This window comes from Rhizobium leguminosarum bv. viciae (assembly GCF_012276115.1).
GTDB classification, from domain to species: Bacteria; Pseudomonadota; Alphaproteobacteria; order Rhizobiales; family Rhizobiaceae; genus Rhizobium; species Rhizobium leguminosarum_T.
In genome coordinates, this window is the sequence record NZ_WIEU01000017.1 from 1 (window position 1) to 54,293 (window position 54,293).

The window sequence follows — 54,293 nt, forward strand, 5'->3', positions numbered from 1 at the left end:
CCCCAGACGCCGGAATATTTGTAGAGCAGCGGCACCAGCGAATGCGAATTCTCCCAGACGTTCTCGACCGAGAAATCCGAGACGACATGGGCATAGGTCAGCACGGCGAAGGAGAAGGTGACAAGCGCAAACATCGCCAGCGAGCCGATCGTCGCCACATCCATCATCGCCCGGTCGTGACGACGGGCTCCGATGACCGGCACGATCGAGAGTATGAGCGCCGTGGCCAGCGCCAGCACCAGCGCGTAATGGCCGATCTCGATGATCATGGCGTCGCCTTCACTTGCTGTCCTTTCACTTCCTGGCCCTGAGCTTCCTTCCCAGGGTTTTCCTGGCCTTGACCTTCCTTCCACAGCCCCTGGGATTTCAGCCTGTCGGCCACGTCCTTCGGCATATAGGTCTCGTCATGCTTGGCAAGCACGGTGTCGGCCACGAAGACGTTCGTCCCGGCGGCGAACATGCCTTCTGTCACGACACCCTGGCCCTCGCGGAAAAGATCGGGGAGAATGCCGGTATATTTGACCTTCACGGCATTAGTGCTGCCGTCGGTAACGGCAAATTCCACAGTCGAGCCGGTGCCGCGCACGACACTGCCCTCGCCGACCAGCCCGCCGAGCCGGATGCGGGTTTCCGGCGCCACCGGCGTCTTGGCGAGATCCGCCGGCATGTAGAAATAGGCAACGGACTGGCTGAAGGCGAACATGACCAGCAGCACGGCGGCGATGATGAAGCCCATGCCGCCTGATATCACCGCGAGGCGCTTCTGCTTGCGCGTCATTGCGTCGCTCCCTCCGTGGCTATGCCGAGTTCCCTGGCAAGCGCCAGCAATTGCCTGCCCTGTTCGCCGGGCGGCGGAAAGGCCGCAAGCCCGCGCTTCAGGGCGCCGGCAGCGCGATCCTTGTCGTTCAATACGGCGTAAGAGCGGACGAGCCGCATCCAGCCCTCGAAATTGTTCGGATCTTCGTTGAGCTTGGCGTCGAGGCTCTCGACCATGCCGCGGATCATCTGCTGCCGGTCGCCGGCGCTCATAGTCTCGGCCGCCGCCACATCTTGCTGCGTAGGATTGCCGGGGGCAGCCGAACCGGCGCCCGGGGCAGCCGGACCGGCGCCTGGGGCAGCCGGGTTGGCGCCTGGGGCAGCCGGATTGGCGCCTGGCTTCGCGCCGCCGTTCATGGCGATATGCTCGTTGACCAACGGCAGCCAGGGCGCATCATCAGGCGATTGTTTCGCCAGCGCCTCGAAGGCCTGGCGCGCCTCATCGGGCCGTCCCGCCTGCTCCATGCTGAGGGCGATGTAGAAGCGGGCACGCGGATTGTCAGGTTCGAGCGTCAGCGATTGTTCCAGCACTTGCCGCGCCTCCTCCGTCACCACGCCGTCCGAGGCCGCCATCAGCGTCTCGGCAAGGCCATCGAGCCGGACGGGGCTCGGGCCGAGAAGCCGGATAGCATTGCGATAGGCCAGTTGCGCGTCGTTGACGCGCATCGTGCGGAAATAGATCGGCGCCAGCACGTCCCAGCCCTTGCCGTCATCGGGCTTCTCAGCCAGGTGCCGTTCCGCCTTGGTGATCAGCACCGCCACGTCGTTGCCGGGGTTTTCCAGCCGCGCTTCCAGCGGCTGCGAGGGCAGGTCCGGCCTGCCCGTCGTCAAATAAAGACAGAGGCCGAGAACCGGCAGGAGCAGAAGGACGAAGGCCTCGGTGAAACGGTGATGCCGTGCGGGTTTCGGCGTCTCAGCCGGCTCATCGGCAGAGACTGCGATCAGCCGCCGGCCGATTTCTGCCCTGGCGTAATCGGCCTCCTCCGGGGTGATCAGCCCGCCGTTGAGGTCGCGGTCAAGTTCGCGCAACTGGTCGCGATAGACCGCCGCCTCGCCCGCGCGGATATTCTCCGCCGCCTTCGCTCCGCGCAGAAGGGGGTAGAGCAGGATAACGGCGAGGGCTGCCGTCATAACGGCAACGAGAATCCAGAACAGCATGTCGCCCAAATACGTTAAGCGCGCCTTCATTCCAACTGCCAAAGCCGGAATGACGAAGATTTGAGGCTAGCGCATAACCCCGAGAATCGGAATCGATTTTCGGAAAGGATTATGCGCCATCTAAAGCGATAGAGCGTCCTTAGCGCGTCCTGTCGGACGCGCGGCGCTCTATTGGTCGCAATTCAGAGCGGCGACCAGCTGCCGTCGTCGTTGCGGCAGGCAGCGCCGCGCGCCACCGTGTCCTTGCCGTCGACGGTCAGCGTGTGGGTATATTGCCGGCAGTTCTGCGAACCGACCTGATAGGGCGCAGCCGCCACGACCTTGCCGGTCACGTCCTTGCCGGTCCAGAGCATCGGCTGACCGACGGCGGCCCCTTCCAGGGCCCGATATTCCGCCTCTAGCGCCCGCTGCTTGTCGCTGTCGTTCAGCGTCACACCGCTGCGGCCGACGATGCCGCCCTGCAACGCGGTGATGAAGGCGGCTGATGCCGAAGGCTTGCTCGAAAAAATGCCGCGCGAAGCAGCACTCTTCGTCGTCGTGCAGCCGGACAGCGCGACGGCGACGAGAAGAGCGGAAACGATCATGCCTTGCGAGCGTAAAATCATTGCGTCGAACCACGATCAGGGGTCAATTTCAGCCGATCGAAGTGCAGCGTCCCCGTGTCAGCATTAAGGCAAAGCATGCTATACATTTGCCAGTATCTTTGTGACATCAAGCAGTTGCTCATGCAACATCCTTTGTGACGCCGGGCAGGATAAGCTTGGCCTTCAGCCCGCCCCATTCACCACGGGAAAGCTCGAGCCGTCCCTGGTATTCGTTGGAAATCTCAGTGACGATCGAAAGGCCGAGCCCGGTTCCGGGTTTGCTTTCGTCGAGCCTGCGGCCGCGCTTCAGCGCCTCGCGGATCTGGTCCGGCTCCAGGCCCGGCCCGTCATCCTCGACGGCGAGCTCCACCCAGTGGCGGCGCGCGCTCGCCTCTACCCCCTTCACATCCTCGCCGGCCTCGACGGCCGAAAGCCGCACCCTGCTCTTGGCAAAACGCGCCGCATTTTCCAGGAGATTGCCGACGGTCTCCTCGAGATCCTGCTGCTCCATGGCAACGGCCAGATGCGGTGGCGAGACGACGAGATCGAATTCGGTATCGACGTTCAGCCGGCGCATGACGCGCACCAGCCGTTCAAGCGCCGGCTCGGCATCGGTGCGGGCGAGCACGGATTCGCGCTGCGCGGCGATGCGCGCCCGATTGAGATAGGACTGCACCTGCCCCTGCATCGATTCCGCCTGGCTGCGCACCAGCTCGCCATGGGATTTTTCGAGCACGCGCGCCTCGTTGAGGAGCACGGCGATCGGCGTCTTCAGCGAATGCGCGAGATTGCCGACCTGCATGCGGGCTCGCTCGACGATGCGGCGATTGCTGTCGATCAGCGCGTTTACCTCGTTGGCGAGCGGCAGGATTTCGCGCGGGAAGTCGCCTTTCAGCTGTTCGCTCTCGCCGGCGCGGATGCGCTCCAGCGCGGCGCGTGCCTTGTCGAGCGGCTTCAGGCCGTAGAGAATCGCCAGCGCGTTGACGATCAGGCTGCCGACGCCGAAACCGGCGAGCGCCAGATAGAGGCTGTGGGAAAAGGTGCGCACGTCGTCTTCGACGACATCGACGTTGCCGGTGACGCGGAAGCGCGCCGCGCGCCCGTCGGTATCGAGCACCACTTCGGTTTCGGCCACCTGCACGCGGTTCCCGGAAACATCCGTCACCTGGTAGTAGCGCTCGTAATTCTTGTCGAAGGGCGCTTCGACGACGGAGGGAACCGCAATGAGCGCCGAGCCGAGCGAAGGCGACACCAGCGGTGCGGTCGTATAGGTGCCGAGCGGCTCCACCACCCAGTACCAGCCGGTCTTCGGCTGGGCAAAACGCAGGTCGCCGAGCTGCGGGCTGCCGCTGAGCGCGCCCTGATCGCCGATCGTCACCGAATTGATGACGTTATAGAGCTGCGCCCGCAACAGATCCTGGAAACCGCGTTCGGCGCTCTTGCGGTAAAGGGTGGAGATCAGCAGACCGATCACCACCAGCGCCACCGTCGACCAGACCGTGGTCAGCAACAACACACGTGCGGTGAGCGACTTAATTCGCATGTTTCGGCGCTTGGATACGGTAACCGAGACCGCGCACCGTTTCGATCAGGTCGACCCCCATTTTCTTGCGCAGGCGGCCGACGAAGACCTCGATCGTGTTGGAATCACGGTCGAAATCCTGGTCGTACATATGCTCGACCAGTTCCGTGCGCGAGACGACCTCGCCCATGTGCTGCATGAGATAGGAAAGCAGGCGATATTCGTGCGAGGTCAGCTTCAGCGTCGTGCCGTTGACCGTCGCCTTCGAGGATTTGGTATCGAGCCGCACCGGCCCGCAGATGATCTCGGATGAGGAATGCCCGGCCGCGCGCCGGATCAGCGCCCGAATGCGGGCCAGCACTTCCTCGACATGGAAGGGCTTGGTGACGTAGTCGTCGGCACCGGCGTCGATGCCGGCGACCTTGTCGCTCCAGCGGTCGCGCGCCGTCAGGATCAGTACCGGCACACCGCGGCCGGCGCCGCGCCATTTTTCAAGAACGGTGACCCCGTCCATCTCCGGCAGGCCGATGTCGAGGATGATGGCGTCATAGGGCTCGGTGTCGCCGAGGAAATGGCCTTCCTCGCCGTCGAACGCCTGGTCGACGACATAGCCCGCCTCCTTCAGCGTGTCGGCCAGCTGCCGGTTCAGATTAACGTCGTCTTCGACTACCAGGATGCGCATCGGTCCGCCTTCGTCCGCTTCAAATCGTTCAATGTCCTGAATAAGCCGATTCCGCCTACATCGGAACCTTTACCGTCACCTTGCGTGGACGCTGGCCATTGCCGGACACGAGAACGGTGATGATGCAGGTATCGCCCACCGGTTGCACGGACAGGAGCTGGCCGCCCGTCTGCTCGACGACCTGGGCTGCAGCGGCGCTGCAATCGCCTCCGATACGCACGACAAAAGTGCCCGCGGCGTCCGGTGAGGGCGCCGATACCACCAGTCCGGCGGCCAATGCTGCGACGCTCAGAGGAAAGGCCATGTGTTATGCTTCCAAGGTAATGCCAACTTGCCCCGAATATGTACTCACGCGACCTGAATGGCAAATGAATGCGCTGTAATGCAGGGCGTTTAGAACTGTTCTCGACTGTTCGGGACAGCCGGTTTCAGCGCCTCTAAATTGCCGCCGCAGCAAGCTCCGGCGGCGGCCGTTGCGTCCAAAAACGATACCCTCAACCTTGGTATCCACGCATTCTTCATCACCTCCGGTAAAGGCGGGAAGCCGGCGGGACCGACACCACAGTCTTTGTCTGCGAATCGGCCGGCTCTTCTCTTTCCTGCCGCCCGCAGCTTTCACCGGCCGGTTGAAACTGTTATGCCCTTGCTGCCCCACATTTCAGACCGTTTCAGCACCTATGCCAAAATCCTCCCGCTTCCGCTCGGCGCAGACGGTCACCGTCCTTGCCGTTACCCAGCTGATCGGCTGGGGCACGACCTTCGACATGCTCGGGGTCATGGGCCGCGTCGTGGCGCCCGATCTCGGCCTGGCCAACGAAGTGGTGTTTGCCGGCCTGACGATCATGATGGTGGTCAGCGCCATCGTTGGTCCGGCAACCGGCCGCTGGCTCGGCCGCTATGGTGCTGCCCGGGTGCTTTCGGCCTCCTCGCTGACCTTTGCGCTTGGCCTGCTTCTGCTTGCTGCCGCAAACGGCATCATGCTCTATGCCAGCGCCTGGATCATCATCGGCATCGGTGGCGCATTCGGCCTCTCGGCGCCGGCCTATACCGCCGTCGTCGAGCGCGAAGGAGCGAACGGCAAACGCGTCATCGCCATCCTGATGCTGTTCACCGGGCTTTCGAGCGCCATCTTCTGGCCGATCCTCAGCCTCCTCAACGAGGCGGTCGGCTGGCGCCTCACCTTCCTGGTCTGTGCGGCGCTGCAATTCTTCGTCTGCCTGCCGCTGCATCTTTTCGCCCTGCCGAAGCCGATCGCAATACATGTCGACGGCGGCACAGCCGAAATCGCTCCGGTGCCGCTGTCGAAGGCCAAGCAGCGCAAAGCCTTTCTGCTGATCGCCGCGGCGACGACGATCTCGACCTTCGTCACTTTCGGCATCTCGCCATCGCTGCTCGAGATTTTCCGCCAGTCCGGCGCCTCCCCGGCCTTTGCACTGCAGCTCGGCTCGGCGCGCGGCATCCTCGGCATATCGGCACGCTTCCTCGACATGCTACTCGGCCGGCGCGGCAACCCCGTGCTCAGCGCGGCAATGGGCATCAGCCTGATGATGATGAGCTTCCTCATTATGCTGGTTGCCAGCCCGTCGACGCCGCTGCTCGTCACCTTCGTCCTGTTTTACGGGTTCGGCACCGGCGTCATGACCGTCGCCCGCGCGCTGCTGCCGCTGGCGCTGTTCTCACCGCGCGAATTCGGACTGCAATCGGCCCGGCTGTCGCTGCCGCAGAATCTCGCCAACGCCATCGCCCCCGTCATCTTCACCGCCATCCTCGACCGCGCCGGCACCGGCCCGGCGCTCGCCGCCTGCGCCGTTCTGGCGGCATTGTCGCTCATCTTCGTGCTGATGCTGATGGCGCTGATACGCGGCGCCCGTGCGTCGGAATCAGCCATTCTTAATATCTCTTGATTATCATCCACGCATGGACGAGAGCGGCTTTTCGCCGGCGCGCCGCAACCGCTGCGGCAGCCAGACCATGAACCAGCAGCCGCTTTTGATGAATCTTTTGAATCGCTTGCCGCCGCTTTTTCGAAAGTAGAGTTCGGTGGCTCAGAAGCTGAGTCAGCTTCGCAACGATCCGAATCCGGACAACCAGTCATCCATTTGAAATTTCAATTGAATCTCACTTGGCAGTTAAATGCTTGGGCAATTCAGAGCGGCCGCGTCTCCGCCGTGCGGCTGTCGTAATCGGCGGCGATGCGCTTTTCCCGGAGCGGCCGCACGCGATCGATCGAGAGCTGATAATCGGGATGCGCCTTATAGGCGGCAAGGGCCGCCTCGTCGTCGAATTCGCCATAGACCACGAGATCGATCTCGGTGCCCAGCTGATCGGTCTTCACATTGGTGCCGATTTCCAGCAGCCGCGCATGCGGAATGCCGGTCAGTATAGAAAGCCCGGCCCTCACCTCCTGCAGATGTTCCTCCTGCACGGTGAAGAAGACGATATGACGGATCACGCGGAAGCTCCTGTCAGATTTATCCAAATGATGGAGCGATCTTGGCGCATCCTATCGAACGCGCCGCGCTCCAAGTGTCAGCCGGGCGATAACATGCGCGCCCCAGGCCTTCAACCGCGCGAGCATGCCACGGGCCGCATCGGGACGTATCGCCGCATCGAAGACCATGGCATAGGCGGCGAGCTTTTCCGCCCGGTCGGTGCCATTGACGATGCGGCGCGCATTCACCCAATCGGCGGTCGTCGCATTCAGATGATCGGCGAGCCTGTGGCCGGTAAAGCTGCCCTGCAGCATGCCTTCGATCAGGATCGTCACCGCCGCACCCATCTCCATCGCCCGGTCGGGGTCGGCAACGAGATCGATCCCCGTCAGCACACTCATCGCCTCGTAGTTCCGCTTGTGGGTAAGCTGCACCAGGCCGCGGCCGAGCCAGCTGCGACCATCCTCGTCCGGCCGCCAATAGGGCGTCTTCACCCAGGAAAGCCGGCCTGCGGCAAAGGCCGTCTCGAGGATCTCGACCGCGCGCGCATCGCTGTCCGCCAGCGTCTCGCGCACCGGCTGCATCGTATAGGCGGTCTCATGATAAGCGGTTGCGAGGATATAGGCGAGCCACCGCCGGTCGGCATCGGCAAACCGTTCTTCCCAGGCGTCGAGAATCGCCGTGATGCCCACTACCTGAGGCTGAGTCAGGTTTCCTTTGAAGAGTCGGTGCCGTACCGTATCGAAAAAGAATGCCCGGTCCATGTGGACAACCATTCCGCGCTTCCCTCGAAATATCATGGTTAAAACCGTCTTAATCGATTAAATTCCATTTAATCGTTTAAAGTGTTTAAGCCACTGATTTACACGCCTTTTGTCTTATGCAATGCATCTTCTTGCCCCGAAGCCTTACCACGAACAGAGGAGACTTCCGATGCAGACGCCCGCCAATAGCCAAACCACCATTCCCCAGCATGTCGTCGATCAGATGGAAAACGAATGGCGCCAGGTTCGCCCTGAACGGGAAAATACGCGTCCGGCCCAACAGCCTCAACAACAACGCTGAAATAGACGCAAAACGCTACCGATGGAAGCTCGAGCGCCGCCCAGCGCCCGATCAATGCCCCGGCCAGTCACTGGTGGCCGGGTGATTTTTTCATAGGTACAATAAACGTCCCAGCGGTTTGACCGCCCCTCATCGCAGTACAGCATCAAGCCGTTTCGCCAGCGTGTCCAAGGACCGGGTGAAAACCATCCTATCATCAAGCGCACGCGACAGCACCAGCGCGCCTTGAATGCCCGCGACGCCCTCCTCGGCGAGCGTTTGCGCCTCCCCCTCAGGGCAGCCTGCCCGCATCAGCGCCGAACGCAAGGCATCGATCCAGCGGATGAAATAATCGCCGATCACTGTTGAAAACCGCTCGCGGGTCTCGTCAAGCGCGAAGGCGCCGACGAGGCAGATGCGACGACCGGAGCGGAAATAATCGTTCACATTCGTCCACATCGCGGCGATCGCCCGATCGGCGTCGTCCTTTCTCAGCGGCTGATAGATCGCATGCTCGAACCAGGCATCGACATCGGCGAGAACGGCGCCCGCCATCTCCTGCTTGCCGCCGGGAAAGAAGTGATAAAGGCTGCCCTTGCCAATGCCGGTGCGTTCGGTGATGCGGCTGAGCGACGTGCCCTCATAGCCGAGCTCGCGGAAGATTTCGGCGAGCAGCGGCACGACGTCGGCGCGTTCGTAGACAGTTTTCACCGGCGAACTTCCTTGGCTTGTTTAGAGGCCGAGCTCGGTCAGACCGGGATGGTCGTCCGGCCGTCGGCCGAGCGGCCAATGGTACTTGCGCTCCGATTCCCGGATCGGCAGGTCGTTGATGCAGGCGAAGCGGCGCTGCATCAAACCGGCGGCGTCGAATTCCCAGTTCTCGTTGCCATAGGAGCGGAACCAGTTGCCGCTATCGTCATGCCATTCATAGGCGAAGCGCACGGCGATGCGATGATCGGTGAAGGCCCAGATTTCCTTGATCAGCCGGTAATCCAGTTCCTTTGCCCATTTGCGGGTGAGGAAGGCGACAATCTCGGCGCGGCCGGTGATGAATTCGGCGCGGTTCCGCCAGCGGCTGTCCGGCGTATAGACGAGCGAGACGCGCTCGGGATCACGGCTGTTCCAGCCGTCCTCAGCAAGACGGACTTTCTGGGTGGCGGTCTCAAGGGTGAAAGGCGGGGCGAGGCTGGACATGGGTTCTCCGGGGTGATCCTGTACTGAATGCCCATCATTGTACCGATCGGTACAATGATGGGCAAGCCGCTTCGAGACGGTATTTCTCAAAGGCCGGGAGGCAGGCTCCACCGCAGCGGCAGGGCATCCGGGCGAAGCACGATCTCTTCCGGCGTGAAACGCCACAGCCGTTCCGCCCGTTGAAAGCTGGCGATCTCAGGCGAATCCAGCAGCACCTCAACCTTTCCCGTCATCTGCAGCATGTCGCCGCTTTCGAAATCGATGAAGACCAGCCCCGCCTTCGGATTGACGAGGAAATTACCCAGCGTGTTGAAGAACCGATTGCCGGGGAAATCGGGAACGGTCAGCACGCCGTCGGCGCCAACACGCACGAAGCCGGCATTGCCGCCGCGATGGGACACGTCCACCTGCCGCTCGCCATTCTCCCGGTCGACATAGGAGGCGACAAAGAAGGTATCCGCGCCCTCGATCATCCCTAGCGCCCGATCGTCGAGCTGGCCGGAATGAAGCGGCGGCACTGCAGTCGGCATATCGGGATCGCGGATGAAGGCGGAAGAGCGAAGCTGAATATATTGCGGGCAATTGCCGAAGCTCTGGCCGACGCGCACCTGGAATGCTCCAGCGTCGGTCCTGCGGATCACGCCGTTCAGCCGGTTGCGCCGCCGGGTCTCGAGCTGGATCCCGAGCATCGCGATCGCGTCGCCATCCTCCATGCCGGCATCGGCAGGATCGGCCGCGTCGCGCGGTAGGTGCACCTCGAGAATCTCCGGCTCCGGCGAGGCCATGAAACCCGGGCGCTCGGCCCTGGCCGTTGCCCAGACATCGCCCTTGGCATCAACGGCGCCGAGCACGACGAAAGGCAGCATCGGAAAGAAGGCGCGGTGCTGCTCCGGCATGGCCTTGCGGACGAAATTACGGCCCGGCCCGTCCATGCGTTCGGCGACACCGACGCTGCGCTGCATGGCGAGTTCGCCCGCATGCCAGGGCGATGTGGCGTCCTGTCTTGTCTGCTCCAGCATAACGGCCTCCTTCGGGGCAGCATTTGGGGAACCGGGCAACATCGCTGCCCCGGCGGGTTTTCACGCGGCAAGGCCGATCTTGGTCTTGCGAAAACCGACGAAACCCGGCAGCGCCTCGATGCGCGCAAGCCAGGCGCGAACGCTTGGATAGGCCGAGATATCGACATTGCCCTCCGGCGCATTGGCGATGTAGCTGTAGAGCGCCACGTCGGCGATCACAGGATTGTCGCCGAGCAGGAAGCTGCGGCCGTGGAGCTCCGCCTCGATCAGCGCCAGAATGCGGTGCGCCCGGGCGATCACCTCGTCGGTGCGGAAATCGGCGCCGAAGACGGTGACCAGGCGCGCAGCACAGGGCCCATAGGCGATCTCGCCTGATGCAACCGAGAGCCATTTCTGTATCCGCGCCGCAGCCACCGCCTCTTCCGGCAGCCAGTCGGTGCGGCCGTATTTGCGTGCGAGATAGACGAGGATGGCGGAGGAATCGGCAATGACCGTGCCATTGTCGTCGAGCACCGGCACCTGGCCAAAGGGATTGAGCTTCAGAAAGTCCGGCGCCTTGTGAGCGCCAGCCGCCAGGTCGACCTCGACCAGTTCATAGGGTACGCCAAGCAGCGACAGGAACAGGTGAGCCCGGTGGGCATGGCCGGATAGCGGGTGATGGTAGAGTTTCATGATGGTTCCTTTGATCTTCTAATCGACGGGACGCGGTTGGCGATGGCCGCTTCGAACCATCTGCGGTGTAATTTATTGCCTTCCACCTGGCTGCAGTAGAATGCTAATCTGGAAGGCATGTTACCAATTCACGGAAGGATAGAATGGACCGCCTCGACGCCATGACCGTGCTTCTTGCTGTTGTCGAACAGGGCAGCCTGTCGGCCGCCTCACGGCATCTGCGATCGCCGCTCGCAACCGTCAGCCGCAAGGTTTCGGAACTGGAGGCCCATCTCAACGCCCAGCTGCTGCAGCGGAGCAACCGGAAGATCACGCTGACGGAGGCCGGCCGCTCCTATGTCGAGGCGGCGCGGGAAATTCTCGATCGGGTGGAAGAGGCGGAACGGACGGCCGCCGGCGAATACAGCGCCCCGAAGGGCGAGTTGACGATGACCGCGCCGATCGTCTTCGGGCGGCTGCATGTCCTGCCTGTCGTGGTGGATTTCCTGAAAGCCTATCCCGATATCAATCTGCGGCTGATGCTTGGCGACCGGGTATCGAACCTCGTCGAGGATCATATCGACGTGGCGCTGAGGATCGGCAACCTGCCGGACAGCAACCTGATCGCCACAAGGCTCGGCGCGATCCGCCGCACGGTCTATGCCAGCCCGGATTATCTGACGCGGCACACCCTGCCCCGGCATCCAGGCGATCTCGCTCGGCATGACTGCGTCACCTTCGAGGGCATGGCCTCGATGCTGAGCTGGATATTCATCGAGGGGAAACATGATCTCGCCGTGCCGATCCGCTCGCGCCTTGCGGTTAACACCGCCGAGGCCGCGGTCGATGCGGCTGTCGCCGGTCTCGGCATTACCCGCGTGCTCTCCTACCAGGCAGCGCGCGCCGAGATGGCCGGGCTGCTGGTGCCGCTGCTCCCAGATTTCGAACCGCCGCCGGCGCCGGTGCATCTCGTCTATCCCGCGCAGGGACTGGTGCCCCTGAAACTGCGGGCGCTGCTCGATTTCGCGACGCCACGCCTGCGCGCCACGCTGAACAAGTCCTAGGCGAGCTTGCCCTCTTCCGCCTTGTAGAAATACTGGCTGGCGACAAGCCAGCCCTTCAGCGGCCGCAGCGGCGGAATACAGGTGGCGAGCATGAAGGGACCGGTGACCAGAAGCTGCACCCAGATCGGCGCCGAAAAGGCCACCTCCAGCCAGACGCCGAGCAGCACGCTCGGGATGCAGGCGAAGCAGATGACGAAGAAGGCCGGACCATCGGCCGGATCGGCGAAGGAATAATCGAGACCGCAGACCTCGCATTCCGGCTGCAACGTCAGGAAGCCGTTGAACATATGGCCCTGGCCGCAGCGCGGGCAGCGTCCCTTGATGCCGGTCTGCATCGGAGGAAGTGGGGGATATTCCGTGTCCATGACGATCTCGCTTTCTTGCTTCGCAAATATTGATGCGATCAAATATCTGCAATGACTGCATGCAATATAATTACATTATGAGGAAATTACCAGTCAATTCGCCAGAATGCCGCAGAGCTCCCCAGCACATGCCGGCAGCAAGCTGACTGCAGATTTATCAAGCAGCATTTGGGGCCGCAGCCAGGCATGACAGTCTAGCGAATCAGACGTGAACATGGTGGTGAACGTGACGGTTACGCTTCGCCCATGCCCGGACAGATCTGGGCTCGGACGATCTGATCTCGACCGCCTCCGGCTTTCGTCCGGCCTGACCAGCCCGGAGCTGGGTTCCGCGTCAGAAGAACGACGCTGCCATTTCCGGCGGGCCTTCCAGCGCATGGGCCATGAATTCCAATGCGCCCTGCAGTTTCTCCCGGGTGATCGGTCCGCCAAGGCAGACACGCACGGCCTCGGGTGCCGTGCCCTCGACCGTGAAGGCATCGCTTGCGACGACGCCGATGCCGGAAGAACGGGTATGGCTACCGAAAGTGGAGCGGGTCCAGCCGTTGGAGAGCGGCAGCCAGATGTTGAAACTGATCGGATCGGCGCGGTAGCTGCCGGCCGGCAGGATGGCGGCGACCATTTGCTGGCGGGCGGCGGCCTCGGCACGGATGAAACGCAGGATCGTATCGGCGGTGCCATCCTCGATCCAGCGGGTGGCGAGCGCCACGGTCAACGGCGAGGCCATGACATTGTTGGCGCGCATGGCGCTGACGAAGGGCCACACGGCCTTACTGTCAGGCGCCACGACATAGGCAAGTCGCAGACCCGCGCCGATGCATTTCGCCAGTCCGCCGATATGCCAGGTCAGATCGGGCGCTGTTGCGGCGAGCGGCGCCGGGCCGTGCTGCGGAATGAAACCATAGGCATCGTCCTCGACGATCGGCACGTGATATTTGCGGGCAACGGCGCAGATCTCCTCGCGGCGCCTGGCCGGAATGGTCAGCGTCGTCGGGTTCTGCAGCGTCGGATTGAGATAGAGCGCCTTCGGCTTCAATCTCTCGCAGGCCTCGGCAAAGGCGTCCGGCAGGATACCGTCCTCGTCCATCGGCAGACCGGCCAGATTGAGCCGCAGCTGGGCGGCGATCGAGCGCATACCGGGATAGGTGATGATTTCCGAAAGCACGGTTTCGCCCGGTTTTGCCAGCAGGCCGAAGATCGCCAGCAGGGCCGGATGGGCGCCGGGTGTGACGAAAATGCGCTCCTGCGAGGGCACCAGCCCGCGACGGCTGAGCCAGGAGGCAGCAGCCTCCTTGTCCATGCTGGAGCCGCCGAAGCCCTGGTAGCGCAGAAGCGGAATGAGGTTCGCCGTCACCGCCGACATGCCCTCGCGCATGCGGGCGACCAGCTCGGGGTCGTCCGTTTCCGGCGGCATGTTCATCGAGAAATCGACGATGGAGGCGCGGCGGGGATCGGGCGCAGCGTCGGGCGCGAATCCCTGGCGCTCCTTGTCCGCGCCACCGGTGACGAAGGTGCCTCGGCCGACATGCGAATCCACAAGCCCGCGCTTCTGCGCCTCGACATAACCTCTCGCCACCGTCGTGAAATCGACGTTCAGCCGCTTGGCGAGTTCGCGTTGCGGCGGCAGCCGGTCCCCAACCACCAGATGTCCGCTGCGCAGATCCATTTCGATCACATCGGCGATCGCCATATAACGCGGGCTGCTGCTGCGGCTGAGATCGGGATGCCAGTCTTTCATGTCATGATCCGTGTCGGTCTGATTCCTGATGAGATTGACCGTATATTGTTGCACAATGCCGCTGTCACGAAAAATGTCGCGCGCCAAGTCCGGAGAACGACGCAGGACGGAATGGCGCAGCTTTTGCGCTTGCCTTGATACGTTTTAATGACGGATTGTCGCCGGACTTGACTGCTATCTGCGCAAATACAATGCGGCACGGCGACCGCGCTGTCGCAGGCCGATTTCGGCAGCGTGCGCGCCAATGACGCTTTCCCCCGAGAAGGCCCGGCTGAGGCGCGAGGACGGCAAGACAATCGGCTGCGTCTTCAGCGCGAATTAACGAGGGTTTGCCGCGCGCTATGGCTTCAGGCGTACGCTGCGAAAGCGTCAATGCCGGTCAGCCTTGCCGACAAGATCCACAGGCGTGCCGCCTCCTCGGGATCGGCTGCATGGTCGCTGACGCCGCCGGGTTCTCCATCCGTTGCGCGGATGGCGATATCGCAGTCCTCGCAATACAGGCCTCCCATACCGTCGAGTTGCGGGGAGGTCGCCGCCCAAACCTGCGTGGCCGCCCCCTGGGATGGCGTCTTGAATGTCGGATCAATCGGGTTGCCGTCCGCATCGATCCAGCCGGCACCGACCATTTCCTCCTTTGCGAGATGGCGCTGCAAGGGGGTAAAGATCTTGCCCGGGTGCAGGGAGAAGGCGCGGATGCCGGTGTCGCGCCCGAGCCTGTCCAGATGCACGGCGAAAAGTGCGTTGGCGGTCTTCGACTGACCGTAGGCCCGCCATTTGTCGTAACCGGTCTCGAATTGCACATCCTCCCATCGTATGGCCGAGTTGTGATGGCCACCGGAGGAAACCGAAACGATGCGAGCGCCGGGCGAGATCGCCGGCCAAAGGCGGTTGACCAAGGCGAAATGGCCGAGATGATTGGTCGCGAACTGTGCCTCCCATCCGTCGCCGAAACGCGTTTCCGGGCAGGCCATGATGCCGGCGCTGTTGATCAGGATGTCGATGCTGCGGCCAGATGCGACGAACCGCTCGGAAAAGACGCGAACGCTTTCGAGGTCGGAAAGGTCGAGCCGATCAATCTCTACGCCATCGATATCGGCGACCGCGCTGCGCGCCGCCTCGATGCTCCTTGCGCCGATGGTCACCTTGGCGCCGGCGCCCGCCAGAGCGCGCGTGGTCTCGAGCCCGAGGCCGGAATGGCCGCCGGTGACGATGGCGCGCTTGCCGGAAAGATCGAGACCGGTCAGAACCTCGCCGGCCGTCGTGTGGGCTCCAAATCCGGAACCGATGGGGACTTGTTTGTCATTCATGATAATTACCTTTGTTCTGCGACGTTGCCGTCGCTCGGGATGACGGTCGCAAGAATAAGGCGTGGTCTCCAGACGATCCATGCGCTAAAGTCCGATATGTCTTCGCCATCGTCCGGATTTTTACATGGACCCGTTATCCGATGTTCTCGCATTGCTCAAACCGCGCAGCTATGTTTCCGCGGGGCTTGACGCTGGCGGCGCTTGGGCGATCGATTTTCCGCCCCCTGATGGCATCAAGTTCAACGCGGTGATTTCAGGCGCCTGCTGGCTGAGCGTCGATGGCGTTGCCGAAGCTGTCCGCCTGGAGGAAAGCGACTGCTTTCTGCTGACGCGCCGCCGAGCCTTTCGTCTCGCCAGCGATCCGGGGCTCGAAGCGATCCCGTCCGATGCGATCTATTCGATCGCCCGCGACGGCATTGCGACTTGCAACGGCGGCGGCGATTTCTTCCTGATCGGCAGCCGTTTTTCCTTTTCGGGGGGAAATTCGGACATCCTTCTCGGAATCCTGCCGCCGATCGTCCATGTGAAGAGGGATTCCGATCACGCCACCGTGCTGCGCTGGTGCCTCGATCGGATGACGCGCGAATTGCGCGACCAGCAGCCGGGTGGCTTTCTGATGGCGGAGCATTTTGCTCATGTCATGCTCATGCAGGTGTTGCGCCTCCATATCGCATCGCCGAATGCGCGCGGCGTCGGCTGGCTTTTCGCGCTTACCGACCGACGGATCGGCGCGGCTATCGGTGCCCTGCATGCCGATCCAGCCCGCAAGTGGACCTTGCAGTCGCTAGCTGAACGGGCCTCGATGTCCCGGTCCAGTTTTGCTCTCCACTTCAAGGAAAAGGTCGGGCTTGCGCCGATGGATTATCTGACGCGCTGGCGCATGCTTCTCGCAGGTGACCGATTGACAAATTCGGCCGAAGCAATTGCCGGTGTCGCCCTGTCGCTCGGTTATGAATCCGAAAGCGCATTCAGCACCGCTTTCAAGAGAGTGATGGGATGCTCGCCGCGGCAATATGGTCGCGCTCAGCCGCCCGCCGGTGCCATGCGAGATAGTCTCGGCGCTCAGTGAAACCTTGATTGGTGCAGGCATCGGAGGGAGGTCGCCGTTGACCTGCCAAAATTCCGTCCGATACGGTCTTGCACCCGCCGTCCATTCTCTTACCTATTCAAGGAAGAATGCGCCGGCTTTCGGCCTTTCGCGCCGGCGTCTATCGGGATGAAAGTATGAATATCGATCCGATTTTACGGTCAGTCGTGGCCGTCCGTTCCTCTATTCCGGAAGATGCCTTCACGGCGGAGACGCTGGGCACTGTCCGGGAAGGCAGCGGCGTGGTCATTCGCGACAACGGACTGGTGCTGACCATCGGTTATCTCATCACCGAGGCCGAAGAGGTCTGGCTGACGACCCATGACGGGCGCGTGGTTCCCGCGCATGCGCTTGCTTATGATCAGGAAAGCGGCTTCGGCCTGGTCCAGGCGCTTGGAGCCCTGAATGCGCCGGCGGTGGATCTCGGCGACGCGGCCACGGCCAAGCCCGGCGATCCCGTCGTGCTGGCCGATGGCATCGGAGAATTCGTCGAGGCAAATATCGTCGCCCGGCAGGAATTTGCCGGCTATTGGGAATATCTGCTCGACGAGGCGATTTTCACAGCACCAGCCCATCCCTCATGGGGCGGCGCGGCCCTGATCGGTTCGGACGGCAAGCTTCTCGGCATCGGTTCGCTTCGCCTGCAAATGAGCCATGGCGACGAGGTTGCCGATATCAACATGGTCGTGCCGATCGACCTTTTGCCGCCGATCCTCGACGATCTCTTGAACCGGGGCCAGGTCAACAAGCCGCCGCGGCCCTGGCTTGGCGCCTTCTCCGCCGAGAGCAATGGCGGCGTGGTGGTCATGAGCGTGGCCGAAGACGGCCCGGCAGCCCAGGCGGGCCTGCGTCAAGGCGATATCATTTCGGAGATCCGCGACGAAGAGGTCGATGGCCTGGCCGATTTCTATCGCAAGCTCTGGAGCAGCGGCCCCGCCGGCGCCGAGATCCCCATGCGGATCCTCAGGAACGGCCGGGAAGCCTGGCTGCGCATCAAATCCGCCGACCGCAACAGCTTTCTTAAGAAACCGCAGCTGCAGTAAGGTTACGCCGGCGTCGTGAAAGTCGCTGGCGCCCATTCGAGCGGGTTCTCCCGGCATCCTTATCCCGTCTCAGAGATTTTCCGGCGTGATCGTCAGGAAGCGCACCGGCTCGGCGCTGACTTCCACCTCGATGAGACCCAGCCTGTTCAGGGCAAGGTCTATCGATCGCCTCGCCTGCACCTCCGGCGCCTGGTCGAGCACGATCGACATGATGCCGCGACGGAGATAGTCCTGCGTCTCTCCCGTCAATTCGTGGCCGACCCAGAACGGCCGCCCAGCCTTGTTTGCCTCGAGCACCCTGGCAACACCCTTGTTGTCGCCGCCGGCACTATAGACGCCGATGATGCCGGGTTCGCGCCGGAGGGCCGCTTGCAGCAGTTCGATGGCATTGTGCTCGTCATCGAGGTCGAACATGACCTCGATGAAACGATGTTCGTTTGAACCATTCTCTGAGAGATAGCTGGAGAAGCCGCGGATCCGCTCCTTATGGTTCTCATAGGCGCCGCTGTGGCAGAGAGCGACGAACGAACCCCGGCGCTGCGCCAGCATGCCCGACATATAGTGAGCCGCGGTGCGTCCCGCAGCATAGTTGTCGATGCCGACATAGGGCAGTTCGGGGGCCGGACGGGTCATGATCTGGATGACGGGAATGCCGAGATCGGCCGCCTTCCGCACGCTGGTGACGACATCGGCATGGTCGGGCGCAACCACAATCAGCGCCGACCGGCGTGCCGTCGGGTTGGCGATGTAACGGGCGAATTGTGCCGGCTCGTTCTCGCGGACGAAGGTGCGGTGAACGACAATGCTATCGTCGAGCGAGGCGGCAATGCGCTCGAACGCCCGGTTCAGACGTGAATAGAAGCTGGTCTCCGGGCGAACGAGGATCACCTCTATCCGGATCAGGCCGCGATGGGCGACCGGCAGGCTCTGCCGGTATTCAAGCCGTCTTGCCACCAGGAAGACTTTTTCCACCGTCTCCGGCCGCACGCCGCCGCGGCCGTTGAGGACGCGCTCGACGGTCGCGGTGCCAACGCCGGCTTGGCTTGCGACATCCTTCAAAGTCACCTTCATCAGGGCTCACTCACTCCCAAAGCTGACACAGCAGAGCATCGGCCTGCTGCGCGGTCAATGATCAAATTTGATCAAGGAAGCATTGGAGCATGGGGACGCTGCAGCAGTATCGTGCTGGCAATCCGGGAGGAGCACCGGACCGTCCGAAACAAACGAGATCAAGGATCACCCGCCGGCCCGATGCGGCCGAAGGATGACGGAGGAACCAGATGAAGATCGCACTCGACCCGCATATGCACCGTCACCTCAACCTGCGCGACCTCTGCCGCAAGGCGGCGGAACTCGGCTATGAGCATATCGAGCTTTCACCGCGCGACGATTTTCTGCCTTGGTGGGTGCGCCCGCGGGCACACAAGGAACGCATCGCGGAATTCAAATCGGCGCTGAAGGATCACGGCGTCCAGCTCGCTTCGATCCTGCCGATGTACCGCTGGGCGAGCCCGCATGAGGACGAGCGGCAGGCAGCGGTGCGCTACTGGAAGGAAGCGATCGCGATTTCGGCCGAGATGGGCTGCGATACGATGAATTCGGAATTCGGCCGCGGACCGTCGCCGGATCGCAGCCACCGCGCCAGCTGCTGCGGCGGCATGCATACCCACGAGCACAGCGAAGCCGCCTGGTGGCGCTCGATAGAAGAGCTCGTTCCGGTGTTCGAGCGCGAGGGCGTCACGCTCAACATGGAACCGCATCCGGAAGACTGGTGCGAGACGCTGCATCCGGCGATCGACATGCTGAAGACCATCGGCTCGAAGAACGTCAAATTCCTCTACTGCGCGCCGCATACCTTCTATTTCGGCGACGACATGGCGCGGATGATCCGCGATGCCGGCCCGCTGATCGCCCATGTGCATGTGGCCGATACCTATAACCACAAGGCATCGTCAGGGCTGCGCTACATCATCAATCCGCCGGGCGCGAAGGTCACCATCCATCAGCACATGGATATGTACCAGGGCGAGATCAATTGGGATGTCTTCTTCTCCTCGCTCGCCGCGGTCGGGTTCGACGGCATCATCACCGCCTGCGTCTTCGGCTGGGAGGAGCGTGCCGATGATTCCGGCCGCTTCATGCGCTCCGAAATCCAGAAATACGTCGACAAATACTGGCCCGGGAAACTTGGCTGATCGTCAACATCTGCCCGGCACCCCACTTTTCAGGAATAAAACCGTGACCATCACGATTACGACAGCCCCCTGCTGCTGGGGCGTTGATGACGTCAATAATCCAAACCTTCCCGCCTGGGAACGCGTCTTCGACGAGGCCGCTGCGGCCGGCTATGGCGGCCTCGAACTCGGGCCGTACGGCTATGTGCCACTCGATGATGGACTCGTCGCAAAGGCGCTTGCCGAGCGCAATCTCTTCATCGTCGCCGGCACGATCTTCGACGATCTCGTCTCTCCTGAAAATCGGGAGACTTTGCTGCGGCAGACGGATGAAATCTGCACCGTCATCACCAGGCTGCCGCAGCCGGAGCAGGTGGCGGGCCAGCGGTTCAAGACTCCCTACCTCACGGTCATGGACTGGGGGCACGACGAGCGGGACTATGCCGCCGGCCATTCCGATCGTGCGCCGCGTCTCGACGACAAGGCATGGGCCGGGATGATCGCCAATATCAGGGCGATCGCCGAACTCGCCCAGCGCAAATACGGCGTGCGTGCCGTCATCCACCCGCATGCGGGCGGCTATATCGAATTCGCCGATGAGATCGAGCGGGTGGCAGGCGACATTCCGCAGGAGATCGCAGGCTTCTGCCTCGACACCGGCCACAGTTATTATGCCGGCATGGATCCCGTGGAGATGCTTCGCCGCTATGCCGACAGGCTCGACTACGTCCACTTCAAGGACATCGACCAGACCGTCTTCGACCGTGTGCTTGGCGAGAAGATCCGCTTCTTCGAGGCCTGCGGACAGGGCGTGATGTGCCCGATCGGCCACGGCGTCATCGATTACCCCGCCGTCAAGCGGACGCTCGAGGAGATCGGCTATCACGGCTTCATCACCGTCGAGCAGGAGCGCGATCCGCTCAATGTCGCCGGCAGCCTCGAAGACGTGAAGCAAAGCCGCGATTACCTGCGGTCGGTTGGTTTTTAGGGAAAAGATAATGACGAATGACAGGAGAAAGCCGATCCGCTGGGGCATGGTCGGCGGCGGCAAAGGCAGCCAGATCGGCTATATTCATCGCTCGGCAGCGCATCGCGACGACGTCTTTGCCCTTGCGGCGGGTGCCTTCGATATCGATCCGGAACGCGGCCGCGCCTTCGGGCTCGATCTCGGGCTCGACGAAGCCAGGAGCTACCGGGACTATGCGACGATGTTTGCGACTGAGGCCGGGCGGACCGACGGCATCGAGGCCGTGTCGATCGCAACACCCAACAACACCCATTTCGCGATCTGCAAGGCAGCGCTCGAACATGACCTGCATGTGATCTGCGAAAAGCCGCTCTGCTTCACGACCGCCGAGGCCGAGGAACTGAAGGCGCTTTCCCAGACGCGCGGCCGTATCGTCGGCGTGACCTATGGTTATGCCGGCCATCAGATGATCGAGCAAGCGCGCGCCATGGTCCGGAATGGCGATCTCGGCGAGGTCCGCATCGTCAACTTGCAATTCGCCCATGGTTTCCATAGTGCTGCGGTGGAGGAGCAGAACCCCGCGACGCGGTGGCGCGTCGATCCGAAATTCGCAGGCCCCAGCTATGTGCTCGGCGATGTCGGAACCCACCCGCTTTATCTCGCCAAGGTCATTCTGCCGCATCTGAAGATCAAGCGGCTGCTCTGCACCCGTCAGAGCTTCGTCAAAGGCCGCGCGCCGCTCGAAGACAATGCGGTGACCCTGATGGAATATAACAATGGCGCGATCGCCACCATCTGGTCGAGCGCCGTCAATGCCGGCTCCATGCATGGCCAGAAGATCCGCATCGTCGGCTCGAAGGCCAGTATCGAATGGTGGGACGAGCGGCCGAACCAGCTCTCCTACGAGATCCAGGGTGAACCAGCCCGCATTCTCGAGCGCGGCATGGACTATCTCTATCCCGAGGCCAGGATCGACGACCGGATCGGCGGCGGTCACCCGGAAGGTCTCTTCGAAGCCTGGGCGAACCTCTATCGCCGATTCGGCTTTGCCATCAACAAAGAGCGCGGCCTTGCTCCCGCGGGCATCGAAGACCTCGTCTTTCCCGATGCCGATGCCGGACTGGAAGGAGTGCGCTGGGTGGAAAACTGCGTGCGGTCCGCCGACGCGGGCGGGGTCTGGCTGGATTATCGCTAGGTCTTCAAGATCCTCGGCGCGGCTCTTTCTCAGATCGCGCCCTATGCCCGCTTCGCACTTGTTGCGCTGGAGGCATGTTCAAGGACATCAGTCCACACTCAGATAAGCGGATCGTCGTCTTCCGGCGCCTGCGGCGCGCGGCGACGCGTGCTGTCGTTGGCGGCTTTCTTAGGCCCGTCGGCGGCTGCCTCAGGGACTTTCTTGACGCTTTCGCCGCCGGCGTCTTCTGCGGCTGGCTTTGGGTCGCTCTTTTTCACGAAACGGATCATAGGTCATTTCCTGCTTCAACAGTGGGAGCGCTCCGCACGTATATCGGAGCGCTCTGGAAAACGGTGTCAGACGGCAAGCGCCGTGGCGCAGCCTTGAACGCTTCGGCTATCGGGTGAGGTTTGCCCAGGCATGGTTGCCCAACCGCCGGCTTCAACGAACTGACGCTGCTTGTAGCCTTCGGTAATCGCCTTGAACTCGATCAGTTTAGCGCTCGCATCCGGCGCCGCCTTGAATCGCTCGACGCAAATGGCCGACGCCAGTTCTCCGCGTGCGGTGTCGCCGGCAGCGGCTGCCGCTTTGCTTGATGTGCCGCCTGTTACCCAACCTCCCCAGCTGAAGCCGATGATCATCGTGGCGATCGCCGTGACGACGCAGGCCCAGGCGAGAAGCGTCTTGGACGGCTGGTAACTGTCGAAACGCTGGGTAATCGATGTCTTGCTGCTGCTCTGTACGGACATTGGAATTCTCCCTGTCTGTTATTCGGGTTGTGCCGTCCGGCGACGCCGGACCGGGTCAAGCTGGCCTCAGAACAGGATGATTTTAGGCCGGGTCTAAAATCTGAATCCTGTTCTACATTAAATAGTTAGACCTTGGCGGGAAGCCCCTCGATCAGGGCATCGGCTTGCGGTGCATCTCCTTTCTGGCCTGCGGTGAGTGTGAAGCGAACCGGGCAGCCCAACCCGCGCACCACCATGTGGATCTTGGTGCTCAGACCGCCGCGAGAGCGACCAAGGGCCTGATCTTCAGCCCCCTTTTTGCGCCGGCAGCGTGCTGATGGGCGCGGATGATGGTGGAGTCGACGATCAGATATTCAAAATCTGGATCGTCTGACATCGCCGCAAACATGCGCCACCAGATACCCTTCTGGCTCCAGCGGCTAAAACGGCGGAAGACACTGTTCCACTCGCCGAAGACTTCTGGTAGGTCACGCCAGGGCGAGCCAGTGCGTACGATCCAAAGCACGGCCTCCACAAACATTCGGTTGTCGCGGCCTGACGAACCGCGCGTGCGCTCGTCACCAATAATGTGGGGAGCAATCCGCTCCCACTGTTCATCCCGCAGCACCAATCGATCCAAAACACCCATGACTGCCTCCAAAAGACAGTCTTGAATCTGATTTGCTCAAACTTGGGAATCCCAAGAGTCCACGCGGCCTAGTATCCCATAGCGCCCATGCCGCCATTTCCGGCCGCAGGCGCAGAATTTTTCGCGGGAATGTCGGCGATCATCACCTCGGCGGTGATCAGCAGCGCCGCGATCGAGCCGGCGTCCTGCAGAGCAGTGCGCACGACCTTGGCAGGATCGACGATGCCGGCCTCGATCATATCGACATAGGTCTCCGTCTGTGCGTCGAAGCCCTGATTGTGGTCATTGCTGCCGGCGAGTTTTCCGACGACAATGGAGCCCTCGAACCCGGCATTGTCGGCGATCTGTCGGATCGGGGCTTCGAGCGCCCTGAGCACGATCGAGATGCCCGCCGTCACATCGGCGTTCTCCCCCGTCAGTCCCGTCAGCGCCGACTTCGCGCGCAACAGTGCCACGCCGCCGCCGGGCACGATGCCCTCTTCGACCGCCGCACGGGTGGCGTTCAGCGCATCGTCGATGCGGTCTTTCTTTTCCTTGACCTCCGTCTCGGTCGCGCCGCCGACGCGGATGACCGCGACGCCGCCGGCGAGTTTCGCTAGGCGTTCCTGCAGTTTTTCCTTGTCGTAGTCGGAGGTGGTGTCTTCGATCTGCGCCTTGATCTGCTGGATGCGCGCCTGGATGGCCGCTTTCTCGCCGGAGCCGTCGATGATCGTGGTGCTTTCCTTGTCGATCAGCACGCGCTTGGCGTGGCCGAGCATATCGAGCGTGACGTTCTCGAGCTTGATGCCGAGATCCTCGGAAATCATCTGGCCAGCGGTCAGCACGGCAATGTCTTCCAGCATGGCCTTGCGGCGATCGCCGAAGCCCGGCGCCTTGACGGCTGCGACCTTCAGGCCGCCACGCAGCTTGTTGACGACAAGCGTCGCCAGCGCCTCGCCTTCGACGTCCTCCGAGATGAGGAGCAGCGGTTTACCGGTCTGTACGACGGCTTCCAGGATCGGCAGCATCGCCTGCAGGCTGCCGAGTTTCTTCTCGTGAACGAGGATATAGGGCTCCTCCAGTTCAACGCGCATCTTCTCGGCATTGGTGACGAAATAGGGCGAGAGATAGCCACGATCGAACTGCATGCCCTCGACGACATCGAGTTCGGTCTCGGCGGTTCGCGCCTCTTCGACGGTTATGACGCCCTCATTGCCGACCTTGTCCATCGCCCTGGCGATCATCTCGCCGATGGTGGCGTCGCCATTGGCGGCAATGGTGCCGACCTGTGCGATCTCGCCTGACGATTTGACCTTCACCGCCCTCGCCTGGATTTCCTTGACGACGGCGGTAACGCCGAGATCGATGCCGCGCCTGAGATCCATGGGGTTCATGCCGGCAGCGACGAGCTTTGCGCCTTCGCGGAAGATGGAGGCGGCGAGCACCGTTGCCGTCGTTGTGCCGTCGCCGGCAAGATCATTGGTCTTCGAAGCCACCTCGCGCACCATTTGCGCGCCCATGTTCTCGAACTTGTCTTCGAGTTCGATCTCCTTGGCGACGCTGACGCCGTCCTTGGTAATGCGCGGTGCGCCATAGGCCTTGTCGATGACGACGTTGCGACCTTTCGGGCCAAGCGTCACCTTGACGGCATTGTTGAGCAATTCGACGCCGCGCAGCAGGCGGTCGCGCGCGTCGGTGGAGAACCTGATTTCCTTGGCAGACATGATATTTCTTCCCAGTTCGGTCTTGAGTTGCGGGTCACAAATTTTCGACCCTCAGGCGGCTTTGCCGGCAGCCGCTTCGGTCTTTTCGACGATGCCCATGATGTCGGTCTCCTTCATGATCAGAAGGGTTTCGCTATCGATCGTGACCTCGGTCCCCGACCATTTTCCAAACAGAATGAGATCGCCGACCTCGACATCGAGCGGGACGAGATTGCCGCCTTTGTCACGCAGGCCCGGGCCGACTGCGACCACTTCGCCTTGCTGCGGCTTCTCCTTGGCGGTGTCTGGAATGATGATCCCGCCCTTGGATTTGACATCGCCTTCCGCACGCCGAATGACGACGCGGTCGTGAAGTGAACGGAATTTCATAGAGGTCTTTCTGCTGCCGGCGCGTAGGGCGGCTGCAATTCATAAATAGCACCCGTGGCACTCGATTGATAGGAGTGCCAAGAAATATTGTTCACGCAGGGAATTTCTGTAAAAATTCAGGAAATCAATTTGAGCGAATATTTTACAATAATCAGCAAATGAATAGAATTTTTACGCCATCACGTTCGATTTTATTTAACCGGCCATCGAGTTAATTTGGCGTTTTCCATAGATAAATCCGAATTATCTTGATTTAAACTCAATCGAGGCGCAATGATAGACTTCGTCGATTTGGCCGACTTGGCTTCGCGGTGTCAGAGACCTACGACCCGCCATCACCACTGAATTCTCGATAGCAATCTCTGACGTCGTTCCGACGTTGATTTCGCCTATTCCGATCCGGAATGAGCTTGGCGCTGACCGCGGATGTACCGGCGGCCTCGAGTTCGTCCGGGTCGGATCTCAACGATACAGGAAACGCATCGGTGTCTTCCTGCGGAGGCCTCAGCCGTGACAAGTCGCACCACACAAACCGTCGTCCGCTTTTCATCCCCATTCCGCCTGCCCGGTTTCGAAGGGGCGCAGCCAGCTGGAGAATACCGCGTCGATTATGACGAGGAATTGATCGATAGCGTTTCCAGGCTTGCCTGGCGAAGGGTCGGCGCCTTCATCCACCTGCCGGCGATCGCCGCGCAGAGTTCGACGCAGCAGATGATGCCTATCCACCTGTCAGATCTCGAAACCGCGCTCGAAAAGGACCACAAACCGTCATGACCGCTACGCGCATCCCGCAACGCAATGGACGCTCGATCCGGCGCGAGGCAGCAACGCATATCTTCAAGGTGGGACAGACCGTCCGGGTGAAGGACGGGTTCCTGGTCGTTCCCTCCAAGCTCCCCGAGACATACCGCATTACCGCCACGCTGCCTCTGAGAGGAAATGTGCTGCAATATCGCATCCGCAGCGACGATGAACGTCATGAGCGGGTCGCGACGGAAGACAGCCTGGAACTGGTAAACCTATCGCCCGCCGGCAGCGGCGCAACACTGATCGAGAGGACGTTTGGCCATGGCCACGGCCCGAATGACGAAAGGTTGACATCGTGAACGGCCATGAAGACGAAGCCGAACGAAGACGAAATGCCTTTGCCGTCGGCACATGGGAAAACAAATGTGGCGCTTCCGGCCGCTACTCCATGGAGACCGAACACGACCGCCGGATCGAATCCGCCCGTTCGTGGACCGTCTATCGTGTCTCTGCGAACGCTCCAGTGCACTCCGAGCATGCCGTGACAGGCAAGAGCCGTCCGCAGGCCGGGAAAGACATGATGTCCTTCAATCTTCTCAACATAGGATACCGGAAGGAATGGCTGAGGCTGTCGGACGCCGCCCGGAGTGAAACTCCGCCGGTTCAACCATGGCGCTAGCCTTCCTGAACCAAAGCCGCAGCTTCGATGCGGCGAGAAATGCTGTGCGCTTCGTCGGCCATGACGGCATGTTCCAGGTGTTGTTCTTCATCGAGATTGGCGCTCTGGCGAAATCCGACAGCGCATTGCAAAGAACCGAGCCTTCGGAAACGAGGTGGCTTTCGGCGTTCGATGCCCTGCGCAACTCCATTCAGGACGTGGCACACAAAGCCTATTCCTACCGCCACCGCGCCTTCTACACTCTAACTGCGGCGGATTTCCGCTAGGCGGATCCGGACGCGCGGGAACGCTCCATGTTGATCCGTTACGGCTATGAAATCACGCTGACCTGCCCGCAGCCGACCGCATTGGTGTGCCTGTTGTCGGTTCACGACGATCGTGCGGCCGACATCAAAATTCCGGAAACGGTCTTCACGACGCCCGATGTTCCCACATCGACTTATCGCGATCTCTTCGGCAACCGCTGTCTTCGGCTGGTTGCCCCGGCGGGCGACCTGACCATATGGGGCGATGCGACGATCGAGGACGACGGCCAGGCGGACAGGTCGCTGCCAGGCGCCAGGGAAGTCCCGGTTTCGGAGTTGCCGGATGATTGCCTCGTCTACCTGATGGGCAGCCGCTATTGCGAGACGGATCGCCTCAGTCAAATTGCATGGGATATGTTCGGCACCGTGTCACCCGGCTGGGGCCGCGTTCAGGCGATCTGCGACTTCGTTCATGGCCATATCCAATTCGACTATATGCAGGCGCGATCTACGCGGACAGCCTTCGAGGCCTTTCACGAACGTGTCGGCGTCTGTCGCGACTTTGCGCATCTCGCGGTGGCGTTGTGCCGGTGCCTCAACATTCCTGCCCGATATATCAATGGCCATCTCGGCGACATCGGTATTCCCGTCGTCGATCCGATGGACTTCAGCGCCTGGATCGAGGTCTTCCTCGACGGTGCATGGCATGCATTCGATCCGCGCAACAACACGCCGCGGATCGGTCGTATCATCGTCGCACGCGGGCGCGACGCCGCCGACATACCGCTCATCAATTCCTTCGGACCGCATGTGCTGAAGGCGTTTCGAGTCTGGACCTATGAGGTGACGAACCTGGAGCAGATGCAAAGCGTCGCCGAAGGCGCCGTTTAGAACGAGACCTGGGCAGGATGTGGCATGCCCAGCCTCAGGCTGCCGCAGGCAGGACTGCCTGTCCGTTTCCGGTTCATAGCAGCCGCCCACAGCAGCGCCGAGCCGAACTGCGCCCTCCCCCCAAAATTACGTGACAGCGTCGCTCGCCTTGTCTTAACTGAGACATTGCCGGTTCGGGGCCGACTCGCGCCGGAAGTCGGCGTCGATGTCTTCGAGTGGAGGGCCGCTTCAGATGAAAAACCTTGTCATAGGCGCGGCCGGGATGGTCTGCCGCAAGCTGGTGGCTGCGCCGGGCAATTTCGATGCGAGCCGGGCGCAGGCGCTCGGTTTCAGCGCTGAAACATCCTTCGACGAGATCATTCGCGTACCTATCGAGGACGGGCTCGAAGGCCGCCTGCCGGAGCTTTCCTGACATGCTGCTTGGGGCGATTGCCGATGATTTCACCGGCGCCAGCGATCTTGCCAACACGCTTGCGAGAGGCGGCATGTCGACCGTGCAGTTCGTCGGCACCGGCCGCGGCAAGACGGATTGCGAGGCCGGCGTCGTCGCGCTGAAAACGCGCTCGGCGCCGGTTGACGATGCGGTGCGCCAGTCGCTGGAGGCGGCGCGCTGGCTGCTCGAGCAGGGCTGCGAGCAGATCGTCTTCAAATATTGCTCGACCTTCGATTCGACGCCTTCAGGCAATATCGGGCCGGTGGCCGAAGCGCTGCTGCGCCTCACCGGCACCGGCGTCGCCGTCGTCTGCCCGGCCTTTCCGGCGATCGGACGGCGGCTTTTCATGGGACATCTCTTCGTCGGCGACCGGCTGCTCAGCGAATCCGGCATGCAGAACCATCCGTTGACGCCGATGACCGATCCCGACATCCGCCGCTGGCTGCAGCAGCAGACGAAGGGCGAGATCGGCAGCATTGCGCTCGACGTGGTGCGCTCGGGTACTGCGGCCTTGCGCAACGGCCTGCGCGCCGAACTCACCGCCGGCCACCGCCTCGTCGTCGTCGACGCCATCGAGGACGGCGACCTGGCGACGATCGCGGCCGCGGTCGCCGACCACAAGCTGGTGACCGGCGGCTCGGGCATTGCGCAGGGCCTGCCGCAGAATTTCCGCAACCAGGGCAAGCTCTCAGGTATGGCGGCCGAGGTGCCCCTGGTCGACGGTCCCGGCGTCGTGATCTGCGGCTCCTGCTCCACGACCTCGCAGAACCAGGTCGCCTGCCACCTGCAGAACCATCCGGGGCTTGCGATCGATCCGGCGGTGCTGATGCGCGGCTCGATGTCGGTGGAGCGCGCGGCACGCTGGGTGGAAGCGAATGCCGCCGAAAATCCGATCGTCTATTCGACAGCCGCTCCCGAAGTGGTGAGCTTCGTGCAGCAGCGTTTCGGGCGCGAGGACGTGGCTGGAAAAATCGAGACCTTCTTTGGCGGGCTGGCGCGGCGGCTCGCCGATGCCGGCATGCGGCAGATCGTCGTCGGCGGCGGAGAAACCTCCGGCGCGGTGGTGGAAGCGCTCGGTCTCAAGAACATGATGATCGGGCCGGAGATCGATCCCGGCGTACCGGTTCTCGTGGCCGACCGCTCCGGACCGCTCGGGCTTGCGCTGAAGAGCGGCAATTTCGGCGCGCCCGATTTCTTCGCCAAGGCGCTGGACAGGATCGCCGGCCATGAATGAGCAGGCGTGTTCGTTGACTTAGCATGAAGGTTGAAAGATGTTGGCCTCGAGCCATCTTGGGTGTGAGCAGTCCTTCGGGATTAGAAAGAAGACAGGGAGTTCGCAGTCCATGTTCGATCATATCTCCATCGGCGTAAAAGACCTCGAAAGGGCCCGCCGTTTTTATGATGCGGCGCTGGCGCCGCTCGGATATGAGCGCCTGTCCAATTCCGACACCATGATCGGCTACGGCCCGGAAAGGGTCGGGCTCTGGGTGATGCAGGTCGAGCAGCCTGTTGTTGCCGACATGCGATCGGGGCTGCATTTCTGCTTCGTCGCGCCTGATGAGGCCGCGGTCGATGCCTTTCACGCGGCGGCCGTTGCATCCGGCGGCACGGATAATGGCGAACCAGGTGTGCGGCCGGATTATGGGCAATTCTATTACGCCGCCTTCATCATCGACCCGGACGGCTACCGCCTCGAAGCGTATTTTCACAAAGGCGAACTATAGCGGACCGTCAGGCAGCGGCTTTCGGAATGGATACGCAGCAGCCGGAAGCTTCGAGCGCTTTATTGGCTACATCGATGAACAGGCGACGGAACCAGCGCGCCCGGCCGTCCGTCTGGTCGACTCGGCGATAAAGCATCGTCACGGGATCGGCGGGCAGCGAAAGCGGCGGCTCGCAAAGCATCAGCCCATGTAACTGCGCCATGCAGCGACCGATCGATTCCGGCACGGTGGCAATGGCGGGCATCGCCTTCAGCACCATCGGCAGAGCGGAAAAGCGCGGGACGGTCGCCACCACCTGTCTCACATCGCCGGTGCGGTTCAGCGCCATGTCGATACCGGTCGAGGTGTTGCCTTCGAACGAGACGGTGACATGGGCGACATTGGCGAAATCCTTGAGGCTCAGCGGCGCCTTCAACCGGAGCTGGGCGTCGTCATAAATGCAGATCGAGGCCTGGTCGAACAGCGGCGCGCGGATGTGCCAGGAGGCCGGTTCGTCATGCACGGAGACGCTGAAGTCGAAGACGCCCTCGTCCAGCCGGCGCGCGGCATCGCGCTTTTCGGAAGCGATGCCGATCAGCCGGGCGCCGGGTGAAAGCTTTAGAAGACGGGCGGCAAGCGGGCCGAAGAAGGCCGATTCGAGATTGTCGCACATGCCGATGCGGAACTCGCCCTGCCAGCTTGCCGGATCGAACTCGGCCTGCGGGCGGATGGCGCGCTCGATGCCCGACAGCGCATCCTCGATCGCCGGGGCGATGGAAAGGGCACGCGGCGTCGGCTGCAGGCCGCGGCCGACACGTACGAATAATTCGTCGTCCAGCGTCTCGCGCAGGCGCCGCAAAGCGGCCGACAGGCCCGGCTGGCCGAGCAGCAGCCGCTCGGCGGCGCGACTGACATTGCGCTCCTGCATCAGCACCGAAAAGGCCAGCAGGAGATTGAGGTCGATCTTGCGAAGAGTGGCATCATTCATCATCGTCAGTAATACCTGGCATGGCTACTATCAATTTGCAATGGGAAAGGAAGCTGTACATTTTCTCGTTCCCTGCCGCCCGGCAACTCCCCCGATGAGGCGGCAGCAACGAAGGAACGATTTCGATGACGCTTTCCAAATCGCGAAGCGGGGCGGGGCTGGCATTGCTGCTGCTCTGCACCGCCAATTTCCTCGACGCCATGGACGTCTCCACCATTGGTGTCGCGCTTCCTGCCATCCAGGCCGAACTCGGCATGGAGGCGACATCGCTGCAATGGGCCGTCAGCGCCTATGTGCTCGGTTATGGCGGCTTCCTGCTGCTCGGCGGCCGGGTCGCCGACGTCTTCGGCCATCGCCGCGTCTTCCTCTGGTCGCTGGCGATCTTTGCCGCCGCCAGCATCGCCGGCGGCTTCGTCGATAGCGGGCCGACGCTGATTGCCGCCCGCTTGATCAAGGGCATTGCCGCCGCCTTCACTGCGCCGGCCGCCCTTGCGCTGCTGCTCTCGGTCTTCGGCGAGGGAACCGCACGGGCAAAGGCGCTCGGGGTCTTCGCCTCGACCGGCGCCACCGGCTTCGTGCTCGGCATGGTGCTCGGCGGTGCCGCGACGATCTTCAGCTGGCGGGCGACGCTTGTCATGGGCGCGCCCGTCGCCATCCTGACACTCCTTCTTGCGCCGCTGGCGCTGCCGGCCGACCCGAAAAGGACAGGACCGCGGCCGAGCTTCGACTGGGCCGGCGCGCTGACGATCACCCCCGGACTGCTGCTCTTCGTCTTCGGCATCACCAATGCCGCGGCCGCCGGCTGGCAGGCCTTCCCGACCTGGGGTTCGCTCGCCGCGTCGCTGGTGCTGATCCTGCTCTTCCTCGTGGTCGAAGCGCGCCATGCCGATCCGATGGTGCCGCTCGGCATGTTCCGCCGGGCCAAGCTCCGGCATGCCAATGCGATCGCCGCCCTCTTCCAGGGCGCCTATGTCGGCTTCCAGTTCCTGGCGACGCTCTATTATCAGAACGTCATCGGCTGGTCGGCCTTCACCACCGGCTTCTGCTTTGCGCTTGGCGGCGTCTTCGTGATGTTCCTGGCGCCACGTTTTGCGACGCTTGCGCAAAATCGCGGCGCCACCGGGCTGATGGCGGCGGGTGTCGGCCTGCAGGCGTTCAGCTATATCTTCTGGGTGACCGCACTCGGACATGTCGACCCGATCCTGCTCGTGCTGTTCTCGCAGATCCCGCTCGGCCTCGGCTACGCCATGACCTACCCCTCGGTGCAGGTCGCAGCCCTTTCCGACGTGGAGGACGACAAGTCGGGGCTCGCCTCCGGGCTGCTCTTCGCCTCCTTCCAGATCGGCGGCGGCATCGTGCTTGCTGCGGCCTCGGCAGTCTTCGGCGCCGCACCGCATTTCGGCTGGGACCCCTATGTCGCCGGCATCGCTTTCGTGGCGCTGCTTGCGGTGGCGATTACCCTGCTTGCAGCCGCCGGTCCGCGGACATCGGCCGCCCGGAGACCCGGCTATCAGGCGGCGGAATGACCGTCATCGGCCCGCACCCTGACCGGTGCGGGCTGCTCATGAACCGGAGCGATATTGGCAGCAAGAATCCCGTTGCGTTGCCTGGGTGAAAGGCGCATGGTCGCAACTTCGGCAGCCAGTGTACGGGCGCTGCCGACTGAGGGTTTTTATACCCTTGCCCCGATGAAAGGAGGACCGATGTCTTCCACTTTCGAAAAGTCGCATCTGACTTCGTCCGATCTCGACATGCTGCAAGGCGTGCTCGACGACGCCGGCTACGACGCCAAAATCCTGATCGGCAACGAACGTGTCTTCAACGTCGCGGCCATACTGTTGATCAGGCTGTTCGAAGAGGGCGTCACCTCGCCGGCCATGCTCTCACAAGCGCTCGAACACCATTTCGGCAAGCTGAAGGCGCCGCCGAAACCGGTAACCCCCGTCTTTAACCGATATGCAATACAGGGATTGCCCCGCGAAAGACGCGCCGCCGTCTAGAGCATGATGCCGAAAAGTGTGAGCGGTTTTCGGACGACATCATGCTCTCACTGATGTTCTAGCGGCAAACGAGCCGCCCGGCTCCGAAGGAATATCGTGCGAAAAACCCTCTTGCTTTGTATCTGCGTCGCAGCGGCCGGTTATTTCGGATGGGTGCAATTCGGGGCTTACCAACAACGCGAGCAGGCTAGAGATCTTGCCGACATCGACAGGGAGCGCCGGGTGGCGCTCCTGGAAATCGATGGCTGCCGGGCAAAAGTGGATCTGCTTCTGTCGATGACAGACCGCCTGCTCAAGGCCGGCGGCATGCTGGTGCCGCTCGATATCGGACGGGACATAGAACTCTGTTTGGCCCGCGGCATCATGTCTGCATCAGGCCGCGCGGAGATGGAAAGAACGAAGCTGATCCGCCTGTTTCCCGTGAATGACTAAGCGCGTCGGAAGATTCATCCCTCGCGCTTTAGCCCTGTTGTTTCGCACGCCGTTATCGCTAAACCGCTGCCCAGTTTTGCGCGGCTCGCTTTATCCCCTGTGGAAATATGGCTTTCCTGCGGCGGTGGCCTTAATGGCACCTCAATTTTACTCTATAAGGAGGGCTCGCTGATTTGGCCGATGCGGCATTTGCGGTGACCGGGTTTCCGGCCCCGCCATTTTCCCGATCGCGAAAGCATGGTGACGTCCCGTCTCAACGTCGGGTTTGGCTTTCGGTGACCTCTCCGGTCATCCGCCTCCAGACTGCGATGCGGTTTCAGCAGGCATCATTTTCATTCCATCCCTGCGGCCCGGTGTTATCGGGTTGCCTCTCATGACGATCCCGCGATCTCCGATCGCGACCGACAAGCGGGGCGAATACCACGCAGGTTGCGGCTTTCAATTTCGATCTAAAGGGAGATTTTATCGATGGCAAAAGGACAAGTAAGAAGCAATCGCGAGGTCCGGAAGCCGAAGAAGGACAAGCAGGCAGCGAAGGTGGAAAGCACATTCGCCAATCAGATGAAGACGGCGACTAAAACCGCCCCGCAGGGCAGTGCTCCAAAGAAATAGAACCTCTTATCGAGCCCCCGCTCCGCCCCCGTGCGCATAACAGCGCAAGTGATAGCGCGTCTTGTCGAACGCGCCGCGCTCCGGCGTGACACCATCACCCATTGACATGTTTTCAGAAAAACAGGAATTGCTGTAACCATGACCACTCTTCATACGATGTACCACTTCGACTATCCGCTCTTCCTCATTCGTTCGGCCGTGGTGATTGCACTCGGCTTTTCGGCGATCGCCGCCTTTCACGGCGTCACTCTGTGATCGAATCTACGCGCCGCAGCGAGTGCGAGGAAATCCAAGTGGCCCCTTTGGGTGAGCCCGACGACAACCCGGAGCGATCCGCGGAGCAAGCGGCGCTTTTCGCTGAAAAGCGCTGGCTGAAGATCCTTGCCGGATATCGCCAGCCGCGGGCCGGACGTAGCGCCTTCGAGCTTGCCGTCACCGTCGTTCCCTTCGCGCTGTTCTGGGCTGCCGCATGGGCAGCGGTTCATTACAGCTTCTGGCCCGGCCTGATCCTCATCCTTCCCGCCGCCGCCTTCCTGCTCCGGCTGTTCATGATCCAGCATGATTGCGGCCACGGCTCGTTTTTCGCTCGTCGCCGCGTCGACGACTGGGTTGGACGCACGATCGGCATCCTGACGCTGACGCCTTACGACTATTGGCGCCGGGCGCATGCGGAACACCACGCCTCGGCCGGGAACCTGGACGAGCGCGGCGTTGGCGACATCGAAACGCTGACGATCGCCGAATATAACGCGCTGTCACGCTGGGGCCGGCTCGGCTACCGGCTCTACCGGCACCCGATCGTGATGTTCGGGATCGGGCCGGCATGGCTGTTCCTGTTCAAGCAGCGCCTGCCTTTCGGCATGATGCGCTCCGGCGCCCTGCCCTGGATCTCGACCATGGCGACCAATCTTGCCATCGCAGTGGCCGCCGCGCTGCTGATCTGGGCGGTCGGGATCATTCCCTTTCTCCTGGTGCATCTGCCGACCGTGCTTCTGGCAGGTGCTGCCGGCGTCTGGCTGTTCTACGTGCAGCATCAATTCGAGGAAACACATTGGTCGAAGAAGCCGGAATGGCAGTTCCAGCATGCGGCCCTCCACGGTGCCTCGCATTACGACCTGCCGCCGGTGCTGCGGTGGATCACCGGCAATATCGGCATCCACCACGTGCATCATCTGTCGAGCCGGGTGCCTTACTACCGGCTGCCGGAGGTGCTGCGAGATCATCCTGAGCTTGCCGATCTGGGCCGCATCACGCTCATGGAAAGCCTGCGTTGCGTCAAGCTGGTGCTGTGGGACGAACAGACGAAGCGGCTGGTCTCGTTTCGCGACGCGGCGCGGCTTGCTACAGCACGATAACGGGGCGTTAGAGCGGTTTAGCTTTCCACCGAAGCACGGAACCGCCCTAACCTTTTGCCTGCATCCAATTCCAGGGAAAGCCGCCTCTTTCCCTGGAATTGTTTAGCGATAACCCGTCACATCCGCCGGCCTGCCCGGCTCCTGCACTTCCACCATGTAGCGCCAGCAATCCGGCCGCGAACCGTCGATATCGTCGAAGCCATAGGTCTTCGCCACTCCGCCGCTCGACAGCGATTGTCCGTTCCAGCGGGCGCGGTCGGGATCGGCGGCGATCGCCGCAACGGCACGGCCGACAAAATGCGGGGTTTCGGAAATGGCGAAATGCGGCTGCACCTTCGTCGCCTCGCGCCAGTTCTCCTCGCGAACGCCATAAGCATCCAGCATCATTTCGGAGCGCAGCCAGCCAGGCGTGATCGAAACGGCGGTGGCGCCGTGTTTTTCCAAATCTTGCGCATGCGCCCAGGCCATGCGGGTGACACCCGTTTTGACGAGGTCGTAAAAGGGCGACAGCCGGTAATGGGTGGCATTGTATTCGGCCGTGCCGTCGGTCATCTCCACCAGCAGTCCGCCGGGCCGCTCGATCATCAGCGGCAGGGCGTAATGGGCGGTGATCAGATGCGTCTCGATGCCGAGCTGCAGCATGCGCAGGCCCTTGTCCAGCGAATGCTCCCAGACGGCCTTGTCCCATTCGAACAGCTTCTCGCAGCCCCAGATGTCGTTGACGAGAATATCGAGCCGGCCGGCTTCGCCGCGGATGCGGGCGACCAGCGCCTCGACCTGTTGCTGGACGAGATGGTCCACCTGCACGGCAATGCCCTTGCCGCCGGCTGATGTCACCAGCTCGGCCGTCTCCTCGATCGTCTCTGGTCGGGCATACTCGGATTGCTGGGCGCCCGTCGTGCGCCCGGTCACGTAGACGGTGGCGCCGGCGGCGCCAAGTTCCACCGCAATGCCTCGGCCGGCGCCGCGCGTAGCACCCGCCACCAAGGCCACTTTCTCCCGCAAGTTCGCTGTCACTTCTCCATCCTCCACGCAATTGCAAAGTGTTACAGCGTCCTTTGCGCCTCTAAAGAGGCGCGGCGCTGTAGAACGCCTCATGCCGTAATGGAAACGCCAGGAATTAGCCGGCGCTCCTTGTTTATAAACGAATGATCGTTTATATATAACATGAATGCAAGAGGAATTTCATGCCGCGCCGCCGCACACTGTCTGACGAACAGCTTCTCGCCATGGTGCTGTCGCTGATTCATGCCGAGGGGCCGGACGCGGCGACCTTTGCGGCGGTGGCGAAAGCCAGCGGACTTTCCGGCTCGACTCTGGTGCAGCGTTTCGCCACGAAAGCGGCGATGCTGCGCGCCGCGCTGCTTTATGCCTGGGACAGGCTGGATTCGGAAACGGCGCGGCTTGCCGAGAGCGTCCCGAAAACGCCGGAAGGCGCCATCACGCTGCTCGTCGGCCTGTCGCAGGATTACGGCGACAATGCCGCCGCCTATGGCGAGGGACTGCTGGTGCTTCGCGAGGATTTTCGCGATCCGATGCTGCGTGCCCGGGGTGCGGCCTGGGGAACGGCACTGACGGCGGCAATCGCTCGATGTTTCGGATCGGCGACTGCGCCGGAGACGATCGCCCGGCTGATGCTGTCGCAATGGCAGGGTTCGCTCATCTGGTGGGGTTTTGGCGCCGAGGGGCCGGTGGCCGCCTATGTGGAAACGGAGCTGCGGCGCTTCCTCGCAGCGCTGAAATCCTGAGCCCGCTTACGCTTCTTCTTCGTCCTTCTCCTCGCCCACGGTCAGCGGCCAATCGACGACGTAATCTTCGAGATCGTCGAGATCGATCTCATTTTCGTTGATCGCGCGGCCTCGCGCGGAAATGCCGGCGGCATGGACGGTCTCCGGGTCGCCGGAGACGAGCGGGTGCCACCAGTAGAGGTCGCGGCCTTCATTGACCAGCCGGTAGCCGCAGGTGGGCGGCAGCCAGGCGATATCGGGCACATTCTCCTTGGTCAGCTGCACGCAGTCCGGCACGAAATCCCAGCGGTTCTCATAGCTGGAGCAGCGACAGCTTTCGCCGTCGAGCAGCTTGCAGCTGACCGAGGTGAAATAGATATCGCCGCTATCCCATTCCTCGATCTTATTGAGACAACAGAGGCCGCAGCCGTCGCAGAGGCTTTCCCACTCGGCGACGGTCATTTCGGCAAGCGTCTTGCTCTTCCAGAAGGGCAGATCGTTCATCGTTCGTTTCTTGCAACAGCGACCCGCAAATTCGCGTGACCCTGATGCATCTCTCTTGTTATCAGCCGCAAAATCAATCAATCCTTCAGTATACTCCTGGTACTCGGAGAATTCTCTCCTCGTATCGGAGAGGTTTGCGGCCAAATACGGGCCTCGCGCTTTCGTCGGATGTGATCGAAGCGCGATCAGGCGGGAATACAGGACGTGCAGGATCCGGACAACCCAGGAAATGGGCCAGGAAATGGGCCAGAAAACGGGCCAGAAAAAAGGCCCGGAAAAGCGGCGAACGAGGCGGCGGAAAAGCGGCCGGCGAAGAGCCGTCACATTCTGCTGCGCATCGATTCCTGGATCGATTCGACCGTCTGGAACGCCGGCTTCCGCGCCGCCGAGATCTGGGAAGACATCACGATATTCTTCCGCCGCTTCCGCGTGCGCGGCTGGAAGCGCATGGTCTTCGAACTTGTCGGCGAAGGACTGACGCTCGGGGCGGCCGGCTCGGTGCTGCTGCTGGTGCTTGCCCAGCCCGCCTTCGAGGCGACCAAGGAGGACTGGCGCAACCGCGGCGATTTCGCCGTCACATTCACCGACCGCTACGGCAACGTCATCGGCCATCGCGGCGTCATCCACCAGAATTCCGTGCCGATCGACGAGCTGCCGGATTCGCTGATCAAATCGGTGCTCGCCACCGAGGACCGGCGCTTCTTCGACCATTTCGGCATCGATTTCATCGGCCTCTTCCGCGCCATGAGCGAGAATGCGCGCGCCGGCGAAGTCGTGCAGGGCGGCTCGACACTGACGCAGCAGCTCGCCAAGAACCTGTTCCTGTCGAACGAACGCTCGATCGACCGCAAGGTCACCGAGGCGTTCCTGGCGCTTTGGCTCGAGGCGAACCTTTCCAAGAAGGAAATCCTCTCCACCTATCTCGACCGCGCCTATATGGGCGGCGGCACTTTTGGCGCAGCGGCGGCGGCGCAATTCTATTTCGGCAAGAACATCACCGATGTGAACCTTGCGGAATCCGCCATGCTTGCCGGCCTGTTCAAGGCGCCGGCGAAATACGCACCGCATGTCAACCTGCCGGCGGCGCGTGCCCGCGCCAACGAAGTGCTGACCAATCTCGTCCAAAGCGGGCTGATGACCGAGGGCCAGGTGATCGCCGCCAGGCGCAATCCCGCCACCGTCGTCGACCGCAACGAGGTGGAATCGCCCGATTTCTTCCTCGACTGGGCTTTCGACGAGGTGCAGCGGCTTTCGTCGCGCTTCCACCAGCATTCGCTGATCGTGCGCACGACGATCGACATGGGCATCCAGCAGGCGGCGGAGGATTCGGTCGAAACGTCGTTGCGCGAATATGGCGAGGCCTATCACGCCAAGCAGGGCGCGATGGTGATGATCGAAAACGGCGGCGCCGTCCGCGCCATGGTCGGCGGCCGGGATTACGGCGAGAGCCAGTTCAACCGCGCCAGTAGGGCGCTGCGCCAGCCAGGCTCGTCCTTCAAGGTCTACACCTATGCGGTGGCGATGGAGAGCGGCATGACGCCGCAGACGACGATCGTCGATGCGCCGATCTACTGGGGCAACTGGAGCCCGCACAATTACGCAAACCGCTATGCCGGCCGCATCACGCTTGAGACCGCGATCGCCCAGTCGATCAACACCGTGCCGGTGCGGCTCGCCAAGGAAAAACTCGGTATTCAGCCGATCCGGGCGATGGCGAAGAACCTCGGCGTCGAAACGCCGATCCGCGACGACGTCACCATCCCGATCGGCACCTCCGAGGTGACGGTGCTCGACCAGGCGACGGCCTATGCCACCTTCCCGGCCGGCGGCTACCAGTCGCGCCGCCACGGCATCACCCAGATCCTCGATTACGACGGCGACGTGCTCTACGATTTCGACCGTGACGAGCCGGCGCCGAAGCGTGTGCTGTCCGAACAGGCCGACGCCTATATGAACCAGATGCTGTCGCGCGTTCCCTATGTCGGCACGGCGCGCAAGGCGGCCCTCGACAACGGCATCCTGACGGCCGGCAAGACCGGCACGACCCAGGCCTATCGCGACGCCTGGTTCGTCGGCTTCACCGGCAACTACACCTGCGCCGTCTGGTTCGGCAATGACGACTACACCTCGACCAACGAGATGACCGGCGGCTCGCTGCCGGCGATGACCTTCAAGCGCGCCATGGACTACGCCCATCAGGGCGTCACGCTGCGCGCCATCCCCGGCGTCGAGAACCCGCTGCCCTCGGAAAAGGACCTCGCCAAGACCGCCGCCGCCAAGCCGCAGGACGGATTGCCGCAGCTCATCCGGCCGCGCATGCTCTCGGTTCAATCGACTGGCATCCTCAAGAAGCTCGGCGAAAAGCTGAAGGATGCCGCCCCGCTCGCGCCGACAAAGGTGGCCAGCGCGGAGTAGCCGGCCCAGGAGATCGCCGGTAGCTGCGCCTCGTCCGCCCGCCGGCACCTCTGGGTGAAAGGCCGTGTTGCCGCAGTTGGCAGACGACTTTGCCGCATGGACCTGACGGCTTTGCCGCATGGACATGACGACTTTGCCGCATGGACATAACCGGGGATCAATCGGCGCCTATGTCACGGCCCGGCATTCCACCCTGCCAGAATCAGTGGTAACCCTTTCATCCGATATGGTTTCCAAGGTCATAACGTGTTTCGATTCCCCCTCTTTATCGCGATCACGCTGATCGTCGCCTTCGGCGGCGGGATCATGATTTCGCTTTATGCGCTGGATGCGACACAGGGTTTCGGGGCGATCAAGCTCGGCGCCTGGGAGGCCTTTCCGGCGTTGCAGACGGTCGAGGCCGATCCTTACGCCAAGTCGCACCGGGCGCGCGCCGGCAAACTGCTCTATGGCAGCGCCGAGGGCCTGACCTTCACGGCGAGCGTCGACGACGAGGGCGCACGGCTGAATGCCAACTGCCGCTACCGCATCAGCGGGCAGACACCGCCGGCCCGGCTCTGGACCCTCTTTACCGCCGACAATGGCGGCAATCCGGCAGCGGTGAAGACCGGGCATCCCTCAGCGCTCAATTCCTGGACGGTGCTGCGCAATCAAGACAGCAGTTTCTCGATCGAGATCTCAGCCGTCGCGCAGCCGGGCAACTGGCTGGCCTTGCCGGAGGCCGGCACCTTCCGGCTGGTGCTGACGCTGTTCGACACACCGACAGCCGGCAGTTCCGGCGTGATCGACCTCGCCATGCCGAAGCTCACCAAGACCGGATGCGGCAATGCTTAGGATATTCTTCGCCGTCCTGACCGGCCTTTTCGGCGCAGCCCTGCTGCATCTCGTCATCATCCTGTCGCTACCGCATTTCACCGGCAGGGATGCGGCGACCCGCGTGGAGGCGGAGGGCGATCTCAACAATTTCTATCTGCTTGGCGACCAGTATGACGAGGCCGGCCTTGCCAATGGCGACCCCTTCCTGCGCACCGCCGTCTGCTCCTTCGACGTCGAGGACGCGCCGGTACATTTTACCGCCAAGGGCAATGTGCCCTTCTGGTCGATCGCGATCTATGACAGCGCCTCCAACGAGGTCTTCAGCATGAACGACAGAACATCGGTCGGCGGCGCGCTCGATGTGCTGGCCGGCAGTCCGATCCAGCTGACCGACCTGCGCAAGAACTTGCCGCAGGAGCTGCAGCAGGCGATCCTGGTGGAAATGGCACGGCCGGACGGTTATGCCGTGCTGCGGACGCTGGCGCCGCAGGCGAGCTTCGATGAGGCTGCGCGCAACTTCCTGACGGAAGCCGGCTGCGAGCAATTCGCTCGCTGAGGTTGAAGAGCGGTTACTTCTTGTTGACGCGCGGCGCGGGCGCCGGACGATGTTTCGGGCTCTCGGCGAGCCGCTCGTAGCGGACGCCGGTGAACCAAAGGATCTTGGCTTCGCGGGGCTCTTTGTCCGGGCGACGCGGCGCCCGCGGCCGCCGATCCGCCAATGCGACTACTATTGCCATTCTCGTCTCCATGCACTGCCCGAGACGGATGAAGTTGCGATGGATTTCACCCTGCCCGCCAATGTGCGGGCCGGCGCGTCCTGCAGTGCCGGGATGACCGGACCGAGGGCATTCGCGCCTTTCCCACGGCACCTGATTGAAATACCGTGATGCGGAGTTTCAACGATCCAAATACTCAAATCGCGTCGTTCCTATCCGAATTGAGACAGATGACAGTTAACAGTTTCCTAATATTCAGCCGATGCCAAACATAGTTCACGTTACTTTCCCTTTAACGCTCGAAGAGTTAATTTGGTTTCACCCCGCCTGCGCAAACGGTCGGCTGGAGATCAACGGATAAAATTAGAAACAATTCATATAGTTGACATCGGCGCTGCAATCCGCCGGCCGAGAAAAAGGGCGATGTTGCAGAAATACATCATGAAAATATTTAATTGCGAGGCGCTCAGATGCGCGTATGTTCGCTCATGTCGGTCACACGTTTCCGGGCTCCGATCGATCGGGATTTTCCACGTTCTTGCCGGGATGCGGAGGGCAAGCGGTGTCTTTGCTGGTGAATTCATCTTTCTCGCCTGAAGATCTCGACGTGCTGCGCAGTGCGCTTGATGCCTGGTGCACAGAACGGCGCATCGACATCAAAAGCGTCGACGCGCAATTCGCGGCATCCGCAGCACTCGACCTTTATCAGGCCGGTTACGACAGCCGCGAAAAACTGCTGCACGCGCTGCGCGATCACAGGATCGCCTGAGTTTTTCCACCATCACGGCAGCGATGCGCAATCGTCGCAGCACGCCTTCCAAACCGCGCATTTTATATTGCCGGCTAACCATGTCGCGGCACGCTGCGCGTGTATATTTCTGTTGCATTTTAATAAAATCTTCAGCATGCATTAACCGTACCGGTGTAGGATTTGTTCATAACCGTATGACCTGACATGCGTTCCGCCAGCGCATATCGGTCCTTGGTCCCCTTGTTCTGCGTTTTCGGGGTGTATTTGTGCGTGACCGGTTTCGAGACCTAGAAGGCCCCTTGGCCGTCAGGAAAAAGGACGTGGTATTGATGGCGACTGTCAGCAGTTTCGAGAACCTGTCTCATCCGACACGGTCCGAACTGCGCCAATTCGCCGAACTTTTCATGCCGCTGTTCCAGGCCTCCTCCGACGAGGCCAAGCGCCAGGCGGTCGCCGCCCTTTCTCAATGCAAGAACATGCCAGCCGCGGTGGCGCTGTTCATCGGCAACCAGCCGATCGAGATCGCGGCCCCTTTTCTTACCGCCTCGAAGGCAATCGCCGACGATACGCTGATCACCATCGCGCGCATGCAAGGTGCAACACATGTCAAGGCGATCGTCAGCCGCGATTCACTCTCGCCGAAGGTCATCGATGCTTTGGTGGCGCTGCGCCAGAGCCAGCCGCGGTCGGCGGCCGCATCGGCGCCGGTGATGGAATCGCCGGCGGTGCCACTTTCGCCGGCGCCTACCGAGACCAACGAGGCAGATGCGCTGGAGGGACAGCGGGTTGCCAATGAAGAGGCGTTGCGCGAGCGTATCCTCGGCCTTGCCGGCCATCTCGGCCGTGCCGACGAAGACAGGCTCGGTCTGCGCACGCTGACCGACATTCAAGAGGCGCTGCTGGTGCGCTTCGCCCGCTCGCGTGAGGCGACGCATTTCGCGACTGCACTTGCCGATGCGCTTTCCGCCAGCCGCTGGCTTGCCGAGCGCATCATGCTCGATCTTTCCGGCCAGCAGCTCGCCACGACACTAACGAGCCTCGGCATGGGCTTTCTCGATGCCGTCTTCGTGCTCGAAAGACTCTATCCGCACCTTGCCGAACAGCAGCACAACGTCACGCGGGGCTGGATGGTGCTCGATGCGCTCGACCCGGAAGAATGCCACGAACGCGTCGAAGCCTGGCGGCGCGCCGACCGCTATACCTATAGGCACGACGTACCCAATGTGCCCGCACCTCAGGAAACGCCCAACCACCGCTTCATCCGCCAAGCGCCGCCGCAGCGCGACATGCGCGTCATGGGGCGGCGGTCTCGCTGAGCTGGAATGACTAACCTCACCACAAGGTGAGCTGTTTGAAATTAGGAGCTGACGCGCCTGGCCGTCAGCTGTCTCTGACAAGCGGGATCATATCCCCCAGCTCATCCGCCTCCAGCTCGACGATCCAGAGATCGGGATCGAATTTGCGTTCGCGCTCCAGCATCGCACGCACAGCTTCCGGTTCGCTGCGCAACAGACGGATCTCGAACAGGCGGTCGCCGGCCTGGCCTTCGTCGAAAGCGGTCTGCGGCGCCGGCGCATAGAGCGTTTCCAGGCCGTCGCGGAAGTGCTGGCGGATGAAGATCGCACCCGCCTCCTCCGCACCCTTCTTCTCGACGGCGGCAAAATCGCCGCTGGCGAAGACGCGGCGCAGGAGGGCTGAAACGAAGATGTCGGCGCGTAATCTCATCGGCGCGGTATAGACCGGCGCGCCGGTGGCGGCAATGCGGGGCCAGAGTTTGACCTCAGGGGTCAGACCTTGACCGCCAGCCGCAATCCGCCCCAATGCCGTCCGCGCACTGTGATCGGAGCGGAGATATCCTTCATCATCACGAAATTGCCGCCGCCCATGTCGCGCCGATAGGTCTGGACGAGGAAGGGCGCGGTGCTGCGGCCGGCGGCAAGACCGACGCGATCGGCGAAGATGCGGCGATTGCGGCAATTGGCGGTGTTCCAGACGCTGTCGCCAGACCGCTGGGCTTGCGAGAATTTTCGGTTGTGGGTCGGCAGATAGCCGTTCTCGTCGATCGCCGCGCAGAAGGCGATGCGCTCGTCCAAGATTGTGACGGGCTCCTGGATCGGCGGCAGCAGGCGGTCGGTGAGCTCGGTGAAGGCTGCCATCATCTGCGCCGGATCGGAGCCTGGTATCGGCCGATAACGTCGGTCGAAGAGCGCATCGAGCCCGATCTGACCCTCGGCGACGGCGCGCTCGAAGGCGCCGGAAATCTGCCTTGCCACCGACTGCGCTTCCTCGATCCAACGGCTGTCGGCGGTCTTGACGCCGGCGCTCGCCGTCAGCTGGATCAGGGTTTCCGAGAGGCCGACGACGCTGTCGACGCGTTTTGCCGCCTGCTGCAGCCTGACATTCGAGCCGGCGACCTCGGCCGACATCTCGCCGAGTTTCTCGACGAAACCGGCGCATTGCTGATCGACCGCCTCGGTGGTGTTGGCCATGACAGTCGAACTGTCGAGGATGCGGGTAATGACATGCTCCATGCTTTCGAAGGCGCCACGCATCGCCTCCGACTTGTCACGCACGCCGGCCGCACTGTCGCGCGCATCGCTGCCGGCGGCCGACAGCCGGTCGATCTTCACGCGCAGTTCGTCCAGCGTCTGCTGGATGGAGCCGGTCGCCTTCGAGGTCTGCAGCGAAAGCGCGCGGACTTCGGTGGCGACGACCGCAAAACCCTTGCCCGCATCGCCGGCGCGCGCCGCCTCGATCGCGGCGTTCAGCGCCAGCAGGTTGGTCTGGCGGGCGATGGTGCTGATCTCCTCGGCAATATTGTCGACATCGGCAAGCGACTTGGAGAAGCCGGCGATCTCAGCGCCGATCTCGTTGGAGGACTGGACCATGTGGCCGATCTCGGCGACGGAGCCCGTCAGGCGGTCGGCCGATTCTTTCAGCATGTGGCGGGCCTCGGCCGCGGTGCGGTCGGTCTCGCGCAGCGACACGGCGACCGAGCGGTTGGTCTCGGCAATCGACAGCGCGGTGCGGGTGACATGATCGAAGGCGGAGGCATGCCGAGCCGACATTCCCGCCATGTCCTGGATGGCGCCGGCGATATCGACGAGATCGATGCCAAGGGTGGAGGCTTCTTCGGCAAGACGCAGCAGGATGTGGCGCAGCGCTTCGCGATCAGGCCCTCCCGCTTCGACCGCCGGTTCTCCGGCCAGATCGTCTATCGCCTTCAGCGCATGCATGACCGATGCTCTCCGTCCCAATCAGAAAAGCTTCAGGCAACATGGTTAATAAGTTGCAAACAGCGGTCACGCCTTAGACTTAGGTTGTAGGGCGAAGCCAACTGTGCGGCATCATGGCGGCTAAATCGCGCCGATTTCCTTGAGTTTCTTCAATACCGCCTGGTTCGGCTCGCCGTCTTCGGGCAGGTTGTAGTGCTTCTGAAAATGGCGGATGGCTGCGCGGGTCTGCTCGCCGGCGACGCCGTCGACGCCGACATTGGCATAGGCCATGTTGGAAAGACCCTTCTGGATCTTCAACACCAGGTCGACATTGGTGATTTGGCTTGATGGAACCTGCTTTGCGGCTGATGGAACCGTTTTGACGGTCTTCTCGGCGCTGCGGATCGCCGCTGCCACCGGGTCTTCCGCCGCCGCCTTCGAGCTGACGTCCTCGGGCGGCTTTTCGGCGGGTACGGTCGAGGGACCGGCGGCATCGGTCTTCAGCGCCACGAGCACCTCCGGCGTCGGATCGCCGGTCTGGGTCATGCCGACGGTTTCCTCGAAGAAGAGAATGGCCGCACTGGTGCGGGGGCCGATAATGCCGTCCGGAATGCCATTATAGAGGCCGCGGCGCACCAGCTGCTGCTGAATGTCCATGACGAGCTGGCTCGGCTGCTGGCCGGGTGCGGCAGGCGCCGGCGTCGCGTTGGTGGTAGCGGTATCCTGCGGCCGTTCGATCCGGAAGGTGGTGACGTCGCCCTGTTGCTCCTCGGCCGGACGGCGGGCGCCGAGCACGGTCGGAGACTGCGGATCGCGGGTACGGAAGATCGGATGCGGATGCAGGCCCGGCTGATACCAGAGCGCATTGGCGGCGACGAAGGAGAAGATGACGGCGAAGGTGATCGTGCCGCCGGCGACCGACGGATTGCGGCCGATGACGCCGCCGAGCACGGATGCGCCTTGCAGGCCGAGCCCGCCGAGGGCGGCGGCGCCTGACATCAGAAGGCCCGGCTGCTGCCGTCCCCGTTTTCCCTTAGGCGATTTTCGCTTGCGCGCGGCCATCGAAACGCCCCTCTTCCAATTCTGCGCCTGTATTGACCGCGCCCTTCAGCCGCGGCGGAAACTCGACAGTCGCACCATGGCCGGCGTCTTCGGCGTGCTGGGCACCCGAGCCGTCCATTGCGATCTCGATGGTAATGATCGTGCCCTCGCCCGGTTGGCTGGCGATGGCGAAATACCCACCATGCAGGGCCACCAACCCTTTGACCAGGGAGAGACCGAGGCCGGAGCCTTCGAAGCGGCGGGTATAGTCGTTCTGGATCTGGACGAAGGGCTGGCCGAGCAATGCCAGCTTGTCGGCCGGGATGCCGATACCGGTGTCGCTGACGGTCAGCTTGAGGATGCCGTCGCGGGCTGCCGCATCGACCGAGACGACGCCGCCGGCCTCGGTGAACTTTATCGCATTGCCGACGAGGTTGATGAGGATCTGCTGAATGGCGCGCTGATCGGCGACGACCTCGCCGAGGCCACGTTGGACACGGCTCGTTAGCGTGAGGCCCTTGGTCTTGGCCTGCAATGCCAGCATCGATTCGCAGGATTTGACGGAGCTTGATATATCGAAGGCTTCGAGGATCAGCTCGTAGCGGCCGGCTTCGATCTTGCTCATGTCGAGCATGGTGTTGACGACGGACAGTAGATGCGCGCCGGATTCGCGGACCAGGCCGACATATTCGCGCTGACGGTCGTTTTCAAACTTGCCGAAATATTCGCCGATCAGGATATCGGAAAAACCGAGAATGGCGTTCAGCGGCGTGCGCAGCTCATGGCTGACGGCCGCGAGGAAGCGCGATTTGGCATCATTTGCGGATTCGGCATCGGCGGCGCGGTTTTGGGCTTCGTCACGCAGCTGCTGCTCGACGGAGACATCGCGCAGCTGGGCAATGATGGCGGCAAGTTCGCCGTCGGTGTCGCGCCGGGCCGTCATGTCCATTCTCAGATAGGCAAACTGGCGTTGATCGCGCGAGACCGAGGGCCGGTCGAGGCGCAGGTCGACGCTCTGAGCATCCTCGCCCCGGCGCAGGCCATCGAGCGCCTGCAGGAAAAGAATGCGGTCGGAGACATGCACCTGCTCGAGGAAGCCCCTGCCCTTGGGATCACGCATCCAGGCGAGGAAGTCGCGCCGGTCGCGGCCGCCGACGGTCGCCACACTGCCATGCGGGTCGAGGAAGAAGACGAGGCCCGGGGTGGCGGCAAGGAAGAAATCCTCCGCCGACTGCGTGGCGATACCGGCGGACGAACCCTGACGGGCGAGCGCGATGCTGCCGACGGCGGAAAAGAGAAAGGCGGCGCAGACCATGGCGACACCGGCCGGCAGCGCCACGGCCGGACTGGTGACCGCCGAAAGGCCGATAGGAGCGGCAACGAGGGCGGCCGACGAGAACAGCACGAGGCGGCGCAGGATCGCGAGCTCGCGTTGGCGCACGGCCTCACCGCCGCCCGTCCGGGAGAGCCAGCTTGTCGCCGCCCGGTCTACGAGGGCCGTCATCCAGCCGCCAATGTTACTCAATACACGCACGCAATACCCGCCCGAAAGGCTGTCTATCGATCCGGACAATAGGCCTTGGCGACTTAAAGAAAGGATAAGGCAAAAGCGCTGTTCACAGCCTGAAACGGCCGAAATTCTCGTTTTGAAGCATCTGGAAGGCTCTTTGCCTTTTGTGGTTAATAGGGGGTAAGCGACGGATTTTCCTCATATTTCAGCATTGCGTTAACTCCTGTGGCAAGGCGAGCCGGCAAAAGTCCTGCAATTGCAAGCAGGTGCTGCCCTGATGCTTAACGGCGATCGCTCGCATTCGACTAAAATGCGGCTCAAATGCCGTTCGCTAAAATTTGAACTAAATTTGCCGCAAATGCGCGTGAGTTTCGAAAAGCGGCATTCGCAACTTGGCGGTAGGGTGAAAACACACCGGACAACCGGCCTGATTCGGCGACAAGAACCGGACGGGGAAAACAGGATGGGCAACGACAATGTGGTTTCTGATCAAAGGATCCTTCTGGTTTGGCCTCGTGCTCGTGCTTCTTTCCGTCTTCAGCACGGAGAGTTCCGACAAGCTCGCCAACGGCCCGCAATTGCAGCTTTCCGACGCGTTCACGGCGGCAAGCGGCGCCTATGACTATTTGACCGGCATGTGCTCGGAGAAGCCCGAGGTCTGCGCCAAGGGCACCGAGACCCTCACCGCACTCGGCTATCGGGCCCGCGAAGGCGCCCGCGTTGCCTATGAACTTCTCGACAGCCAGTTCAAGGACGAGGCGCCGGCAGCCGCAAAGCTTGCCGAACCGCAGATGCCGGTGGCGCTCAACATGCCTTCCCTCACCACGCCTGCCATCCAGGAAAAGGTGCGCGAGGCAAAGGCCGCGCTCAACCAGCCGATGCCTTACCGTCCGCCGGTCGAAGATGACGCCTCCTCTGAGACGGTGGTAACAGGCGCTATTCCACTGCCGACGCCGAAGCCGGCGACCTGACCCTCAACCAGCTTGCATCGGTGATCCGCATGACGCGGAGATGCCCCATGCCTGACGTGCCTGCCCTGTTTAATTCAGCATGTTGCTGCGCCGTGAGGATGCCCATCCTTCACGGCGTTTCTTTTTAGCGGTTCAAATCCGCCAGTCTTTCACCTATATGCAGTCTTAATAGTGAAAGGCTCTTGCATGGCATCCCTCGACCAGATCATCGACGACTTTGCTTTCCTGGACGATTGGGAAGACCGCTACCGCTATGTCATCGAACTCGGCAAGGCGCTGCCCGACTTGGCCGAGGAGAAGCGCACCTCGGAGAACAAGGTGATGGGCTGCGCCAGCCAGGTGTGGCTGGTGACCCATACGGCAGGCGATCCCGACAATCCGGTCATGAGCTTCGAGGGTGATTCCGACGCCCATATCGTGCGCGGCCTCGTCGCCATCGTGCTTGCCACCTATTCCGGCAAGATGGCATCCGAGATCGCCGGGCTCGATGCCTTCGAGATATTCTCGAAGATCGGCCTGGTGGAGAACCTGTCATCGCAGCGCTCGAACGGACTGCGGTCGATGGTGAACAGGATCCGCGAAGAGGCAAGAGTCCGCGCTGCGGCTTGACCGTGCTCGTGGCTGGCCTGCTTTGAGGGTCACAGGACGCCAGCGGGTCGGTGCCGGCTCTGCAATCGAGTATATTAACACTTACTCATAGTATAGGAATACATTCTAAGTCTGTCGGCAAAGCATAAGACGGGATCGCTTACGCTGTCGTGGCGTCCGGCCGAAACGGGCCGGCTGATCGATCGGCCGACTCCGTTTGAGCCAACAGAATGATTCAATCTAACCCCGACAGGCTCCAAATACCCGAAAGGTATTTCTTCACCTTGCTAAGGCACAAAAAAGCCGGGCACAAGACCCGGCTTTTTGTCGTCGATGCTTTCGAAAAAGCTCAGCCGCGGCCGCGCTTGCGGCGCTGCCCGAGGCCCATTTCCTTTGCCAGGCGCGAACGCGCTTCGGCATAAGCGGGCGCTACCATCGGGTAATCGGTCGGCAGGTCCCACTTCTCGCGGTATTCTTCCGGCGAGAGGCTGTGATGCGTCATCAGGTGACGCTTGAGGGACTTGAAGTTGCCGCCGCATTCCAAACACGTGATCTGCTCGTCCTGTACGGACTTGCGGACAGAAACTGCAGGCTTCTGCTTTTCGACGATTGCCGCAGCAGGCTGCGGTACGGACGTGTTGCTCAGTGCCGAATGCACGTCGGAAATCAGATTGGCCAGGTCGCTGACCGGTACAACATGGTTGCTGACATAGGCCGCCACGATGTCGGCCGTCAGTTCCACAAGCAGCTCCGGCGCACTGCCGGTCGCTATATCTGTCATATTCTTTCTCCTGTTAGCATGCTCAAACGGTCTTTGACTGACACGCCAAAGACCCGCCTCGTAGAAGCGAACAGCAAAAGCACAGGAAGCGACCTTCTGTTTCGAAAAACGCGAAATCCACCCCTAGATTCCGAAGAGCGTGACCTGTTCTTATACTGCCTGACTGGAAACCACTACGTCATGCCCCAGGCGATGGCCTCAGTTTAGACATTAAAAATCAAAACTGAGGGACTTGGAAGCAGTACGATTGCAATCCACAATCAGAACTCTACTTGCATTTTCAAATACCATCGTTTGGTCGAAAGGCCAATTATTATTTGTCGTTTTTCTTGAGAAAAAATGACAGATGAAGAATTGAGGGTCTCTTCGGCAAGCTTTACTCACAGCTACCTGTGCATAAGTTTTGCATAAATCTGGTAAAGTCGCCGAACAGCATAGGCTCAACGATCCCTGATATCGTCACGGACCGAGAGTGCACCGAGATCGTATCCCGAACGATGGGCAGCTCTGGCAAGCAGATGGGCAGACACCGGCGCCGTCAGCAGGAAGAAGACGAAACCGGCAAGGGCGCGGGCGAGAATCGCCGGGTCCTCTGAATAGAGACCGGCGGCAAGGAGCAACAGGCCGGAGCCGACGGTCCCCGCCTTCGAGGCCGAATGCATGCGCGTATAGAGATCGGGCAGCCGGACCAGGCCGATCGCCGCCGCAAGCGCAAAGAGCGCGCCGACGATCAAAAGCAGGGCGGTGATGGCAGCCACGATATAATCGATCATCGCTTCTTTCCTCCTGCCCGGCGCTTTTGCGTGTTGCCATTTGCCGCAGCGGCGGGCGGCTTCGATTTGATGTTGCCGCGCGACAGTACGAATCGGGCGAAGGCGACGGTCGCCAGGAAACCGACGAGGCCGAGCGAAATGGCGATATCGATATAGAGCGAAAAACCGGTCTTGACCGCGATGACGGCGATGAAGCCGATGGCGATGCCGGCCAGCATGTCGAGGGCGAGGATCCGATCCGGCAATGTCGGACCGGCAACGACGCGCCAGACGGTCAGAATCAGCGCCAGGCCGAGGATGACGAGTGCGGCCGAGGATGCGACCGCGACGATGGCGGCAGGTGTGATCACCGGAAGGCCTCCATGATCTTGCGTTCGAAACCGTTGGCGATATCACGCTTGGTCGTCTCGGGATCGGAACAATCGAGCGCGTGCACATAGAGCGTGCGGCGATCTGCAGAGACGTCGACCGAAAGCGTACCTGGAGTCAGCGTGATGAGGTTTGCGAGCAAAGTGATCTCGAAATCGCTCGTCACCGTCAGCGGGAAGGCGAAGATGCCGGGCTTCAGCTTCATATCGGGCGAGAGGACGGTGACCGTGACCCTCCAGGCCGACAGCGACAATTCCTTCAGGAACAGAGCGGCGAGCGAGAGCACCGGGAGGACGCGGGGGATATGCCCCTTGCCGCCGAAGGATTCACGGATGATGACCAGCGCCAAGGCCCCAAGCAGCAAGCCGAGGACGAGATTGTGCAGCGAGGCGCTGCCGGTAACGGCGATCCAGGCAATGGCAAGCAACAGGTTGAAGAGGAAGAAGATCACGGCGCGCGCCCTTCCGGGAAGACCGAATGGAGATAGGCCTGGGGATCGGCCAGGCCGGCCGCGGCCGATTGCGACAGCGCCAGCAACTGTTCCGGCAGGATGCCGAAGCCGACGACCAGCGCTGTCAGTGCCGCGAGCGGCAGGCCCGTGCGCCACCTGGCCCCAGACGGCGTCAGAACTATTGGCGTCATTGCCATCGGCGCCGGGCGCCAATAGGCGAGCAGGAAGAGACGGCCGAAGGCGATCGTCGTCAGAAAACCGCCGAGGAGGATCGAGGCCGCCAGCCACCAGACACCGAGATCGAGCGAGGCCTTGACGAGAATGACTTTCGGCCAGAAGCCCGAAAAGGGTGGCAGGCCGCAGGCGGCAAGGAAGAGCGCGAGAGAGAGAGCGGTGAAGCCGCCGCTTTGCCTGTAGAGCCCGCCGAGGGCCGACAGCGAAAAGCCGCCGCCGCGCCGGGCGATCTCGCCGGCGGCAAGATAAAGCGCCGTCATCAGCACCATGGAATGGAGCGCATAGAAGACAGCGCCGCTGATGCCGCCAAGGCCGCCGAGGGCGACGCCGGCCAGCATGTTGCCGATGCCCGATATGACGACATAGCCGAACAGCCTGCGGATATCGTTTTCGGCAAGCGCGCCGAGAGCGCCGACGAGAATGGTCGCGGCGGCGGCGAGCGCGATCACCAAGCTCAATTCCTGGCGCTCCATCGGCAACAGCATGACCATCACCCGGATTAGCGCGTAGATGCCGACCTTGGTGAGCAGGCCGGCAAACAGCGCGGAGACCACGATGCGCGGCGTATGGTAAGCGGCGGGCAACCAGAAATTGACCGGGAAGGCTGCCGCCTTCATGCCGAAGGCGAGCAGGAAGAGGCTTGCCAGCGTCATCAGCGGCGCCGTGCCGCGTAAATCCCCAACTTTTGCGGCGATATCGGCCATATTGAGCGTGCCGAAGGCGGCATAGAGAATGCCGACGCCGACCAGGAACAGGGTCGTGGCAATCAGATTGAGCACCGCATATTTCAGCGCGCCGTCGATCTGCTCACGTTCGGAACCAAGGATGATCAGCCCGAAGGAGGAGATCAGCAGCACCTCGAACCAGACATAGAGATTGAAGATATCGCCGGTGAGAAAGGCGCCGGTGACGCCGGCCATCAGCAGCATCAGCAGCGGGAAGAAGCCGTATCGCCGGCCGCTTTCGCCGATATCGGCCAGCGCATAGATGCCGCCGGCGAGTGCGGCCAGAGCTGCGGTGAAGGCCATCAGCGCACCGAGGAGATCGACGGTGAAGGCGATGCCGAAGGGCGGCAGCCAACGGCCCATGACCATGGTCAGCGGCCCGTCGGCCGCGACCTTGGCGAGCAGTGCCGCATCGATCAGCGCCAGCGCCGCAAGGCCAGGGATGGCCAGCCAGGCCTGCAGACGGGGATAGCCGCGCAGCATCAGCAGGACGGCGCCGAGCGTGATGCAATGGGCGACCGGCAGGATGGCAAGCCAATGACCGATCGGCACCGGAGCGGTGATCAGGGCGGCGGAGAGATCAACGGTGGCGGTGGGGGCGGCCATCAGATGGCGCCTCCGCTATCGCGAGAGAGGGCTTGGGTGTGCATCCGCACCAACATCCTCAATACTCCAATGGCGGCAGCGGCCGGTCATCGGGCTCGGCGGCGCGCATGTCGCTGGTGTTGTCGGTGCCGAGGTCCTGATAGGCGCGGTAGGTCAGCACCAGCAGGAAGGCGAGGAAGGAGAAGGAGATGACGATCGCGGTCAGGATGAGGGCCTGCGGCAGCGGGTTGGCCGTGCCTGCGGGCAAGCTGTCGAGACCCACCGGGATGATCGGCGGCACCTCTCGCGTCAGCCGACCGCCGGTGAAGAGCAGGAGGTTAACGGCGTTGCCGAGGACGGCGATGCCGAGCATGATGCGGATCGAGAATTTCGACAGCATCAGATAGATGGCGGCGGCGAAGAACAGGCCGACGAGGATCGCCAGAAGCGGCTCCATCATTCCACCTCCTTTTCTTCCAATGCCAATGCGATCGAGGTGATGGCGCCGAGCACGACAAGATAGACGCCGATATCGAAAAGCATGACGCTCGACAGCGGCACCTCGG

General features: G+C 62.2%; 63 protein-coding genes and 3 pseudogenes (1 of these 66 running past the window's edge). 29 read left to right on the forward strand and 37 right to left on the reverse strand.

Annotation, left to right across the window (positions count from 1 at the left end; all coding sequences use genetic code 11):
- The 7 genes and pseudogenes from GFM02_RS24860 to GFM02_RS24890 form a co-directional block, all read right to left on the reverse strand.
- Positions 1-269 (reverse strand): annotated as a pseudogene (locus tag GFM02_RS24860) (heme lyase NrfEFG subunit NrfE); the annotation flags it as partial.
- Positions 266-778: a cytochrome c maturation protein CcmE gene (ccmE, locus tag GFM02_RS24865; protein WP_168323089.1), complete on the reverse strand. Its 513-nt coding sequence runs from the start codon at positions 776-778 to the stop codon at positions 266-268. The gene ccmE and the pseudogene GFM02_RS24860, both read right to left, overlap by 4 nt.
- Positions 775-1,974 (reverse strand): c-type cytochrome biogenesis protein CcmI, encoded by a 1,200-nt coding sequence (gene ccmI / locus GFM02_RS24870; RefSeq protein ID WP_432444456.1) that lies wholly within the window; start codon positions 1,972-1,974, stop codon positions 775-777. The genes ccmE and ccmI overlap by 4 nt, the downstream gene beginning before the upstream one ends.
- A gap of 182 nt (positions 1,975-2,156) precedes the next feature.
- Positions 2,157-2,579, reverse strand: a complete 423-nt coding sequence (locus tag GFM02_RS24875) for a lipA protein (RefSeq protein WP_020049236.1) — start codon at positions 2,577-2,579, stop codon at positions 2,157-2,159.
- Positions 2,580-2,697: 118 nt separating this feature from the next.
- Positions 2,698-4,101 (reverse strand): sensor histidine kinase, encoded by a 1,404-nt coding sequence (locus GFM02_RS24880; RefSeq protein ID WP_168323091.1) that lies wholly within the window; start codon positions 4,099-4,101, stop codon positions 2,698-2,700.
- Complete coding sequence (locus GFM02_RS24885; protein ID WP_168323092.1) at positions 4,091-4,762, reverse strand: response regulator transcription factor; 672 nt, start codon at positions 4,760-4,762, stop codon at positions 4,091-4,093. The genes GFM02_RS24880 and GFM02_RS24885 overlap by 11 nt, the downstream gene beginning before the upstream one ends.
- 55 nt (positions 4,763-4,817) lie before the next feature.
- Complete coding sequence (locus tag GFM02_RS24890; protein WP_020049234.1) at positions 4,818-5,066, reverse strand: hypothetical protein; 249 nt, start codon at positions 5,064-5,066, stop codon at positions 4,818-4,820.
- Between the two features lie 373 nt (positions 5,067-5,439).
- Between GFM02_RS24890 and GFM02_RS24895 the strand changes: the two genes are divergently transcribed.
- Positions 5,440-6,666, forward strand: a complete 1,227-nt coding sequence (locus tag GFM02_RS24895) for an MFS transporter (RefSeq protein ID WP_168323093.1) — start codon at positions 5,440-5,442, stop codon at positions 6,664-6,666.
- Between the two features lie 242 nt (positions 6,667-6,908).
- On the opposite strand, the gene GFM02_RS24900 is transcribed toward GFM02_RS24895, so the two are convergent.
- Positions 6,909-7,214 (reverse strand): Dabb family protein, encoded by a 306-nt coding sequence (locus GFM02_RS24900; protein WP_168323094.1) that lies wholly within the window; start codon positions 7,212-7,214, stop codon positions 6,909-6,911.
- Positions 7,215-7,265: 51 nt separating this feature from the next.
- Positions 7,266-7,970, reverse strand: a complete 705-nt coding sequence (locus tag GFM02_RS24905) for a hypothetical protein (RefSeq protein WP_020049231.1) — start codon at positions 7,968-7,970, stop codon at positions 7,266-7,268.
- A gap of 157 nt (positions 7,971-8,127) precedes the next feature.
- Here GFM02_RS24905 and GFM02_RS35495 point away from each other — a divergent pair, with 157 nt between their 5' ends.
- The gene (locus GFM02_RS35495; protein WP_003546730.1) at positions 8,128-8,259 is read left to right on the forward strand and encodes a hypothetical protein; all 132 of its coding nucleotides are present in this window, start codon (positions 8,128-8,130) and stop codon (positions 8,257-8,259) included.
- A 129-nt stretch (positions 8,260-8,388) separates the two neighbouring features.
- Here GFM02_RS35495 and GFM02_RS24910 read toward each other — a convergent pair whose 3' ends face one another.
- From GFM02_RS24910 to GFM02_RS24925, 4 genes are all read right to left on the reverse strand, one after another.
- The gene (locus GFM02_RS24910; protein ID WP_168323095.1) at positions 8,389-8,949 is read right to left on the reverse strand and encodes a TetR family transcriptional regulator; all 561 of its coding nucleotides are present in this window, start codon (positions 8,947-8,949) and stop codon (positions 8,389-8,391) included.
- 21 nt (positions 8,950-8,970) lie between these two features.
- Complete coding sequence (locus tag GFM02_RS24915; protein ID WP_020049229.1) at positions 8,971-9,432, reverse strand: DUF1348 family protein; 462 nt, start codon at positions 9,430-9,432, stop codon at positions 8,971-8,973.
- An 86-nt stretch (positions 9,433-9,518) separates the two neighbouring features.
- A complete protein-coding gene (locus GFM02_RS24920) occupies positions 9,519-10,451 on the reverse strand; it encodes a pyridoxamine 5'-phosphate oxidase family protein (RefSeq protein ID WP_026265097.1) in 933 nt (310 codons plus the stop codon).
- Between the two features lie 60 nt (positions 10,452-10,511).
- Positions 10,512-11,123, reverse strand: a complete 612-nt coding sequence (locus tag GFM02_RS24925; RefSeq protein WP_168323096.1) for a glutathione S-transferase family protein — start codon at positions 11,121-11,123, stop codon at positions 10,512-10,514.
- A 143-nt stretch (positions 11,124-11,266) separates the two neighbouring features.
- Between GFM02_RS24925 and GFM02_RS24930 the strand changes: the two genes are divergently transcribed.
- A complete protein-coding gene (locus GFM02_RS24930; RefSeq protein WP_168323097.1) occupies positions 11,267-12,166 on the forward strand; it encodes a LysR family transcriptional regulator in 900 nt (299 codons plus the stop codon).
- On the opposite strand, the gene GFM02_RS24935 is transcribed toward GFM02_RS24930, so the two are convergent.
- From GFM02_RS24935 to GFM02_RS24945, 3 genes are all read right to left on the reverse strand, one after another.
- Entirely contained in the window at positions 12,163-12,531 is a 369-nt protein-coding gene (locus tag GFM02_RS24935; RefSeq protein WP_026265095.1) for a DUF983 domain-containing protein, read from the reverse strand. The genes GFM02_RS24930 and GFM02_RS24935 overlap by 4 nt on opposite strands.
- 334 nt (positions 12,532-12,865) lie before the next feature.
- Positions 12,866-14,269, reverse strand: coding sequence for a PLP-dependent aminotransferase family protein (locus GFM02_RS24940; protein ID WP_168323098.1), 1,404 nt, complete (start codon positions 14,267-14,269; stop codon positions 12,866-12,868).
- 347 nt (positions 14,270-14,616) lie between these two features.
- Positions 14,617-15,576 (reverse strand): SDR family NAD(P)-dependent oxidoreductase, encoded by a 960-nt coding sequence (locus GFM02_RS24945; RefSeq protein WP_168323099.1) that lies wholly within the window; start codon positions 15,574-15,576, stop codon positions 14,617-14,619.
- A gap of 124 nt (positions 15,577-15,700) precedes the next feature.
- Here GFM02_RS24945 and GFM02_RS24950 point away from each other — a divergent pair, with 124 nt between their 5' ends.
- Together GFM02_RS24950 and GFM02_RS24955 are read left to right on the forward strand one after the other, a co-directional pair.
- Positions 15,701-16,645, forward strand: coding sequence for an AraC family transcriptional regulator (locus GFM02_RS24950; protein ID WP_168272516.1), 945 nt, complete (start codon positions 15,701-15,703; stop codon positions 16,643-16,645).
- A gap of 155 nt (positions 16,646-16,800) precedes the next feature.
- Complete coding sequence (locus GFM02_RS24955) at positions 16,801-17,706, forward strand: S1C family serine protease (protein WP_026158598.1); 906 nt, start codon at positions 16,801-16,803, stop codon at positions 17,704-17,706.
- Positions 17,707-17,775: 69 nt separating this feature from the next.
- On the opposite strand, the gene GFM02_RS24960 is transcribed toward GFM02_RS24955, so the two are convergent.
- Positions 17,776-18,777: a LacI family DNA-binding transcriptional regulator gene (locus tag GFM02_RS24960; protein WP_168272517.1), complete on the reverse strand. Its 1,002-nt coding sequence runs from the start codon at positions 18,775-18,777 to the stop codon at positions 17,776-17,778.
- 209 nt (positions 18,778-18,986) lie between these two features.
- On the opposite strand from GFM02_RS24960, the gene GFM02_RS24965 reads away from it, so the two are divergent.
- The 3 genes from GFM02_RS24965 to GFM02_RS24975 are packed head-to-tail and all read left to right on the forward strand — an operon-like array spanning position 18,987 to position 22,042.
- Positions 18,987-19,901 (forward strand): sugar phosphate isomerase/epimerase family protein, encoded by a 915-nt coding sequence (locus tag GFM02_RS24965; protein WP_130789000.1) that lies wholly within the window; start codon positions 18,987-18,989, stop codon positions 19,899-19,901.
- Positions 19,902-19,944: 43 nt separating this feature from the next.
- On the forward strand, positions 19,945-20,868 hold the full coding sequence (locus tag GFM02_RS24970; protein WP_168323100.1) for a TIM barrel protein: 924 nt from the start codon (positions 19,945-19,947) through the stop codon (positions 20,866-20,868).
- A 10-nt stretch (positions 20,869-20,878) separates the two neighbouring features.
- Positions 20,879-22,042 (forward strand): Gfo/Idh/MocA family protein, encoded by a 1,164-nt coding sequence (locus tag GFM02_RS24975; protein ID WP_168323101.1) that lies wholly within the window; start codon positions 20,879-20,881, stop codon positions 22,040-22,042.
- A gap of 98 nt (positions 22,043-22,140) precedes the next feature.
- Here the strand turns inward: GFM02_RS24975 and GFM02_RS24980 are convergent, their stop codons facing one another.
- The 5 genes and pseudogenes from GFM02_RS24980 to GFM02_RS25000 all read right to left on the reverse strand — a co-directional run bounded on the left by GFM02_RS24980 (position 22,141) and on the right by GFM02_RS25000 (position 25,470).
- Positions 22,141-22,311 carry a hypothetical protein gene (locus tag GFM02_RS24980; RefSeq protein ID WP_165503767.1) on the reverse strand — a complete coding sequence of 57 codons (171 nt, stop codon included), beginning with the start codon at positions 22,309-22,311 and terminating at the stop codon, positions 22,141-22,143.
- 66 nt (positions 22,312-22,377) lie between these two features.
- Positions 22,378-22,770 (reverse strand): hypothetical protein, encoded by a 393-nt coding sequence (locus tag GFM02_RS24985; protein ID WP_168305201.1) that lies wholly within the window; start codon positions 22,768-22,770, stop codon positions 22,378-22,380.
- A gap of 128 nt (positions 22,771-22,898) precedes the next feature.
- Positions 22,899-23,398, reverse strand: a pseudogene (locus tag GFM02_RS24990) (IS5 family transposase); the annotation flags it as partial.
- Positions 23,399-23,466: 68 nt separating this feature from the next.
- Complete coding sequence (gene groL, locus GFM02_RS24995) at positions 23,467-25,101, reverse strand: chaperonin GroEL (RefSeq protein WP_168323102.1); 1,635 nt, start codon at positions 25,099-25,101, stop codon at positions 23,467-23,469.
- Positions 25,102-25,152: 51 nt separating this feature from the next.
- Positions 25,153-25,470 (reverse strand): co-chaperone GroES, encoded by a 318-nt coding sequence (locus GFM02_RS25000; RefSeq protein ID WP_168323103.1) that lies wholly within the window; start codon positions 25,468-25,470, stop codon positions 25,153-25,155.
- A 510-nt stretch (positions 25,471-25,980) separates the two neighbouring features.
- Here GFM02_RS25000 and GFM02_RS35235 point away from each other — a divergent pair.
- From GFM02_RS35235 to GFM02_RS25040, 8 genes and pseudogenes are all read left to right on the forward strand, one after another.
- A complete protein-coding gene (locus tag GFM02_RS35235; protein WP_168323104.1) occupies positions 25,981-26,244 on the forward strand; it encodes a hypothetical protein in 264 nt (87 codons plus the stop codon).
- The gene (locus GFM02_RS25010; protein WP_018070945.1) at positions 26,241-26,576 is read left to right on the forward strand and encodes a hypothetical protein; all 336 of its coding nucleotides are present in this window, start codon (positions 26,241-26,243) and stop codon (positions 26,574-26,576) included. Before GFM02_RS35235 ends, GFM02_RS25010 begins: the two co-directional genes overlap by 4 nt.
- Positions 26,573-26,896, forward strand: a complete 324-nt coding sequence (locus tag GFM02_RS35610) for a hypothetical protein (RefSeq protein WP_168323105.1) — start codon at positions 26,573-26,575, stop codon at positions 26,894-26,896. The genes GFM02_RS25010 and GFM02_RS35610 overlap by 4 nt, the downstream gene beginning before the upstream one ends.
- Positions 26,887-27,162, forward strand: a complete 276-nt coding sequence (locus tag GFM02_RS25020; RefSeq protein WP_168323106.1) for a DUF1488 domain-containing protein — start codon at positions 26,887-26,889, stop codon at positions 27,160-27,162. Before GFM02_RS35610 ends, GFM02_RS25020 begins: the two co-directional genes overlap by 10 nt.
- A gap of 27 nt (positions 27,163-27,189) precedes the next feature.
- Positions 27,190-28,032 (forward strand): transglutaminase-like domain-containing protein, encoded by an 843-nt coding sequence (locus GFM02_RS25025; RefSeq protein WP_168323107.1) that lies wholly within the window; start codon positions 27,190-27,192, stop codon positions 28,030-28,032.
- A 289-nt stretch (positions 28,033-28,321) separates the two neighbouring features.
- Positions 28,322-28,444: pseudogene (locus tag GFM02_RS25030) on the forward strand (D-erythronate dehydrogenase); the annotation flags it as partial.
- Position 28,445: 1 nt separating this feature from the next.
- Positions 28,446-29,699: a 3-oxo-tetronate kinase gene (otnK, locus tag GFM02_RS25035; RefSeq protein WP_168323108.1), complete on the forward strand. Its 1,254-nt coding sequence runs from the start codon at positions 28,446-28,448 to the stop codon at positions 29,697-29,699.
- Between the two features lie 109 nt (positions 29,700-29,808).
- A complete protein-coding gene (locus tag GFM02_RS25040) occupies positions 29,809-30,189 on the forward strand; it encodes a VOC family protein (RefSeq protein ID WP_018070940.1) in 381 nt (126 codons plus the stop codon).
- A gap of 7 nt (positions 30,190-30,196) precedes the next feature.
- Here the strand turns inward: GFM02_RS25040 and GFM02_RS25045 are convergent, their stop codons facing one another.
- A complete protein-coding gene (locus GFM02_RS25045; protein ID WP_168323109.1) occupies positions 30,197-31,159 on the reverse strand; it encodes a LysR family transcriptional regulator in 963 nt (320 codons plus the stop codon).
- A gap of 122 nt (positions 31,160-31,281) precedes the next feature.
- Here GFM02_RS25045 and GFM02_RS25050 point away from each other — a divergent pair, with 122 nt between their 5' ends.
- The 5 genes from GFM02_RS25050 to GFM02_RS25070 all read left to right on the forward strand — a co-directional run bounded on the left by GFM02_RS25050 (position 31,282) and on the right by GFM02_RS25070 (position 35,555).
- Positions 31,282-32,682 (forward strand): MFS transporter, encoded by a 1,401-nt coding sequence (locus GFM02_RS25050; RefSeq protein ID WP_168323110.1) that lies wholly within the window; start codon positions 31,282-31,284, stop codon positions 32,680-32,682.
- 96 nt (positions 32,683-32,778) lie between these two features.
- Positions 32,779-33,156 (forward strand): hypothetical protein, encoded by a 378-nt coding sequence (locus GFM02_RS25055; protein WP_205930449.1) that lies wholly within the window; start codon positions 32,779-32,781, stop codon positions 33,154-33,156.
- A 96-nt stretch (positions 33,157-33,252) separates the two neighbouring features.
- Positions 33,253-33,588, forward strand: coding sequence for a hypothetical protein (locus GFM02_RS25060; RefSeq protein ID WP_138328497.1), 336 nt, complete (start codon positions 33,253-33,255; stop codon positions 33,586-33,588).
- A 468-nt stretch (positions 33,589-34,056) separates the two neighbouring features.
- Entirely contained in the window at positions 34,057-34,200 is a 144-nt protein-coding gene (locus GFM02_RS25065) for a hypothetical protein (protein ID WP_003546677.1), read from the forward strand.
- Positions 34,201-34,502: 302 nt separating this feature from the next.
- On the forward strand, positions 34,503-35,555 hold the full coding sequence (locus tag GFM02_RS25070) for a fatty acid desaturase (protein ID WP_168323159.1): 1,053 nt from the start codon (positions 34,503-34,505) through the stop codon (positions 35,553-35,555).
- A 102-nt stretch (positions 35,556-35,657) separates the two neighbouring features.
- Here GFM02_RS25070 and GFM02_RS25075 read toward each other — a convergent pair whose 3' ends face one another.
- Positions 35,658-36,572, reverse strand: a complete 915-nt coding sequence (locus GFM02_RS25075; RefSeq protein WP_168323111.1) for an SDR family oxidoreductase — start codon at positions 36,570-36,572, stop codon at positions 35,658-35,660.
- 170 nt (positions 36,573-36,742) lie between these two features.
- Here GFM02_RS25075 and GFM02_RS25080 point away from each other — a divergent pair, with 170 nt between their 5' ends.
- Positions 36,743-37,303: a TetR family transcriptional regulator gene (locus GFM02_RS25080; protein WP_168323112.1), complete on the forward strand. Its 561-nt coding sequence runs from the start codon at positions 36,743-36,745 to the stop codon at positions 37,301-37,303.
- Positions 37,304-37,309: 6 nt separating this feature from the next.
- On the opposite strand, the gene GFM02_RS25085 is transcribed toward GFM02_RS25080, so the two are convergent.
- Entirely contained in the window at positions 37,310-37,786 is a 477-nt protein-coding gene (locus tag GFM02_RS25085; RefSeq protein ID WP_020049199.1) for a YcgN family cysteine cluster protein, read from the reverse strand.
- Between the two features lie 204 nt (positions 37,787-37,990).
- Here GFM02_RS25085 and GFM02_RS25090 point away from each other — a divergent pair, with 204 nt between their 5' ends.
- From GFM02_RS25090 to GFM02_RS25100, 3 genes are all read left to right on the forward strand, one after another.
- Positions 37,991-40,201: a PBP1A family penicillin-binding protein gene (locus GFM02_RS25090; protein WP_168323113.1), complete on the forward strand. Its 2,211-nt coding sequence runs from the start codon at positions 37,991-37,993 to the stop codon at positions 40,199-40,201.
- A gap of 246 nt (positions 40,202-40,447) precedes the next feature.
- On the forward strand, positions 40,448-41,035 hold the full coding sequence (locus tag GFM02_RS25095; RefSeq protein WP_017959644.1) for a DUF1214 domain-containing protein: 588 nt from the start codon (positions 40,448-40,450) through the stop codon (positions 41,033-41,035).
- Positions 41,028-41,573 (forward strand): DUF1254 domain-containing protein, encoded by a 546-nt coding sequence (locus GFM02_RS25100; protein WP_077976029.1) that lies wholly within the window; start codon positions 41,028-41,030, stop codon positions 41,571-41,573. The genes GFM02_RS25095 and GFM02_RS25100 overlap by 8 nt, the downstream gene beginning before the upstream one ends.
- A gap of 13 nt (positions 41,574-41,586) precedes the next feature.
- Here GFM02_RS25100 and GFM02_RS25105 read toward each other — a convergent pair whose 3' ends face one another.
- On the reverse strand, positions 41,587-41,754 hold the full coding sequence (locus tag GFM02_RS25105) for a hypothetical protein (RefSeq protein WP_003546657.1): 168 nt from the start codon (positions 41,752-41,754) through the stop codon (positions 41,587-41,589).
- 541 nt (positions 41,755-42,295) lie between these two features.
- Between GFM02_RS25105 and GFM02_RS25110 the strand changes: the two genes are divergently transcribed.
- Both GFM02_RS25110 and GFM02_RS25115 read left to right on the forward strand, forming a co-directional pair.
- Positions 42,296-42,502, forward strand: a complete 207-nt coding sequence (locus GFM02_RS25110; protein ID WP_026158597.1) for a hypothetical protein — start codon at positions 42,296-42,298, stop codon at positions 42,500-42,502.
- Positions 42,503-42,750: 248 nt separating this feature from the next.
- On the forward strand, positions 42,751-43,800 hold the full coding sequence (locus GFM02_RS25115; protein ID WP_168323114.1) for a DUF2336 domain-containing protein: 1,050 nt from the start codon (positions 42,751-42,753) through the stop codon (positions 43,798-43,800).
- 64 nt (positions 43,801-43,864) lie between these two features.
- On the opposite strand, the gene GFM02_RS25120 is transcribed toward GFM02_RS25115, so the two are convergent.
- The 4 genes from GFM02_RS25120 to GFM02_RS25135 form a co-directional block, all read right to left on the reverse strand.
- Positions 43,865-44,209 carry a DUF1491 family protein gene (locus GFM02_RS25120; RefSeq protein WP_020049192.1) on the reverse strand — a complete coding sequence of 115 codons (345 nt, stop codon included), beginning with the start codon at positions 44,207-44,209 and terminating at the stop codon, positions 43,865-43,867.
- Between the two features lie 62 nt (positions 44,210-44,271).
- Positions 44,272-45,720, reverse strand: coding sequence for a methyl-accepting chemotaxis protein (locus GFM02_RS25125; protein ID WP_168323115.1), 1,449 nt, complete (start codon positions 45,718-45,720; stop codon positions 44,272-44,274).
- Positions 45,721-45,840: 120 nt separating this feature from the next.
- Positions 45,841-46,761, reverse strand: a complete 921-nt coding sequence (locus GFM02_RS25130) for a peptidoglycan-binding domain-containing protein (RefSeq protein ID WP_168267692.1) — start codon at positions 46,759-46,761, stop codon at positions 45,841-45,843.
- Positions 46,733-48,313: a sensor histidine kinase gene (locus GFM02_RS25135; protein WP_205930451.1), complete on the reverse strand. Its 1,581-nt coding sequence runs from the start codon at positions 48,311-48,313 to the stop codon at positions 46,733-46,735. The genes GFM02_RS25130 and GFM02_RS25135 overlap by 29 nt, the downstream gene beginning before the upstream one ends.
- A gap of 413 nt (positions 48,314-48,726) precedes the next feature.
- Between GFM02_RS25135 and GFM02_RS25140 the strand changes: the two genes are divergently transcribed.
- Both GFM02_RS25140 and GFM02_RS25145 read left to right on the forward strand, forming a co-directional pair.
- Positions 48,727-49,221 (forward strand): DUF5330 domain-containing protein, encoded by a 495-nt coding sequence (locus tag GFM02_RS25140; RefSeq protein ID WP_168323117.1) that lies wholly within the window; start codon positions 48,727-48,729, stop codon positions 49,219-49,221.
- Between the two features lie 186 nt (positions 49,222-49,407).
- A complete protein-coding gene (locus GFM02_RS25145; RefSeq protein ID WP_029875300.1) occupies positions 49,408-49,830 on the forward strand; it encodes a SufE family protein in 423 nt (140 codons plus the stop codon).
- Between the two features lie 328 nt (positions 49,831-50,158).
- Here GFM02_RS25145 and GFM02_RS25150 read toward each other — a convergent pair whose 3' ends face one another.
- The 7 genes from GFM02_RS25150 to GFM02_RS25180 all read right to left on the reverse strand — a co-directional run.
- The gene (locus GFM02_RS25150; RefSeq protein ID WP_003546634.1) at positions 50,159-50,590 is read right to left on the reverse strand and encodes a MucR family transcriptional regulator; all 432 of its coding nucleotides are present in this window, start codon (positions 50,588-50,590) and stop codon (positions 50,159-50,161) included.
- 440 nt (positions 50,591-51,030) lie between these two features.
- Positions 51,031-51,363 (reverse strand): monovalent cation/H(+) antiporter subunit G, encoded by a 333-nt coding sequence (gene mnhG, locus GFM02_RS25155; protein WP_168272538.1) that lies wholly within the window; start codon positions 51,361-51,363, stop codon positions 51,031-51,033.
- Positions 51,360-51,713, reverse strand: a complete 354-nt coding sequence (locus GFM02_RS25160) for a cation:proton antiporter (protein ID WP_020049185.1) — start codon at positions 51,711-51,713, stop codon at positions 51,360-51,362. The genes mnhG and GFM02_RS25160 overlap by 4 nt, the downstream gene beginning before the upstream one ends.
- Positions 51,710-52,183, reverse strand: coding sequence for a Na+/H+ antiporter subunit E (locus GFM02_RS25165; RefSeq protein WP_168272539.1), 474 nt, complete (start codon positions 52,181-52,183; stop codon positions 51,710-51,712). The genes GFM02_RS25160 and GFM02_RS25165 overlap by 4 nt, the downstream gene beginning before the upstream one ends.
- Entirely contained in the window at positions 52,180-53,748 is a 1,569-nt protein-coding gene (locus tag GFM02_RS25170; protein ID WP_168323118.1) for a Na+/H+ antiporter subunit D, read from the reverse strand. The genes GFM02_RS25165 and GFM02_RS25170 overlap by 4 nt, the downstream gene beginning before the upstream one ends.
- 58 nt (positions 53,749-53,806) lie before the next feature.
- Entirely contained in the window at positions 53,807-54,184 is a 378-nt protein-coding gene (locus tag GFM02_RS25175; RefSeq protein WP_168272557.1) for a Na+/H+ antiporter subunit C, read from the reverse strand.
- Positions 54,184-54,293, reverse strand: partial view of a Na(+)/H(+) antiporter subunit B gene (locus GFM02_RS25180; RefSeq protein ID WP_020049181.1) — the end only. 310 nt of this gene lie beyond the right edge of the window; 110 of the gene's 420 nt are visible here — the last part of the coding sequence; the start codon falls outside the window, past its right edge — the gene reads right to left on this strand; the stop codon is at positions 54,184-54,186. The genes GFM02_RS25175 and GFM02_RS25180 overlap by 1 nt, the downstream gene beginning before the upstream one ends.

Excerpts from the sequence above, each read along its gene's own strand:
- GFM02_RS24950 (WP_168272516.1), top strand. The coding sequence starts at position 15,701 with ATGGACCCGTTATCCGATGTTCTCGCATTGCTCAAACCGCGCAGCTAT.
- GFM02_RS24945 (WP_168323099.1), bottom strand. The coding sequence starts at position 15,576 with ATGAATGACAAACAAGTCCCCATCGGTTCCGGATTTGGAGCCCACACG.
- GFM02_RS24895 (WP_168323093.1), top strand. The coding sequence starts at position 5,440 with ATGCCAAAATCCTCCCGCTTCCGCTCGGCGCAGACGGTCACCGTCCTT.
- GFM02_RS25125 (WP_168323115.1), bottom strand. The coding sequence starts at position 45,720 with ATGCATGCGCTGAAGGCGATAGACGATCTGGCCGGAGAACCGGCGGTC.
- GFM02_RS25130 (WP_168267692.1), bottom strand. The coding sequence starts at position 46,761 with ATGGCCGCGCGCAAGCGAAAATCGCCTAAGGGAAAACGGGGACGGCAG.
- GFM02_RS24885 (WP_168323092.1), bottom strand. The coding sequence starts at position 4,762 with ATGCGCATCCTGGTAGTCGAAGACGACGTTAATCTGAACCGGCAGCTG.
- GFM02_RS24965 (WP_130789000.1), top strand. The coding sequence starts at position 18,987 with ATGAAGATCGCACTCGACCCGCATATGCACCGTCACCTCAACCTGCGC.
- GFM02_RS25170 (WP_168323118.1), bottom strand. The coding sequence starts at position 53,748 with ATGGCCGCCCCCACCGCCACCGTTGATCTCTCCGCCGCCCTGATCACC.
- GFM02_RS25085 (WP_020049199.1), bottom strand. The coding sequence starts at position 37,786 with ATGAACGATCTGCCCTTCTGGAAGAGCAAGACGCTTGCCGAAATGACC.
- otnK (WP_168323108.1), top strand. The coding sequence starts at position 28,446 with ATGCTGCTTGGGGCGATTGCCGATGATTTCACCGGCGCCAGCGATCTT.
- GFM02_RS24980 (WP_165503767.1), bottom strand. The coding sequence starts at position 22,311 with ATGATCCGTTTCGTGAAAAAGAGCGACCCAAAGCCAGCCGCAGAAGAC.
- GFM02_RS24955 (WP_026158598.1), top strand. The coding sequence starts at position 16,801 with ATGAATATCGATCCGATTTTACGGTCAGTCGTGGCCGTCCGTTCCTCT.
- GFM02_RS24925 (WP_168323096.1), bottom strand. The coding sequence starts at position 11,123 with ATGAAACTCTACCATCACCCGCTATCCGGCCATGCCCACCGGGCTCAC.
- GFM02_RS25000 (WP_168323103.1), bottom strand. The coding sequence starts at position 25,470 with ATGAAATTCCGTTCACTTCACGACCGCGTCGTCATTCGGCGTGCGGAA.
- GFM02_RS24920 (WP_026265097.1), bottom strand. The coding sequence starts at position 10,451 with ATGCTGGAGCAGACAAGACAGGACGCCACATCGCCCTGGCATGCGGGC.
- GFM02_RS24935 (WP_026265095.1), bottom strand. The coding sequence starts at position 12,531 with ATGGACACGGAATATCCCCCACTTCCTCCGATGCAGACCGGCATCAAG.
- GFM02_RS25050 (WP_168323110.1), top strand. The coding sequence starts at position 31,282 with ATGACGCTTTCCAAATCGCGAAGCGGGGCGGGGCTGGCATTGCTGCTG.
- GFM02_RS24985 (WP_168305201.1), bottom strand. The coding sequence starts at position 22,770 with ATGTCCGTACAGAGCAGCAGCAAGACATCGATTACCCAGCGTTTCGAC.
- GFM02_RS25100 (WP_077976029.1), top strand. The coding sequence starts at position 41,028 with ATGCTTAGGATATTCTTCGCCGTCCTGACCGGCCTTTTCGGCGCAGCC.
- GFM02_RS24975 (WP_168323101.1), top strand. The coding sequence starts at position 20,879 with ATGACGAATGACAGGAGAAAGCCGATCCGCTGGGGCATGGTCGGCGGC.
- GFM02_RS24930 (WP_168323097.1), top strand. The coding sequence starts at position 11,267 with ATGGACCGCCTCGACGCCATGACCGTGCTTCTTGCTGTTGTCGAACAG.
- mnhG (WP_168272538.1), bottom strand. The coding sequence starts at position 51,363 with ATGATCGATTATATCGTGGCTGCCATCACCGCCCTGCTTTTGATCGTC.
- GFM02_RS24905 (WP_020049231.1), bottom strand. The coding sequence starts at position 7,970 with ATGGTTGTCCACATGGACCGGGCATTCTTTTTCGATACGGTACGGCAC.
- GFM02_RS35495 (WP_003546730.1), top strand. The coding sequence starts at position 8,128 with ATGCAGACGCCCGCCAATAGCCAAACCACCATTCCCCAGCATGTCGTC.
- GFM02_RS24890 (WP_020049234.1), bottom strand. The coding sequence starts at position 5,066 with ATGGCCTTTCCTCTGAGCGTCGCAGCATTGGCCGCCGGACTGGTGGTA.
- ccmI (WP_432444456.1), bottom strand. The coding sequence starts at position 1,974 with ATGCTGTTCTGGATTCTCGTTGCCGTTATGACGGCAGCCCTCGCCGTT.
- GFM02_RS24960 (WP_168272517.1), bottom strand. The coding sequence starts at position 18,777 with ATGAAGGTGACTTTGAAGGATGTCGCAAGCCAAGCCGGCGTTGGCACC.
- GFM02_RS25055 (WP_205930449.1), top strand. The coding sequence starts at position 32,779 with ATGGTCGCAACTTCGGCAGCCAGTGTACGGGCGCTGCCGACTGAGGGT.
- ccmE (WP_168323089.1), bottom strand. The coding sequence starts at position 778 with ATGACGCGCAAGCAGAAGCGCCTCGCGGTGATATCAGGCGGCATGGGC.
- GFM02_RS25145 (WP_029875300.1), top strand. The coding sequence starts at position 49,408 with ATGGCATCCCTCGACCAGATCATCGACGACTTTGCTTTCCTGGACGAT.
- GFM02_RS25120 (WP_020049192.1), bottom strand. The coding sequence starts at position 44,209 with ATGAGATTACGCGCCGACATCTTCGTTTCAGCCCTCCTGCGCCGCGTC.
- GFM02_RS24875 (WP_020049236.1), bottom strand. The coding sequence starts at position 2,579 with ATGATTTTACGCTCGCAAGGCATGATCGTTTCCGCTCTTCTCGTCGCC.
- GFM02_RS24940 (WP_168323098.1), bottom strand. The coding sequence starts at position 14,269 with ATGAAAGACTGGCATCCCGATCTCAGCCGCAGCAGCAGCCCGCGTTAT.
- GFM02_RS25140 (WP_168323117.1), top strand. The coding sequence starts at position 48,727 with ATGTGGTTTCTGATCAAAGGATCCTTCTGGTTTGGCCTCGTGCTCGTG.
- GFM02_RS25010 (WP_018070945.1), top strand. The coding sequence starts at position 26,241 with ATGACCGCTACGCGCATCCCGCAACGCAATGGACGCTCGATCCGGCGC.
- GFM02_RS25045 (WP_168323109.1), bottom strand. The coding sequence starts at position 31,159 with ATGATGAATGATGCCACTCTTCGCAAGATCGACCTCAATCTCCTGCTG.
- GFM02_RS25020 (WP_168323106.1), top strand. The coding sequence starts at position 26,887 with ATGGCGCTAGCCTTCCTGAACCAAAGCCGCAGCTTCGATGCGGCGAGA.
- GFM02_RS25150 (WP_003546634.1), bottom strand. The coding sequence starts at position 50,590 with ATGACAGATATAGCGACCGGCAGTGCGCCGGAGCTGCTTGTGGAACTG.
- GFM02_RS25175 (WP_168272557.1), bottom strand. The coding sequence starts at position 54,184 with ATGGAGCCGCTTCTGGCGATCCTCGTCGGCCTGTTCTTCGCCGCCGCC.
- GFM02_RS25065 (WP_003546677.1), top strand. The coding sequence starts at position 34,057 with ATGGCAAAAGGACAAGTAAGAAGCAATCGCGAGGTCCGGAAGCCGAAG.
- GFM02_RS24915 (WP_020049229.1), bottom strand. The coding sequence starts at position 9,432 with ATGTCCAGCCTCGCCCCGCCTTTCACCCTTGAGACCGCCACCCAGAAA.
- GFM02_RS24880 (WP_168323091.1), bottom strand. The coding sequence starts at position 4,101 with ATGCGAATTAAGTCGCTCACCGCACGTGTGTTGTTGCTGACCACGGTC.
- GFM02_RS25105 (WP_003546657.1), bottom strand. The coding sequence starts at position 41,754 with ATGGCAATAGTAGTCGCATTGGCGGATCGGCGGCCGCGGGCGCCGCGT.
- GFM02_RS25080 (WP_168323112.1), top strand. The coding sequence starts at position 36,743 with ATGCCGCGCCGCCGCACACTGTCTGACGAACAGCTTCTCGCCATGGTG.
- GFM02_RS25025 (WP_168323107.1), top strand. The coding sequence starts at position 27,190 with ATGTTGATCCGTTACGGCTATGAAATCACGCTGACCTGCCCGCAGCCG.
- GFM02_RS25040 (WP_018070940.1), top strand. The coding sequence starts at position 29,809 with ATGTTCGATCATATCTCCATCGGCGTAAAAGACCTCGAAAGGGCCCGC.
- groL (WP_168323102.1), bottom strand. The coding sequence starts at position 25,101 with ATGTCTGCCAAGGAAATCAGGTTCTCCACCGACGCGCGCGACCGCCTG.